54 protein-coding genes and 2 tRNA genes (1 of these 56 running past the window's edge) are annotated in these 55,361 nt (G+C 66.6%); 26 read left to right on the plus strand and 30 right to left on the minus strand.

All coding sequences use genetic code 11. The features are described 5' to 3' along the window. A partial coding sequence (locus B2X67_RS12160; RefSeq protein WP_286785639.1) for an NAD(P)/FAD-dependent oxidoreductase occupies positions 1 to 528 on the minus strand: 528 nt, incomplete at its 3' end. Positions 529 to 798: 270 nt separating this feature from the next. Between B2X67_RS12160 and hemH the strand changes: the two genes are divergently transcribed. Next, complete coding sequence (gene hemH, locus B2X67_RS12165; RefSeq protein WP_286785640.1) at positions 799 to 1,815, plus strand: ferrochelatase; 1,017 nt, start codon at positions 799 to 801, stop codon at positions 1,813 to 1,815. Positions 1,816 to 1,951: 136 nt separating this feature from the next. Here the strand turns inward: hemH and B2X67_RS12170 are convergent, their stop codons facing one another. Together B2X67_RS12170 and B2X67_RS12175 are read right to left on the minus strand one after the other, a co-directional pair. Continuing rightward, the gene (locus tag B2X67_RS12170; protein WP_286785641.1) at positions 1,952 to 5,014 is read right to left on the minus strand and encodes an efflux RND transporter permease subunit; all 3,063 of its coding nucleotides are present in this window, start codon (positions 5,012 to 5,014) and stop codon (positions 1,952 to 1,954) included. Positions 5,015 to 5,020: 6 nt separating this feature from the next. Then, positions 5,021 to 6,124, minus strand: a complete 1,104-nt coding sequence (locus B2X67_RS12175) for an efflux RND transporter periplasmic adaptor subunit (RefSeq protein ID WP_286785642.1) — start codon at positions 6,122 to 6,124, stop codon at positions 5,021 to 5,023. Between the two features lie 96 nt (positions 6,125 to 6,220). On the opposite strand from B2X67_RS12175, the gene B2X67_RS12180 reads away from it, so the two are divergent. After that, a complete protein-coding gene (locus B2X67_RS12180; RefSeq protein WP_286785643.1) occupies positions 6,221 to 6,868 on the plus strand; it encodes a TetR/AcrR family transcriptional regulator in 648 nt (215 codons plus the stop codon). On the opposite strand, the gene B2X67_RS12185 is transcribed toward B2X67_RS12180, so the two are convergent. The 9 genes from B2X67_RS12185 to ppc all read right to left on the minus strand — a co-directional run bounded on the left by B2X67_RS12185 (position 6,861) and on the right by ppc (position 15,628). Further along, on the minus strand, positions 6,861 to 7,340 hold the full coding sequence (locus B2X67_RS12185) for a carboxymuconolactone decarboxylase family protein (RefSeq protein ID WP_286785644.1): 480 nt from the start codon (positions 7,338 to 7,340) through the stop codon (positions 6,861 to 6,863). The genes B2X67_RS12180 and B2X67_RS12185 overlap by 8 nt on opposite strands. A 136-nt stretch (positions 7,341 to 7,476) precedes the next feature. Then, entirely contained in the window at positions 7,477 to 8,253 is a 777-nt protein-coding gene (locus B2X67_RS12190; RefSeq protein ID WP_286785645.1) for a class I SAM-dependent methyltransferase, read from the minus strand. Between the two features lie 109 nt (positions 8,254 to 8,362). Then, positions 8,363 to 9,043, minus strand: coding sequence for an extensin family protein (locus B2X67_RS12195; protein WP_286785646.1), 681 nt, complete (start codon positions 9,041 to 9,043; stop codon positions 8,363 to 8,365). A gap of 3 nt (positions 9,044 to 9,046) precedes the next feature. After that, a complete protein-coding gene (locus B2X67_RS12200) occupies positions 9,047 to 9,874 on the minus strand; it encodes an isocitrate lyase/PEP mutase family protein (protein ID WP_286785647.1) in 828 nt (275 codons plus the stop codon). A gap of 34 nt (positions 9,875 to 9,908) precedes the next feature. Continuing rightward, entirely contained in the window at positions 9,909 to 10,763 is an 855-nt protein-coding gene (locus B2X67_RS12205; protein WP_286785648.1) for a DUF72 domain-containing protein, read from the minus strand. Then, the gene (locus B2X67_RS12210) at positions 10,763 to 11,116 is read right to left on the minus strand and encodes a hypothetical protein (RefSeq protein WP_286785649.1); all 354 of its coding nucleotides are present in this window, start codon (positions 11,114 to 11,116) and stop codon (positions 10,763 to 10,765) included. The genes B2X67_RS12205 and B2X67_RS12210 overlap by 1 nt, the downstream gene beginning before the upstream one ends. A gap of 152 nt (positions 11,117 to 11,268) precedes the next feature. Next, complete coding sequence (gene tsaB, locus B2X67_RS12215) at positions 11,269 to 11,946, minus strand: tRNA (adenosine(37)-N6)-threonylcarbamoyltransferase complex dimerization subunit type 1 TsaB (protein ID WP_286785650.1); 678 nt, start codon at positions 11,944 to 11,946, stop codon at positions 11,269 to 11,271. Between the two features lie 120 nt (positions 11,947 to 12,066). After that, a complete protein-coding gene (gene adk, locus B2X67_RS12220; protein ID WP_282338993.1) occupies positions 12,067 to 12,714 on the minus strand; it encodes an adenylate kinase in 648 nt (215 codons plus the stop codon). Between the two features lie 277 nt (positions 12,715 to 12,991). Beyond that, entirely contained in the window at positions 12,992 to 15,628 is a 2,637-nt protein-coding gene (gene ppc / locus B2X67_RS12225; protein ID WP_286785651.1) for a phosphoenolpyruvate carboxylase, read from the minus strand. A 153-nt stretch (positions 15,629 to 15,781) separates the two neighbouring features. Here ppc and B2X67_RS12230 point away from each other — a divergent pair, with 153 nt between their 5' ends. The 3 genes from B2X67_RS12230 to B2X67_RS12240 all read left to right on the plus strand — a co-directional run bounded on the left by B2X67_RS12230 (position 15,782) and on the right by B2X67_RS12240 (position 17,611). Beyond that, positions 15,782 to 16,129 carry a pilin assembly protein gene (locus B2X67_RS12230; protein ID WP_090228818.1) on the plus strand — a complete coding sequence of 116 codons (348 nt, stop codon included), beginning with the start codon at positions 15,782 to 15,784 and terminating at the stop codon, positions 16,127 to 16,129. A 258-nt stretch (positions 16,130 to 16,387) separates the two neighbouring features. Continuing rightward, positions 16,388 to 16,792: a DUF4398 domain-containing protein gene (locus B2X67_RS12235; RefSeq protein WP_090228820.1), complete on the plus strand. Its 405-nt coding sequence runs from the start codon at positions 16,388 to 16,390 to the stop codon at positions 16,790 to 16,792. A gap of 36 nt (positions 16,793 to 16,828) precedes the next feature. Next, positions 16,829 to 17,611 carry an OmpA family protein gene (locus B2X67_RS12240; RefSeq protein WP_282338995.1) on the plus strand — a complete coding sequence of 261 codons (783 nt, stop codon included), beginning with the start codon at positions 16,829 to 16,831 and terminating at the stop codon, positions 17,609 to 17,611. 399 nt (positions 17,612 to 18,010) lie between these two features. Here the strand turns inward: B2X67_RS12240 and groL are convergent, their stop codons facing one another. The 4 genes from groL to B2X67_RS12260 form a co-directional block, all read right to left on the minus strand. Continuing rightward, positions 18,011 to 19,654, minus strand: a complete 1,644-nt coding sequence (gene groL, locus B2X67_RS12245) for a chaperonin GroEL (RefSeq protein ID WP_282338996.1) — start codon at positions 19,652 to 19,654, stop codon at positions 18,011 to 18,013. Positions 19,655 to 19,701: 47 nt separating this feature from the next. Then, entirely contained in the window at positions 19,702 to 19,995 is a 294-nt protein-coding gene (locus B2X67_RS12250) for a co-chaperone GroES (RefSeq protein ID WP_273233547.1), read from the minus strand. 229 nt (positions 19,996 to 20,224) lie between these two features. Continuing rightward, a complete protein-coding gene (locus B2X67_RS12255; RefSeq protein ID WP_282338998.1) occupies positions 20,225 to 20,701 on the minus strand; it encodes an FxsA family protein in 477 nt (158 codons plus the stop codon). Positions 20,702 to 20,796: 95 nt separating this feature from the next. After that, positions 20,797 to 21,531 carry a HugZ family protein gene (locus B2X67_RS12260; protein WP_286785652.1) on the minus strand — a complete coding sequence of 245 codons (735 nt, stop codon included), beginning with the start codon at positions 21,529 to 21,531 and terminating at the stop codon, positions 20,797 to 20,799. 98 nt (positions 21,532 to 21,629) lie between these two features. On the opposite strand from B2X67_RS12260, the gene B2X67_RS12265 reads away from it, so the two are divergent. Then, a complete protein-coding gene (locus B2X67_RS12265; protein WP_090228836.1) occupies positions 21,630 to 22,388 on the plus strand; it encodes an SDR family oxidoreductase in 759 nt (252 codons plus the stop codon). 200 nt (positions 22,389 to 22,588) lie between these two features. Here B2X67_RS12265 and B2X67_RS12270 read toward each other — a convergent pair whose 3' ends face one another. Further along, positions 22,589 to 23,599 (minus strand): DUF481 domain-containing protein, encoded by a 1,011-nt coding sequence (locus B2X67_RS12270; RefSeq protein ID WP_286785653.1) that lies wholly within the window; start codon positions 23,597 to 23,599, stop codon positions 22,589 to 22,591. A gap of 168 nt (positions 23,600 to 23,767) precedes the next feature. Here B2X67_RS12270 and B2X67_RS12275 point away from each other — a divergent pair, with 168 nt between their 5' ends. Both B2X67_RS12275 and B2X67_RS12280 read left to right on the plus strand, forming a co-directional pair. Further along, positions 23,768 to 24,142, plus strand: a complete 375-nt coding sequence (locus B2X67_RS12275; protein ID WP_286785654.1) for an MGMT family protein — start codon at positions 23,768 to 23,770, stop codon at positions 24,140 to 24,142. Between the two features lie 33 nt (positions 24,143 to 24,175). Next, on the plus strand, positions 24,176 to 25,897 hold the full coding sequence (locus tag B2X67_RS12280; protein ID WP_282339003.1) for an AmpG family muropeptide MFS transporter: 1,722 nt from the start codon (positions 24,176 to 24,178) through the stop codon (positions 25,895 to 25,897). Between the two features lie 4 nt (positions 25,898 to 25,901). On the opposite strand, the gene B2X67_RS12285 is transcribed toward B2X67_RS12280, so the two are convergent. Beyond that, positions 25,902 to 26,747: a mechanosensitive ion channel family protein gene (locus tag B2X67_RS12285; RefSeq protein ID WP_286785655.1), complete on the minus strand. Its 846-nt coding sequence runs from the start codon at positions 26,745 to 26,747 to the stop codon at positions 25,902 to 25,904. A 107-nt stretch (positions 26,748 to 26,854) separates the two neighbouring features. Beyond that, positions 26,855 to 27,334, minus strand: a complete 480-nt coding sequence (locus B2X67_RS12290) for a YajQ family cyclic di-GMP-binding protein (protein WP_282339005.1) — start codon at positions 27,332 to 27,334, stop codon at positions 26,855 to 26,857. A gap of 147 nt (positions 27,335 to 27,481) precedes the next feature. Here B2X67_RS12290 and B2X67_RS12295 point away from each other — a divergent pair, with 147 nt between their 5' ends. The 7 genes from B2X67_RS12295 to B2X67_RS12325 all read left to right on the plus strand — a co-directional run bounded on the left by B2X67_RS12295 (position 27,482) and on the right by B2X67_RS12325 (position 34,416). Next, positions 27,482 to 28,444: a response regulator gene (locus B2X67_RS12295; protein ID WP_282339006.1), complete on the plus strand. Its 963-nt coding sequence runs from the start codon at positions 27,482 to 27,484 to the stop codon at positions 28,442 to 28,444. 13 nt (positions 28,445 to 28,457) lie between these two features. After that, the gene (locus B2X67_RS12300; RefSeq protein WP_286785656.1) at positions 28,458 to 29,369 is read left to right on the plus strand and encodes a putative 2-dehydropantoate 2-reductase; all 912 of its coding nucleotides are present in this window, start codon (positions 28,458 to 28,460) and stop codon (positions 29,367 to 29,369) included. A gap of 44 nt (positions 29,370 to 29,413) precedes the next feature. Then, a complete protein-coding gene (locus B2X67_RS12305; protein WP_282339008.1) occupies positions 29,414 to 31,429 on the plus strand; it encodes an ATP-binding protein in 2,016 nt (671 codons plus the stop codon). Then, on the plus strand, positions 31,429 to 32,010 hold the full coding sequence (locus tag B2X67_RS12310; RefSeq protein ID WP_282339009.1) for a cob(I)yrinic acid a,c-diamide adenosyltransferase: 582 nt from the start codon (positions 31,429 to 31,431) through the stop codon (positions 32,008 to 32,010). The genes B2X67_RS12305 and B2X67_RS12310 overlap by 1 nt, the downstream gene beginning before the upstream one ends. A gap of 13 nt (positions 32,011 to 32,023) precedes the next feature. Continuing rightward, positions 32,024 to 33,049: an ion transporter gene (locus B2X67_RS12315; RefSeq protein ID WP_286785657.1), complete on the plus strand. Its 1,026-nt coding sequence runs from the start codon at positions 32,024 to 32,026 to the stop codon at positions 33,047 to 33,049. 138 nt (positions 33,050 to 33,187) lie between these two features. Next, positions 33,188 to 34,117: a curved DNA-binding protein gene (gene cbpA, locus B2X67_RS12320; RefSeq protein WP_286785658.1), complete on the plus strand. Its 930-nt coding sequence runs from the start codon at positions 33,188 to 33,190 to the stop codon at positions 34,115 to 34,117. Further along, positions 34,114 to 34,416, plus strand: a complete 303-nt coding sequence (locus B2X67_RS12325; RefSeq protein WP_282339012.1) for a chaperone modulator CbpM — start codon at positions 34,114 to 34,116, stop codon at positions 34,414 to 34,416. Before cbpA ends, B2X67_RS12325 begins: the two co-directional genes overlap by 4 nt. Positions 34,417 to 34,459: 43 nt before the next feature. Here the strand turns inward: B2X67_RS12325 and B2X67_RS12330 are convergent, their stop codons facing one another. The 4 genes from B2X67_RS12330 to secA all read right to left on the minus strand — a co-directional run bounded on the left by B2X67_RS12330 (position 34,460) and on the right by secA (position 40,273). Then, positions 34,460 to 35,410, minus strand: coding sequence for a Nudix family hydrolase (locus B2X67_RS12330; protein WP_286785659.1), 951 nt, complete (start codon positions 35,408 to 35,410; stop codon positions 34,460 to 34,462). Further along, on the minus strand, positions 35,407 to 36,045 hold the full coding sequence (locus tag B2X67_RS12335; RefSeq protein ID WP_282339014.1) for a glutathione S-transferase: 639 nt from the start codon (positions 36,043 to 36,045) through the stop codon (positions 35,407 to 35,409). The genes B2X67_RS12330 and B2X67_RS12335 overlap by 4 nt, the downstream gene beginning before the upstream one ends. A gap of 149 nt (positions 36,046 to 36,194) precedes the next feature. Continuing rightward, positions 36,195 to 37,415, minus strand: coding sequence for a bifunctional glutamate N-acetyltransferase/amino-acid acetyltransferase ArgJ (gene argJ, locus B2X67_RS12340; protein WP_286785660.1), 1,221 nt, complete (start codon positions 37,413 to 37,415; stop codon positions 36,195 to 36,197). Between the two features lie 113 nt (positions 37,416 to 37,528). Next, positions 37,529 to 40,273, minus strand: a complete 2,745-nt coding sequence (gene secA, locus B2X67_RS12345; RefSeq protein ID WP_282339016.1) for a preprotein translocase subunit SecA — start codon at positions 40,271 to 40,273, stop codon at positions 37,529 to 37,531. A gap of 223 nt (positions 40,274 to 40,496) precedes the next feature. On the opposite strand from secA, the gene B2X67_RS12350 reads away from it, so the two are divergent. Next, entirely contained in the window at positions 40,497 to 40,952 is a 456-nt protein-coding gene (locus B2X67_RS12350; RefSeq protein WP_286785661.1) for a DciA family protein, read from the plus strand. A gap of 117 nt (positions 40,953 to 41,069) precedes the next feature. Here the strand turns inward: B2X67_RS12350 and B2X67_RS12355 are convergent, their stop codons facing one another. The 6 genes from B2X67_RS12355 to hemA form a co-directional block, all read right to left on the minus strand. Next, positions 41,070 to 41,588, minus strand: coding sequence for an acyloxyacyl hydrolase (locus B2X67_RS12355; protein WP_282339017.1), 519 nt, complete (start codon positions 41,586 to 41,588; stop codon positions 41,070 to 41,072). A gap of 94 nt (positions 41,589 to 41,682) precedes the next feature. Then, positions 41,683 to 42,474, minus strand: coding sequence for a glutamate racemase (murI, locus tag B2X67_RS12360; protein WP_286785662.1), 792 nt, complete (start codon positions 42,472 to 42,474; stop codon positions 41,683 to 41,685). Beyond that, positions 42,467 to 43,222, minus strand: coding sequence for a molybdopterin-synthase adenylyltransferase MoeB (locus B2X67_RS12365; protein ID WP_286785663.1), 756 nt, complete (start codon positions 43,220 to 43,222; stop codon positions 42,467 to 42,469). The genes murI and B2X67_RS12365 overlap by 8 nt, the downstream gene beginning before the upstream one ends. Before the next feature lie 15 nt (positions 43,223 to 43,237). Beyond that, entirely contained in the window at positions 43,238 to 44,065 is an 828-nt protein-coding gene (gene prmC / locus B2X67_RS12370; RefSeq protein ID WP_282339020.1) for a peptide chain release factor N(5)-glutamine methyltransferase, read from the minus strand. 52 nt (positions 44,066 to 44,117) lie between these two features. Then, on the minus strand, positions 44,118 to 45,200 hold the full coding sequence (gene prfA / locus B2X67_RS12375) for a peptide chain release factor 1 (RefSeq protein ID WP_286785664.1): 1,083 nt from the start codon (positions 45,198 to 45,200) through the stop codon (positions 44,118 to 44,120). Continuing rightward, positions 45,197 to 46,474, minus strand: a complete 1,278-nt coding sequence (hemA, locus tag B2X67_RS12380; RefSeq protein ID WP_286785665.1) for a glutamyl-tRNA reductase — start codon at positions 46,472 to 46,474, stop codon at positions 45,197 to 45,199. Before hemA ends, prfA begins: the two co-directional genes overlap by 4 nt. Before the next feature lie 209 nt (positions 46,475 to 46,683). Here hemA and B2X67_RS12385 point away from each other — a divergent pair, with 209 nt between their 5' ends. The 8 genes from B2X67_RS12385 to ychF all read left to right on the plus strand — a co-directional run bounded on the left by B2X67_RS12385 (position 46,684) and on the right by ychF (position 53,536). Further along, positions 46,684 to 48,414 (plus strand): tetratricopeptide repeat protein, encoded by a 1,731-nt coding sequence (locus tag B2X67_RS12385; protein WP_286785666.1) that lies wholly within the window; start codon positions 46,684 to 46,686, stop codon positions 48,412 to 48,414. Positions 48,415 to 48,417: 3 nt separating this feature from the next. After that, positions 48,418 to 49,053, plus strand: a complete 636-nt coding sequence (gene lolB, locus B2X67_RS12390; protein WP_286785667.1) for a lipoprotein insertase outer membrane protein LolB — start codon at positions 48,418 to 48,420, stop codon at positions 49,051 to 49,053. After that, complete coding sequence (gene ispE, locus B2X67_RS12395; protein ID WP_286785668.1) at positions 49,053 to 49,901, plus strand: 4-(cytidine 5'-diphospho)-2-C-methyl-D-erythritol kinase; 849 nt, start codon at positions 49,053 to 49,055, stop codon at positions 49,899 to 49,901. Before lolB ends, ispE begins: the two co-directional genes overlap by 1 nt. An 11-nt stretch (positions 49,902 to 49,912) precedes the next feature. Then, positions 49,913 to 49,987 (plus strand) — tRNA-Gln (locus tag B2X67_RS12400). A gap of 96 nt (positions 49,988 to 50,083) precedes the next feature. Then, entirely contained in the window at positions 50,084 to 51,025 is a 942-nt protein-coding gene (locus B2X67_RS12405) for a ribose-phosphate pyrophosphokinase (protein ID WP_090228905.1), read from the plus strand. Positions 51,026 to 51,153: 128 nt separating this feature from the next. Continuing rightward, a complete protein-coding gene (locus tag B2X67_RS12410) occupies positions 51,154 to 51,777 on the plus strand; it encodes a 50S ribosomal protein L25/general stress protein Ctc (protein ID WP_273233597.1) in 624 nt (207 codons plus the stop codon). Between the two features lie 33 nt (positions 51,778 to 51,810). After that, positions 51,811 to 52,395: an aminoacyl-tRNA hydrolase gene (pth, locus tag B2X67_RS12415; RefSeq protein WP_286785669.1), complete on the plus strand. Its 585-nt coding sequence runs from the start codon at positions 51,811 to 51,813 to the stop codon at positions 52,393 to 52,395. A gap of 40 nt (positions 52,396 to 52,435) precedes the next feature. Further along, positions 52,436 to 53,536, plus strand: a complete 1,101-nt coding sequence (ychF, locus tag B2X67_RS12420) for a redox-regulated ATPase YchF (protein ID WP_282339026.1) — start codon at positions 52,436 to 52,438, stop codon at positions 53,534 to 53,536. Between the two features lie 90 nt (positions 53,537 to 53,626). On the opposite strand, the gene B2X67_RS12425 is transcribed toward ychF, so the two are convergent. Continuing rightward, a complete protein-coding gene (locus B2X67_RS12425) occupies positions 53,627 to 54,325 on the minus strand; it encodes a hypothetical protein (protein ID WP_286785670.1) in 699 nt (232 codons plus the stop codon). Positions 54,326 to 54,671: 346 nt separating this feature from the next. Here B2X67_RS12425 and B2X67_RS12430 point away from each other — a divergent pair. Then, positions 54,672 to 54,748 (plus strand) — tRNA-Met (locus tag B2X67_RS12430). 570 nt (positions 54,749 to 55,318) lie between these two features. Beyond that, positions 55,319 to 55,361: the start of a LysR family transcriptional regulator gene (locus B2X67_RS12435; RefSeq protein WP_282339033.1), read on the plus strand. It continues 893 nt past the right edge of the window; 43 of the gene's 936 nt are visible here — the first part of the coding sequence; it begins with the start codon at positions 55,319 to 55,321; its stop codon lies off the right edge, out of view.

A 55,361-nucleotide genomic window follows, 5' to 3' on the forward strand; every position in this document is an offset into this window, starting at 1 on the left:
GGCCCCGGCCAGCTTCGGCGCGGCCGCCAGCAGGGCCGTCGCCTGCGGCGCCGGGGTGGCGATGATCACCGAGCTGAACGGCCCGTGGCTGCGGCCTTCGGTGTCTTGCAGGGTCCAGTTCTCCTCGCCGCGGAAGACGTCGACGATGCGGCAGTTGAACTCCACCGGCAGCGCACTGAGCAGGGCGCGGGTGATCGAACTCATGCGCGGCGTTCCGACGAAGCGAACCTGCTCGTCCGGCGAGGCGCTCAGTTGACCGTTCTGGAACTGATAGAGGCTCGGCGACCATTCGGCGACCCAGCCGCGCTGGCACCATTGCTGCACCACCTCGGCGAAGCGCCGGTCACGCGCGGTGAAGTACTGCGCGCCCATATCCAGCGCGCCCGCCTCGCTGCGCTTGCTGGCCATGCGGCCGCCGCTGCCGCGGCTCTTGTCGAACAAACGAATCTCTTGGCCGGCGTCCAGCAGCGCATGGGCCGCGGAAAGACCGGCGAGGCCGGTGCCGATGATGGCGATGGGAGTAGTCATGAATTACCTCGTGAGCCTTCGACTGCAGGCTGGCTCCTGTACAATTTCTTGCGCTGTACAGTTTGGACACGTCTTCGCGACACAGTTCAGCCTAGAGCCAACCCGGGAACACGTCACGCGTCCATTCGCGCGACCGGGGGAAATACCGACCCGCGACCTGCCTGCGGCCCTGTCCCGCAGTCTCGATCGCCCCGATGAATTTTCTCTAGCGGTGCGGCGCGCCGGTCGCTTCGTATAATCGACGCACGACGCCACGCCTAAGGATCACGCATGACCGATCACGCCCTGCTGCTGGTCAACCTGGGTTCGCCCGCCTCCACCTCGGTGGACGACGTGCGCCGCTACCTCAACCAGTTCCTCATGGACCCTTACGTGGTCGACCTGCCGTGGCCGCTGCGCCGGCTGCTGGTCTCGCTGATCCTGATCCGCCGCCCGGAGCAGTCGGCGCACGCCTATGCCTCGATCTGGTGGGACGAGGGTTCGCCACTGATCGTGCTCAGTCGCCAGTTGCAGGAAGCCGTGCGCCCGCACTGGCCGCACGGCCCGGTGGCGCTGGCGATGCGCTACGGCGAGCCGTCGCTGGAAAACACCCTGCGCGAGCTGGCCACCCAGGGCGTGCGCAAGGTGACGCTGGCGCCGCTCTACCCGCAGTTCGCCCAGAGCACCACCACCACGGTGATTGAGGAGGCGAAGCGAGTCATAGCGCAGCACGGGCTCGATATCCGCATGGGCGTGCTGCAACCCTTCTTCGCCGAGCCGGAATACCTCGATGCGCTGGTGGAGAGCGCCAGGCCCTACCTGGACGAAGGCTTCGATCACCTGCTGCTGAGCTTCCACGGGCTGCCCGAGCGGCACATCCGCAAGCTGGTGAAACAGCCCAAGCACGACCTGCGCGCACCGGACAGCAAGGGTGTCAGCGACGAAGTGCTCGCGGTCTGCTACCGCAGCCAGTGCCAGCGCACCGCCGAAGCCTTCGCCGAACGCCTCGGCTTGCGCCCGGACCAGTGGTCGGTGTCCTTCCAGTCGCGCCTGGGCCGGGACAAATGGATCGAGCCCTACACCGAAACCCGCCTCGGCGAACTCGGCGCGCAGGGCGTCGGCAAGCTGCTGGTGATGTGCCCGGCATTCGTCGCCGACTGCATCGAAACCCTCGAGGAGATCGGCCAGCGCGGCCAGGAACAGTTCGCCGAGGCCGGCGGCGGCGAGCTGAAGCTGGTGCCCTGCGTGAACAGCCATCAGCGGTGGGTGGAGGCGTTGGTCAGGCTGTGTGAGCGGGTGGTGGTCTAGGACCTCGGCCGTCGGCCTGACCCGTGTAGCCGCGCCGGAGTGATGTAAACCCTCGGACATGTAGGGTGGATGACGCTCTTTTCATCCACCGTTACACCGCCAGTGGATCGGTGAAGCGTGACCCACCCTACGCGCCCTACCGCTCCTCCTTCACCCTGAACCAGGCCGCATAAAGCGCCGGCAGGAACAGCAGCGTCAGCGCCGTCGCCACGATCAACCCGCCCATAATCGCCACCGCCATCGGCCCGAAGAATACGCTGCGCGACAGCGGAATCATCGCCAGCACAGCCGCCAGGGCGGTCAACACGATCGGCCGGAAACGCCGTACCGTCGCGTCGATGATCGCGTCCCAGCGGCGCTGCCCGGCGGCGATGTCCTGTTCGATCTGGTCCACCAGGATCACCGAGTTGCGCATGATCATGCCCGACAGCGCGATGGTGCCGAGCATCGCCACGAAGCCGAACGGCTGATTGAACAGCAGCAGGAACAGCGTCACGCCGATCAGCCCCAGCGGCGCGGTGAGGAACACCATCAGCGTGCGCGAGAAGCTCTTCAGCTGCAGCATCAGCAGGCTCAGCACCACCACGATGAACAGCGGCACGCCGGCGTTCACCGAATTCTGCCCCTTGGCCGAATCCTCAACGGTGCCGCCGACCTGCAGCAGGTAGCCATCGGGCAACTGCTCGCGGATCGGTTGCAGGGTCGGCTCGATCTGCTTGACCAAGGTCGCCGGTTGCTCGGTGCCGTAGATGTCGGCGCGCACGGTGACCGTGGGCAGGCGGTCGCGGTGCCAGATGATGCCTTCCTCGAAGCCATACTCCAGGGTCGCCACCTGCGACAGCGCCACGCTGCGCCCGTTGCTGGTGGGCACCGCCAGGCTCGGCAGCAGGGCGAGGTCCTGGCGCTCGCGCGGGGTGCCGCGCAGAAGGATTTCGATCAGCTCGTTGTCCTCGCGGTACTGACTCACGCTGGAGCCCGACACCGCGCTTTGCAGGAAGCTCGACAGGTCGGCGGTGGTCACGCCCAGCGCCCGCGCGCGCTCCTGGTCGACATTCAGGTAGACGACCTTGCTCGGCTCCTGCCAGTCCAGGTGCACGTTGGAGACGTGCGGGTTCTCGCGCACCTTGTCGGCGACCTGGCGCGCCAGGCCGCGGACCTCGTCGATGTGCTCGCCGGACACGCGGAACTGGATCGGATAGCCCACCGGCGGGCCGTTCTCCAGGCGCGACACGCGGGTGCGCAGGCTCGGGAACTGCTCGTTGAGGGTCTGGATCAGCCAGACGCGCAGCGCCTCGCGCTCCTCGATGGACTTCGCCAGGACCACGAACTGGGCGAAGCTGGTGGCCGGCAACTGCTGGTCCAGCGGCAGGTAGAAGCGCGGCGAACCGGTGCCGACATAGGCGACGAAGTTGTCGATGCCCGGACGCTCGGCGAGCATCTTCTCCAGTCGCCGCACTTCGGCTTCGGTCGCCACCAGCGAGGCGCCCTCGGCAAGCTTGAAGTCGACCATCAGCTCGAGCCGGCCGGACGCCGGGAAGAACTGCTGCGGCACGAAACGGAACAGGGCCACCGCGCCGACGAAGGCCGCCAGGGTCAGCACGATCACCGTCTTGCGGTAGCGCACGCACCAGCCGACCAGCCGCCGCACGCGCAGGTAGAAGGCCGTCGAGTAGGGATCGTGGGCGCCCTCGCCGTGCTTTTGCGCGTGGCGCTTGGCCAGGTCCGGCAGCAGGCGGTCGCCCAGGTAGGGAACGAAGACCACCGCGGCGAACCACGACACCACCAGCGCGATGGCCACCACCTGGAAGATCGAGCGGGTGTATTCGCCGGTGCCGGACTGCGCGGTGGCGATCGGCAGGAAGCCGGCGGCGGTGATCAGCGTGCCGGTGAGCATCGGAAACGCGGTGCTGGTCCAGGCGTAGCTGGCCGCCTTCAGCCGGTCGTAGCCCTGCTCCATCTTGATCGCCATCATCTCCACCGCGATGATCGCGTCGTCCACCAGCAGCCCCAGCGCCAGCACCAGCGCGCCGAGGGAAATCTTGTGCAGGCCGATATCGAAGTAGCGCATGGTGGCGAAGGTCATCGCCAGCACCAGCGGGATCGACAGCGCCACCACCAGCCCGGTGCGCATGCCCAGCGAGAAGAAACTCACCAGCAGGACGATGCCCAGCGCCTCGGCGAGCACGCGGACGAACTCGCCGACGCCGGTCTTCACCGCCGCCGGCTGGTCGGACACCTTGCGCAGCTGCATGCCGGCCGGCAGGGTTTCCTGGATTCGCGCGAACTCGTGTTCCAGCGCCTCGCCGAGCACCAGGATGTTGCCGCCGGGTTTCATCGACACCGCCAGGCCGAGGGCGTCCTCGCCCATGAAGCGCATGCGCGGCGCCGGCGGGTCGTTGAAGCCGCGCTTGACCTCGGCGACGTCGCCGATGCGGAAGCTACGGTCGCTGACGCGGATCGGGAAGTCGCGGATCTCCTCCACCGACTCGAAGCGCCCGGTGACGCGGAGCTGCACGCGGTCGCTGGCGGTCTCGAAGAAACCCGCCGAGGCGACCGCGTTCTGCGCCTCGAGCGCCTGCTGCACCGCACTCATCGGCAGGCCGAGGGTGGCCAGCTTGACGTTGGAAAGCTCGATCCAGACCTTCTCGTCCTGCAGGCCGACCAGTTCGACCTTGCCGACGTCCTTGACCCGCTGCAGCTGCAGCTGGATGCGGTCGGCGTAGTCCTTGAGCACGGCGTAGCTGTAGCCGCCGCCGGTCAGCGCGTAGATGTTGCCGAAGGTGGTGCCGAATTCGTCGTTGAAGAACGGCCCCTGGATGCCGGCCGGCAGGGTATGCCGGATTTCGCTGACCTTCTTGCGGATCTGGTACCAGAGCTCGGGAATTTCCACCGAGTGCATGGAGTCGCGCGCCATGAAGGTGACTTGGGAAAGCCCCGGACGCGAGAACGAGACGATACGCTCGTACTCGCCGGTCTCCATCAGCTTCTTCTCGATGCGCTCGGTGACCTGGCGCGACACCTCTTCGGCGCTGGCGCCCGGCCAGTTGGTCTGGACGACCATGGCCTTGAAGGTGAACGGCGGGTCCTCGCTCTGCCCCAGCTTGCTGTAGGACAGCGCACCAACGACGGCGATCAGCAACATCACGTAGAGCACGATCTGGCGGTTTTTCAGCGCCCAGGCGGAAAGATTGAAGCCCATCGCCGCTTACTCCTTGGCTGCCAGCTTGATCGCACGGTTGTCGCGATCCACCGGACGGATCTGCTGGCCTTCGCGCAACACCTGCACGCCGGCCGCCACCACCCAGTCGCTGGCCTTGAGGCCCTCGAGTACCGGAACCAGGGTTTCGCCGTAGGCGCCGATGCGCACCGGCGTGCGTTTCAGCGTGGCGGTCTGCGGGTCGACTCGCCACACGAAGGGCGCGCCGTTCTCCGCCGACAATGCCGACAGCGGCACCGCCAGGGCCTGGGCGGCGCCGGTGCTGGCGAACACCCGCGCGCTCTGGCCGAGCTCCGCGGGCACCGTGCCAACGTCGAAGGCGACCCGTGCCGGGAAGGTGCGCGACTGCGCGTCGGCGGCCGGCGACAGCTCGCGGATGTGCGCCGGGTAGCGCTGGCCGGGCTGCGACCACAGCTCCACCTCGATCGGCTGGCCGATGCGGAAGCGCTCGAAGGCGTGCTCGGGCAGGTTGATCGCCACCTCGCGCTCGCCATCCACCGCCAGGCTGAACAGCGTCTGCCCGGCCGAAACGACCTGCCCGACATCGAAGCGCCGGCTGGCGATCACCCCGTCCTGCGGCGCACGCAGCACCGCGTAGCCGGCCTGGTTGTTGGCGACGTTGAACTCGGCGCGAATCTGCCGCAGGCGGGCCTCGGCGGAAAGGAAGCCGTTATGCGCGCTGTCGTACTGCGAGCGGCTGACCATCTGCCGGTCGAGCAGGCGCTGGTAACGCTCGCGCTCGGCCTTGGCCAGTTGCAGGTTGGCCTCGGCGGCGGCGACCTGCGCGCGGCTGGCGTCCAGCTGCAGGCGCACGTCCTGCGGGTCCAGCTCGGCCAGCGGCTGGTCCTTCTTGACCCGCTCGCCCACTTCCACCAGGCGCTGGGTCACCTTGCCGCCGATGCGGAACGCCAGTTCCGGCTCGTAGCGCGCACGTACCTCGCCCGGAAAGCTCTCCGAGGCGGCACCCGCCGGCTGCGGCTGCACCACCATCGCGGGGCGCGGCGGAGCCGGGGGCGCCTGGGGTTTTTCGCAAGCGCCAAGTGCCAGCGCGAGGGACAGGACGGAAAGCGGAGCGAGGAAACGGGGTGACATGTTCGGTGGCCCTTCGCAGACGGCGTTTTGGAATTCTTATACTGGCGGGTATAGTAAAAATAGAAAACTCACCAGTCCAGTATTTAAACGGCGAGAATGTCAGACAAATCTTTTCCCGGTAACGGCCCCGGCCGGCCCAAGGACCCCGCCAAACGCAAGGCCATTCTCGAGGCGGCGAAATGCCTGTTCCTGAGGCAGGGCTACGACGGCAGCAGCATGGACGCCATCGCCGCCCATGCCGGAGTTTCCAAGCTCACGGTGTACAGCCACTTCAACGACAAGGAGACGCTGTTCGCCGCCGCGGTGAAGGCCAAGTGCGAAGAGCAACTGCCCGAACTGCTCTTCGAACTGACCGAGGGCGCGCCCATCGAGGCGCAGCTGATGAGGATCGGGCTGGGTTTCCACGCGTTGATCAACAGCGCCGAATCGGTGGGCCTGCACCGCACCATGATCGCCCTGGCCAGTTCCAACCCACGGCTCTCGCAGCTGTTCTACGAGGCCGGTCCGAAGCAGGTGATCGAGGAGATGGCGCGGCTGCTGGCCGAGGTGGACCGTGCCGGGAAACTGCGCATCGCCGACCCGCACGGCGCCGCAGAGCATTTTTTCTGCCTGGTCAAGGGTGGCCACCACTTCCGCCACCTGATCGGCTGCGCCGAAGCGCAGAGCGCGGAAGACGAACAGGCCCACGTGCGCGACGTGGTGGAGCTGTTCCTGCGCGCGTTCCGCCTCGATCCCCTCAGCTGAGGTTGGCCTTGTGCAGGCCGTAGAGCTTGTCGGCCGAGCCGGGCACGGCGCGGAAGGCGACGCTCAGGCGGTTCCAGCCGTTGATCGCGATGATCAGGAAGGACAGCTCGGCCACTTCCTGCTCGGAAAACTGCTCGCGCACCGCGGCGAAGATCGCGTCCGGTACGCCGTGCGGCGGCAGGTGGGTCAACGCCTCGGTCCATTCCAGCGCCGCGCGTTCACGCGGCGAAAACAGCGGCGATTCGCGCCACACGGCGACGTGATGAAGGCGCAGCTCGCGCTCGCCGTGAATCTTGGCTTCCTTGACGTGCATGTCGACACAGAAGGCGCAGCCGTTCAGTTGCGACGCGCGCAGTGTCACCAGATGGGCGATCTCGGCGAGAAAGGGTTTCTTGATCAGCAGAACGCTGAATTCCGCGTAAAGGGCGGCGGCGTCGGGGGACAGCTTGTGGTAGTCGAGACGTTGGCTCATGGTCGTGCTCCGCAGGGTCGGAGGGCCGTTACGGCGAATGCCGTGGTAGCCCGGTGAAGACGACTGTACGGGGCGATGGCCTAGTCACGTAGAGCCAAGTTCGACCTGTTTGACTGGGACATGAACGAGCGCGCGATCAGTTGGCTGCGACCAGTTTCTTCAGCGGATAGATGTCGTAGCGGCTGGACTTGCCGTCCAGGCTGTAGCTCGGTTTCGCGCCCTCGATCGGCGGCGCCTTGCGCGGGCGCTTCACCACCACGCGGTGGCTGGCCAGCGCCAGCGCGGCCTGCAACAGCGCCGGCGCGTCCATGTCGTCGCCCACCAGCGGGCGGAACAGGCGCATCTCCTTCTTCACCAGCGCGCTCTTGTCGCGATGCGGGAACATCGGGTCGAGGTAGATCACCTGCGGTGCCTCGTCCTGCCAGACGCCGATCAGTTCGATGGCGTTGCCCACCAACAGGCGCATGCGCGCGACGATCGAACCGACCTCCGCGTCGCCGGCGGCGCGGGCCAGCCCATCCTCCAGCAACGCGGCGATCAGCGGCTGGCGCTCGATCAGGCTGACCGTGCAGCCCAGGGTCGCCAGCACGAAGGCATCGCGCCCCAGCCCGGCGGTGGCATCCAGCACCGACGGCCGAATGCCCGCGCCGACGCCGACCGCCTTGGCGATCATCTGCCCGCTGCCGCCACCGAACCGTCGCCGGTGCGCCACCGCGCCCTCGAGGAAATCCACCCGCACCGGGCCCGGCGCGGCATCGCCCAGTTCGACGAACTGCAAGCCCTCGGCACCCACCTGCACGGCGAACGCCGCGTCGCCCTGCAACGGCAGGCCGAGGCGCTGCGCCCAGCGCTCGGCGGCGGCGCAATGGTCGGCGGAAAGCGCTTCGACGCGCAGGGTCGGCAGGTCGGTCATGGTGCTCGGGGCAGGCGATGAGGGGCGGCCATTCTGCCAGAAGCCGCCGTGACGCGCGCCCGCATGACAGCGGGTCGCGCGCACCCGGCGTTCAGCCGAGTGCCGACGCTCAGCGGCACATCCGGTAAAGCCCCATGTCGACATGGAAATGATCGTGATGGGCGGCGTTGTACTGCGGCCCGAGGGTGGTGTTGAAACTGCCACAGGCGGCGTCGTGGACCAGGCGGAGGAAGCGCGCCGCGTCGTCATCGCCCTTCCAGTCGCGCGCCACGGTGATGCGCCGGCCATCGCGCAGACGGAAGCCGGCGATGTCGAAGGCATTCGCCGAGGCGTGCTGGCTGCGCCGCGTGCTGCCGGCGATGTTGCGGCAGGCGAAGCTGCCGAAGTGCTCGATGCGCGTCACCGGCTGGCCGAACACCGCCTGCGCGGCGGGCTGCAGGCCGTGCCGCTCGAACATCGCGTAGGCCACCGCCAGCGGACAGGTGGCGACGAAGGAGCCGCTGAAGGCCAGCTCCGACGCCTGCACGCGCACCGCGTTCTCGATCGGACAACCGGACACCGGGCCATCGGCGACGGCGCTGTAGCGCAGCGCGGAGCTCTGCAGCGCCTGTGCGCACAGCTCGCGGTCCTGCTGCAGGCGCATCAGCTTGAGCGGCGTCAGCAGGTTCGGCTCCAGGCGCACATCCAGCGGCGCCCAGAGGTTCCACTGCGGTGGCACGTCCCACCAGCCGCGCCAGATCGCCACGACCGGCGCGGCGAGGATCAGCAGCAGCAGGAGGAACTTGCGCATCGGCTAACGAAAGGCCTCGTTGAGTTCGGCGAAGCTCAACCCGCGCGCGGCGTAGGCGAAGGTCCCGCTGTTGGCGATCTCCTGCGCCGCCTGGAAGAAGCCGCTGTAGGCCGCGCGCGCCAGCGACGAGCCGACGCTGATCCGCCGAACGCCGAGCCCGGCCAGCTCGTCGACGGACAAGGCGCTGCCCGACAGGCCCATCAGTACGTTCAGCGGCTTGGGCGCCACCGCGCGCACGGCGGCGGCGATGTCTTCGCGGCGGATGAGGCCGGGCGCGTAAAGCACATCGGCGCCGGCTTCGGCGTAAGCCTCCAGGCGGCGCAGGGTGTCGCGCAGGTCGTCGCGCCCGTGCAGCAGGTTCTCCGCCCGCGCGGTGAGCATGAAGGGGAAATCCAGGCCGCGTACCGCCTGCGCCGCCGCGCGCACGCGCTGCACGGCATCCTCGAACGGATGGATCGGCAGCGCCGCGTCGCCGCTGGCGTCCTCTATCGAGGCGCCGACCAGGCCGACCGCCGCGGCCCGGCGGATCGCCTCGGCGCAGCCCTCGGTGGTGGCGCTGAAACCGTTCTCCAGGTCGGCGCTGACCGGCAACGGCGTGGCCTCGACGATTCCGCGCGCATTCGCCAGGGTCTGCTCCAGGTCCAGCGCGCCCTCGCCGTCCGGGCGGCCGAGGGAAAACGCCAGGCCCGCGCTGGTGGTAGCCAAAGCCGGAAACCCCAATGCCGCGAGCAGCTTCGCCGAGCCGGCATCCCAGGGATTGGGGATGACGAACGCGCCGTCGCGCGCGTGCAGCGCCTTGAACGCCTGGCCGCGAGATGCCTGGGACGTCATCGAATAGCCCTCCGCAAAAAAACCCACCTTACCCTCAAAGCAGATCGAGCTGCGACGTGCGCAACTCCGGGAGCGCTTCCAGGCCGGGCAGGCGCCGGCGCAGTCGCTCGTGGAAGCGCTTGGCCTGCTCGCCGGCCAACCGGTTGTCCGGCGTGTGCAGGTAGATGTGCGGCGTCAGGCCCTGCTCGATCCACTCGGCGAGCTTCTCGACCCAGCGCGTCAGGTGCGCGTCGTTGGCGTCGAGATCCGGCCCGCCGATAAACCGCACCTGCGGCGAGGCGCTGAAGGACGTCGGCCGCACCGACGCCAGGCGCGGCTTGCGCCGCTGCGCATCGAGCACCGCCGGGTCGTCGCTGCGGCAGGCGAAGAGCGCGCGGGCGTCCAGGCAGATGCGCTCCACACCCCGATCGCGCAGCAGCCGATTGAGCGCCCGCTCGGCATCGCTGGCATCGAAGAACTGCGCATGCCGCACCTCGACCGCCAGCGAGCGCTCGTCCAGTGCATCGATGAAATCGCCCAGTTCGGCCAGGCGCTGCGGCCCGAAGGCCGCCGGCAGTTGCAGCCAGAGCGGTTGCAGGCGCTCGCCCAGCGGCGCCATCAGCGCGAGGAAGCGCCGGGCGCTGGCCAGGTTGTCACGCAGGTCGCCCTCGTGGCTGATCTCCTTCGGCAGCTTGGCGCAGAAGCGGAAGTTCGCCGACAGGGTCTGCGCCCAGCGGGCGACCTTGGCGGCATCCGGCCAGGCGTAGAAGGTGGTGTTGCCCTCGACGGTGTTGAACAGGTGGCAGTAATGGGCGAGGAAGTCTTCGGCGGCCGCCTGGCGCGGGAAAACCGAACCGCGCCAGGCAGCATCGTTCCAGGAAGGGCAACCGAGAAAGTACGGGAGCGGCACTAGGCGTAGAGGTCGAGGCCGAGGACTTCGTTGGCGTCCAGCTCGCTGGCGTAGCTGGCAGTGGTGCTGTAGCTGGCCAGGGCCTGGGCGGCGCGGCTGGTCACCGGACGTTCGTAGGTGTCGGTGTAGCGGACGATGGGCAGGCTGTCGTTGTTCGACTCGCGGACGGTCTTGCTCGGCTCGACCTGACGCGGCTGCGCGACGCTCTCGAAGTCCTGGCTGGCGGCCGTCGAGGTGGGATCTTCCTGGCGCAGCTCATCCCCGCGCGAAACGTCGCGGTAGGGCGCGATCGCCGTTCCCTGCCGGGAGGAGCGATCCACTGTGTAGGGGGATGTATAACCGTCGATACGCATTGGATAACCTCAAGGTTGCGCCACTCTAATCGGTCGCCTGAAGGCTGGCAATCGTCGCCGGCACGGCGGCCGGGAGCGCGGATGAACGGCGCTCCACACCTGCTCCGACCGGGCCCGCGCAGGCCCCGTTCAGCCGCCCCGCCGAGCGGTTTCTAGAGCGGTGTTTTGGGCGTCGCCACGTTGTCGCGCAGATACACGGGCTGCGCCGCATCGGCTTCGACACCTTCGCCGCGCGCCCAGGCGAAACCGGCGAGCGCGAGCAGGTCTTCGGCGTGCGGCAACAGACTGGCGTCCAGTGCCTGCGGCGCCACCGGCAAGCGCGCCACGTACCCCCAACCCGTGCCCGCGCCGAACCAGTTGCCGGCGGCGTTGCGCGGCAGGCCGACGCGTTCAGGCGGCAGGACGGCCTCGGCGCCGAGCAGGCGCATCTCGCCAGCCTCCAGGCGATAGCAACCCCAGTACACCTCGTCCATGCGCGCGTCGATGGCCGCGGCGACCTGGGTGGCGGCGTGCTCGCGGTGAGCGCGCTGGGCAAGCACGGCGAGATCGGAGATCGGCAGCACCGGCCGCTCCAGGGCGAACGCCAGGCCCTGAACCACACCGATGGCGATACGCACGCCGGTGAAGGCACCAGGGCCCCGGCCGAACGCGATGGCGTCCAGCGCGCTCATGCCGATGCCGGCCTCGGCGAGGATCTCGCCGATCATCGGCAGCAGCCGCTGGGCATGCAGGCGCGGGATCACCTCGTGACGCACCAGCACCCGTTGCTCGTGGAGCAAGGCAACGGAACAGGCTTCGGTGGAGGTGTCCAGGGCCAGCAAGGTGGTCATCGGTGGGTCCGCAGTGAGGGAGGAAAAGGCCGCGCATTATAGCCGCAGCGTGCCGCTCGCAGCGGTGTGCGACACAAACGAAAACGGCCCGCGAGCGGGCCGTTCGGAACGCTCGATGGGTCAGCTCAGCGCGGCGAACACCTTGGCGGTGATGTCCTCGACCGAACCCACGCCCTGCACGGCGGTGTATTTCGGTGTGCCCTCGACGGCCGCGAGCTGCTGGTAGAAGTCCACCAGCGGTTTGGTCTGAGAGTGGTACACCGACAGGCGGTGGCGCACGGTCGCTTCCTTGTCGTCGTCACGCTGGATCAGCGCTTCGCCGGTGAGGTCGTCGACGTCCGCAACTTTCGGCGGGTTGTGCTCGATGTGATAGACGCGGCCGGAATCCGGGTGCACGCGGCGACCGGCGATGCGGCTGACGATTTCCTCGTCGTCGACGGCGATTTCCACCACGTAGTCGATCTTCACCCCGGCCTGCTTCAGCGCCTCGGCCTGCGGGATGGTGCGCGGGAAGCCGTCGAAGAGAAAGCCCTTGGCGCAGTCGGGCTGGGCGATGCGTTCCTTGACCAGGTTGATGATCAGGTCGTCGGACACCAGGCCGCCGCTGTCCATCACGCTCTTGGCCTTGAGACCCAGCTCGGTGCCGGCCTTGACGGCCGCACGCAGCATGTCGCCGGTGGAAATTTGCGGGATGTCGAACTTCTCGGTGATGAAGCGAGCTTGAGTACCTTTGCCGGCACCGGGTGCCCCCAGCAGAATCACGCGCATCGCTTTGCTCCTCAAAGTAGTAAGTCGTCGGACCGGCCTCTTGGGGCCGATCTCTATACCGGTTGCGGCGGCAGCGCGGGCTACAGGGCCCGCCCAAAGGTTGACCAAGATACACAGCGCACCGAAGCGGCACAAGCCGCCCAAAGTCGGAGCCTTGACCGCCTTTCGCACGCCTGTGCCGGGCCCGGCGAGCGGTCGCGACGCCCCCGGCGGATGGCCGTAAAAGCGACCTCCTGGCGCTGAATTCCCCCTGCGTTCCGGCCCTCGGGCAACGGCACTAACCGGTGTTGCGCAGACCCGCGGCGATCCCTGCCACACTCACCAGCAGCGCCTGCTCCAGCGGTGCGTCGGGCTCCGCCGGGGATTGCCGCGAGCGCGCCAGCAGTTCGACCTGGAGCAGGTGCAGCGGGTCGAGATAGGCATCGCGCACGCTGATCGACTCCAGCGTCTCGGGACTGTGGCCAAGCAACTGGGACTGTCCGGTCAGGCCGAGCACCGCCGCGCAAGCCTGTGACAATAGGTCGCGCAGCTGCGCTCCGAGCGGGCGCAGCGAGGGTTCCACCAGGCGTTCGTCGTAGAGTCGGGCGATGTCGGCGTCGGCCTTGGCGAGGACCATTTCCAGCATGTCGATGCGGGTGCGGAAGAACGGCCAGGACTCGCGCATCTCGCGCAGCGTCTCGTCTTCGCCGCGCTCCAGGGCATTGCCCAGCGCGCGCTCCCAGCCCAGCCAGGCGGGCAGCATCAGGCGGGTCTGGGTCCAGGCGAATATCCACGGGATGGCCCGCAGGCTTTCGACGCCGCCCTGGCGGCGCTTGGCCGGACGACTGCCCAGCGGCAGGCGACCGAGCTCCTGCTCCGGGGTCGCCTGGCCGAAATAATCGACGAACTGCGGGTTCTCGCGGACCACCGCGCGGTACGCGGCCACGCCATCGGCGGCGAGGCGATCCATCTGCTCGCGCCAGTGCGCCTGCGGCACGGGCGGCGGCAGCAATGTCGCCTCGAGAACGGCAGCCAGGTAGAGATTGAGGTTCTGTTCGGCGATCGCCGGAAGGCCGAACTTGAAGCGGATCATTTCGCCCTGCTCGGTGGTGCGGAAGCGCCCATTCACCGAGCCCGGAGGCTGCGAGAGGATCGCCGCGTGCGCCGGACCGCCGCCGCGCCCGACGGTGCCGCCACGGCCATGGAACAGCAGCAGTTCGACCTGCTGCTCGCGACAGATTTCCACCAGCCGCTCCTGGGCGCGGTACTGCGCCCAGGCCGCCGCCGTAGTGCCGGCGTCCTTGGCCGAATCCGAATAGCCGATCATCACTTCCTGCGGCCCGCACAGGCGGGCGCGGTAATCGGCGAGGCCGAGCAGTCGCTCGATCACCGGGCCGGCGTTGTCCAGGTCGGCGAGGGTCTCGAACAGCGGCACTACACGCAGCGCCCGGCGCAGGCCGGACTCCTTGAGCAGCAGTTGCACGGCGAGGATATCGGAGGCGGCGCCGGCCATGGAGATGACGTAGGAGCCCAGTGATTCCGCCGGAGCCTGCGCGGCGACGCGGCAGGTGGCGAGCACTTCGGCGGTGTCTTCGCTGGCCTGGTAATCCGCCGGAAGCAGCGGCCGGGGACTCTTCAACTCCTCCTGCAGAAAGGCCAGGCGCCGCGCCTCGTCCCATTCGCCGTAGCGGCCCAGGCCGAGGTATTCGGTGATTTCGCCGAGCGCCGCGGCGTGCCGGGCAGCGTCCTGACGCAGGTCCAGGCGGACCAGGAACAGGCCGAAGCTGGACACCCGGCGCAGGCAGTCGAGCAGCGCACCGTCGGCGATCATGCCCATGCCGCACTCATGCAGCGAGCGGTAGCACAGCTCCAGCGGCTCACGCAGTTCGTCGGTGTGCTGCAGCACCGCGGCACCGGGCGCCAGGGATTCGCGCAACGCCGACTGCGCCCAGCTGCGGGTCGCCCGCAGGCGTTCGCGCAGGGTCTTGAGCACCTGCCGATACGGCTCCGGGGTATCGCCGGCACGCGCGCGCAGTGCGTCGCTGGCCTGCTGCATGGACAGGTCGGCGGCAAGCCGGTCGACATCGCGCAGGTACAGGTCGGCGGCCATCCAGCGCGCCAGCAGCAACACTTCGCGGGACACGGCCGCGGTGACATTGGGGTTGCCGTCGCGGTCGCCGCCCATCCAGGAGGCGAAGCGGATCGGCGCGGCATCCAGCGGCAGCCGCTCTCCGCAGCAGTCCTGCAAGGTCCGATCGACGCCACGCAGCACGCGCGGCAGGGCGTGCCAGAGGGAATGCTCGATCACCGCGAAGCCCCACTTGGCCTCGTCCACCGGGGTCGGCCGGACGCGGCGGATTTCCTCGGTGTGCCAGGCCTCGGCGATCAGCCGCTGCAGGTTGTCGCGAACCTCGTCGCGCTCCGCCGCGCCGAGATCGTCGTGGTCCTGCACGGCGAGCTGGGCGGCCATGGCGTCGTACTTCTGGATCAGCGTGCGGCGCGCCACCTCGGTCGGGTGCGCGGTGAGCACCAGTTCGATCTCCAGGCCCGCCAACTGCTTCGCCAGGGCATCGCCGGCATGCCCGTCGCCACGCAGGCGCGCCAGCAGCTCGCCGAGCACGTGGGTTTCGAACGGGGGCGCTTCATCGGCGCGGCGACGGCGGATGCGGTGGTACTGCTCGGCGATGTTGGCCAGGTTGAGGAACTGGTTGAACGCCCGCGCCACCGGCAGCAACTGGTCCTCGCGCAGCCCGTCGAGGGTCTCGCCCAGCTGCCGGGCGCCCTCCTCCGAGCCGCGCCGGGCAGCCTTGGCACCCTTGCGGATGCGCTCGATGCGTTCGAGGAAGTCCTCGCCGTGTTGCGCACGGATGGTGTCGCCCAGCAGTTCGCCGAGCAGATGAACGTCCTCGCGCAGTCGTGCGTCGATTTCCGCCATGCCGGTTCTCCTCCGATCGTTCGCGCCGGCGGTGGGCCGGCAATCAATCTGAACGAGCACGGGCGAAGTTGTTCAAAACCCATGAGCCCGCCATAGGGCGATCAAACCCAACCACCTGCTCCGGAGCGGTACATGCCGGGGAATGAGGTAACCATGAAGATTCGTGAACTGGCGAAACATTGGGAAGAGAACGCTAAGGGCCGACTGACCCGCGGCCAGTACAACATCAACCTGGACCTGGAATCCGCCGCACGCCTGGCGGCACTGTCGGAGATGTATCCCAAGCGCAACGTCGAGGAACTGCTCGCCGAACTGGTCGCAGCCTCGCTGGAAGAGCTCGAAGCCAGCCTGCCCTACGTGAAGGGCAACCAGGTCGTCGCCGTCGACGAACAGGGCGACCCGCTGTACGAAGACATCGGCCCCACCCCGCGCTTCTTGGCCCTGTCGCGTCGCTACCTGCAGGACCTCAGCGAAGAGCGCGAAAGCAGCAGTAACCACTGAGCGCAACTCCCCTCTGCCGTCTAAGCCGCCATCCAGAGCGGCTAGTCGGCGTTCGCCCGGCGTTTTCCGGGCATGTATCTGCTGACCATTCGGTCAGGGAAAACAGTTGGAACATTTGTCCGTTGCCACCAGTCGGAAAAGTATGTCGCCGCTGTCCCGGACGCCGCACAAGCCCCTTCGAGCCCGTGCCGGACCGTCCGGAGACAACGGCGAGATCACGGAATAAACGATCGTACGGAAATCCAGGAGGCACTTCTTATGAACTCAGGTAACGCCAAATCCGCTTCGTCCAGAAGCGGCTTCACGCTCGCCGCGCTGGCCCTCGGCAGCACCCTATTGCTCGCGGGCTGCGCCGGCAATCCGCCCACCGAACAGTTCGCCGTCAGCAACACCGTGCTGAAGAGCGCAACCGTGGCAGGCGCCACGGAGTACGCACCGGTCGAGCTGCGCACCGCGCAGGAAAAGATGGCCCGCGCCGAATCCCTGGCGAAGGAAAAAGACTACGAGCAGGCCCGTCGGCTCGCCGAACAGGCCGAATGGGACGCCCGCGTAGCCGAACGCAAGGCGCTCGCCGCGAAGGCCGAGAAGGCCTACCAGGACTCGCAGCAGGGTGTGCAAGACCTGCGCGAAGAAGGCCAACGCAGCACCATCATCGTCAAGTGATGGCCCGGCAGACGAACTCGAAAAGGATGACTCGTTATGCGTAAGACACTGTTGATACCTGCCCTTTCGGCGCTGACCCTGGCCCTCGCCGGTTGCGCCTCGAAACCCAACCCGAACCTCGACCAGGCCCGCGCCAGCTACAACCAGCTGCAGACCAATCCCCAGGCCGCCATGCTGGCGCCCGTCGAGACCAAGGAAGCCGCGGACATGCTCAGCCGCGCCGAACTGGCCTATTCCGGTGACAACGACCAGAAGACCGTCGACCAGTTGGCCTACCTCACCAACCAGCGCGTGGTCGTGGCGGAGGAAACCATCCGCATGAAGACGGCCGAGAAGAACCTCGCCGGCGCCGCCGCGCAACGCACCCAGGCTCGCCTGGACGCGCGTACCGCGCAGGTGGATTCGCTGCTCGGCACCTTGAAGCCGCAGCCCACGCCGCGCGGCGACATGATCACCCTGGGCGATGTGCTGTTCGAGGTCGACCGGGCTGAGCTTAAGCCGGCGGGTATGCGCCAGCTCTACAAACTGGGCGACTACTTGAAGAAGAACCCCGAGCGCCAGGTGGTGGTCGAGGGCTTCACCGACAGCACCGGCACCGCCTCGCATAACCTGGAGCTGTCGCAGCGCCGCGCCGATTCGGTGAAAACCGCACTGGCCAGCATGGGCATCGCGCCGCAGCGCATCACCACCCAGGGTTATGGCGAGAGCAGCCCGGTGGCGAGCAACGACACGCCGGATTCGCGCGTGCTCAATCGCCGCGTCGAGATCACCATCTCGCCGGATGCCCAGCCGGTCGCACCCCGGGTAATCACCCAGTAAGCGACCCGGCCGCAAGACATGAACCCCGCCTCGGCGGGGTTTTTCTTTCGCAGGGTTCGCCATGCGCACCGCAATCCCCATTCGGGAGCCATTGGTGCGCGCGGCGCACCCTACGTAAACCGCGGCACGGAGAAACCTCGATGGCCTTTTGTGGGGGCTCCATGTGCACCGCAATCCCACTGGGAACCCCAACGGTGCGCGCGGCGCACTCTACGTAGACCACGGCACGCAGAAACGTCGATGGCCTTTCGTAGGGTGCGCCATGCGCACCACCCCCCCCCGGTGAGCCATTGGCGCGCGCGGCGCAGCCTACGAAGGCGGCTCGGCAGGGCAGCCAATTCGCACGCATAAAAAAGCCCCGCTTTCGCGGGGCTCTCGATACAGCGGTGACGGGTCGGCTTACATCATGCCGCCCATGCCACCCATGCCGCCCATGTCCGGCATACCACCGGCAGCAGGCTTGTCTTCAGCCACTTCGGCGATCATCGCTTCGGTGGTGATCATCAGGCTGCCGATGGAGGTGGCGGCTTGCAGCGCGGTACGGGTCACCTTGGCCGGATCGAGGATACCCATCTCGATCATGTCGCCGTAGGTGTCGGTCGCGGCGTTGAAGCCGAAGTTGCCCGAACCCTGCTTGACCTTGTCGACCACCACGCTCGGCTCACCACCGGCGTTGGCAACGATCTGGCGCAGCGGGGACTCGACGGCGCGACGCAGCAGCGCGATACCAACGTTCTGGTCTTCGTTATCGCCCTTCAGCTCGGAGATGGCCTGCAGAGCGCGCACCAGGGCAACGCCACCGCCAGGCACCACGCCTTCTTCGACCGCCGCACGGGTGGCGTGCAGGGCGTCTTCGACGCGGGCTTTCTTCTCTTTCATCTCGACTTCGGTGCCGGCACCGACCTTGATCACGGCAACACCGCCGGCCAGCTTGGCCAGACGCTCTTGCAGTTTTTCACGGTCGTAGTCGGAGGAGGTTTCCTCGACCTGCTTGCGGATCTGCGCAACGCGGGATTCGATGTCGCCTTGCTGGCCGGCGCCGTCGATGATGGTGGTGTTTTCCTTGTTCAGCACGACGCGCTTGGCGTTACCCAGGTGTTCCAGGGTGGCGCTTTCCAGGCTCAGGCCGACTTCTTCGGAAATCACGGTACCGCCAGTCAGGATGGCGATGTCCTGCAGCATGGCCTTGCGACGGTCGCCGAAGCCCGGAGCCTTGACGGCCGCGACCTTGACGATGCCGCGCATGTTGTTGACGACCAGGGTGGCCAGGGCTTCGCCTTCGACGTCTTCGGCAACGATCAGCAGCGGACGGCCGGCCTTGGCGACAGCTTCCAGCACCGGCAGCATTTCGCGGATGTTGGAGATCTTCTTGTCGACCAGCAGGATCAGCGGGCCGTCGAGTTCGGCGACCATGGTGTCCGGCTTGTTGATGAAGTAGGGGGACAGGTAGCCGCGGTCGAACTGCATGCCTTCGACGACGGACAGCTCGTTCTCCAGGCCCGAACCTTCTTCGACGGTGATCACGCCTTCTTTACCGACCTTTTCCATGGCTTCGGCAATGATGTCGCCGATCGAGGAGTCGGAGTTGGCGGAGATGGTGCCGACCTGGGCGATGGCCTTGGAATCGGCGCACGGCTTGGCCAGGTTCTTCAGCTCGGCGACGATGGCGATGGTCGCCTTGTCGATGCCGCGCTTGAGGTCCATCGGGTTCATGCCGGCAGCGACGGCTTTCAGGCCTTCGTTGACGATGGCCTGGGCCAGAACGGTGGCGGTGGTGGTGCCGTCACCGGCGGCATCGTTGGCCTTGGACGCGACGTCCTTGACCAGCTGCGCGCCCATGTTCTCGAACTTGTCCTTGAGTTCGATTTCCTTGGCGACGGAAACGCCGTCCTTGGTGATGGTCGGAGCGCCGAAGCTCTTTTCCAGAACCACGTTGCGGCCTTTCGGGCCGAGGGTGGCTTTGACGGCATCGGCCAGCACGTTCACGCCGACCAGCATTTTCTTGCGAGCGGAATCGCCGAATTTGACTTCTTTAGCAGCCATGGTGATTGATCCTCAATTCTTCAATTAGTGACGGGATTCGCGGGGAATCAGGCTTCGATGACGGCGAGGATTTCGTTCTCGCTCATCACCAGCAGGTCTTCGCCGTCGACTTTCACGGTGTTGCTGCCGGAGTAAGGGCCAAACACCACTTTGTCGCCGACTTTGACGGCCAGGGCGCGCACTTCACCGTTTTCCAGCACTTTGCCGGCGCCAACAGCGACGATTTCGCCGCGGTTCGGTTTTTCGGCAGCGGAACCCGGCAGCACGATGCCGCCTGCGGTTTTGGTTTCTTCTTCGCTGCGACGAATGACGACGCGGTCATGCAGGGGACGAAGCTTCATTGTCGATCTCTCCCAATTGAGTGTTTTCCGGCGCCGGCTCGATGCCGGCGGGTTAAATCCGGCGGTGCCGGTTGCGGCCCGCAGAGCGGACCGCAGAAGACAGCCTGTCGACGTGACAGGGACCTTGCGGTGTCCGCTAGATGCGGGCGTACAAGCGCATTTCAAGGGTCGCGCGCAAAAAAAATTTCGTTATCGCGGCGCAGAGGGGCTGGCATACGAACGCATCCGATCACTGATCGCGGCGTTCGTACTCGCCCTCGATGACATTGGGTCGGGCCGCGTCAGGTCGGGCCGCGTCAGGCCGCGCCGCGCCGCCCGCCGGGTCATCGGAGAACGCGCGCTGGCGCTGCACCTGCGCCTCGATCCGGCGCCCGACGGCCCGCAGGATCATGGCGCGGGTGAAGGGGACGATGAACAGCAGGCCTATGATGTCGCTGAGAAAACCCGGCAGTATCAGCAAGGCACCGCCCAGGGCGACCATCAGCCCCTCGAGCATTTCCTTTTCGGGCAACTCGCCGCGCGCCAGGCGCTCCCGCGCTCGCCAGGCGGTGGCTACACCGGCGACGCGCAGGAGCAGGCCGCCGAGCAGCGCACTGCCCACCAGCAACAGCAGCGTGGGCAGAACGCCGATGGCGCCGCCGACCTTGATCAGCAGCGCCAGCTCGACAACCGGGAACAACAGGAACAGAAAGAAGAAAACGCGCATCGTGGAATCCTTGGCGGAAGAACGGCTTCCGAGGGTATGAGATGACGGTGGGCAGCCGGCATTTCAAGGCCGGCAGGATAGCGACTGTTACCGGATTATTCGTCGCCGGGACCTTCCGGGAACGGCCAGGCGTCGGCACGGGCCAGCGCGACCAGCGCCTGGCGCACCTCGCCGGGGTTGCTGCAGGGCTCTGCGAACGGCAGCCAGTGCAGCGCCGCACCGATGCGCAGGTGAAAGCCTTCGCTGTCGATGCCGACCATCTGTGCCGGTTCGTTGCCCGGCAGGCCGGCCAGCCGGACGTAGTGGGCGATGGCATCGGGGTGATCGTCGTTCATGTGTTCGACCATCGAGGTTTCGCTGGCGCCGGCGAAGGGGTTGGCGAGCTCGACCCGGTCCAGCCAGTGGATCGCGCCGAAGCCGCCAATGTAGCGCCAGCGCACCGGCTGCAGCACCCAGAAGTCGAAGTCGTGGGCCAGGTGATAGTCCTGCGAGGCGGGAAAGTAGCGATAGAACCGCCGGGCCGCCGCTTCGATCTCTCCAGCGCCCTGCAACGGGCTGGCCTCGGCGAGCAGGGTCAGGCGCCCCGCCGCCTGCACGTCCTGCGCGCCACGCTCGCCCACCAGCAGCGAGCACTTCCCGTCGGCCTTGAGGTTGTGGGTATGCTGGGCGATGCGGCTGATGAGGATCAGCGGCCGGCCCGAGGCGTCGAGACAGAACGGCGCCACCGAGCCGAACGGAAAGCCGGGCATGGCCCTGGACTGGGTGGAAAGCACGCCGCGGTACTCCCGCAGCAGCAACCGGCGTGCATGCTGGCTCGATCGAACGCTCACCCAATGACTCCTTGGACGATTCCGTTGAGAATGGACGGGCTCAGCATAACGGGTTCGCCGTGGCGGCGACGACAACAACAATCAGCAGGGGATTCACGATGCAACTCAAGGACAAGGTCATCATCATCACCGGCGGCGGCCAGGGTCTCGGCCGCGCCATGGGCGAATACCTGGCGGCGAAGGGCGCACGCCTGGCGCTGGTCGATCTCAACCAGGAGAAACTCGACGAGGCCGTCGCCGCCTGCAAGGCCGCCGGGGGCGAGGCGAAAGCCTACCTGTGCAACGTTGCCAACGAAGAGCAGGTGACTCATCTGGTGAGCCAGGTGGCCGACGACTTTGGCGCGATCAACGGGCTGGTGAACAACGCGGGAATCCTGCGCGACGGGCTGACCATCAAGGTCAAGGACGGCGAGCTGACCAAGCTGAGCCTGGCGCAGTGGCAGTCGGTGATCGACGTCAACCTGACCGGCGTGTTCCTTTGCACCCGCGAGGTCGCGGCGAAGATGATCGAGCTGAAGAACGAAGGCGCGATCGTCAACATCTCCTCGATCTCCCGCGCCGGCAACATGGGCCAGGCCAACTACTCGGCGGCCAAGGCCGGGGTCGCGGCGGACACCGTGGTCTGGGCGAAGGAACTGGCGCGCTACGGCATCCGCGTGGCGGGCGTGGCGCCGGGCTTCATCGAGACCGACATGGTGGCGAGCATGAAACCCGAAGCGCTGGAGAAGATGACCTCGGGCATCCCGCTCAAGCGCCTGGGCAAGCCGGTGGAGATCGCCCACTCGGTGGCCTATATCTTCGAGAACGACTACTACACGGGGAGGGTGCTGGAACTCGACGGCGGCCTCCGCCTCTAGTTGGGTTTCGATCTGCTGCGCGTCGGCCAGGCGGCGTTGAATGCCGGTTCAGGATGCTCATTTACAGGCGTAAATTCCGCTCTCTCGCCGGCATTCGCCTTGCCTGGCCTGAGCTCGCAAGATCGATACCAGACATCGCCAAGAGCGCCGAAATGAAAAAGCCCCGCGATGCGGGGCTTTTTTCTTGCGAGCGGGGGCTTTTACCAACCCACGCCGAAACCGACGGTGTAGCGGGTTTCATTCAGCTCGCCATCGGAGTTGCCGCTGACGATGTCCTTCTCGGCCTTGAGGTTGAGCGAGGCCCAGTCGGTGACCTTGTAGCGCAGGCCGGCCTCGGAATCCAGGGCGTACTCGGCGACGCCGGACAAGGGTTTGCCGATCTCGCCGTTGGTGAAGATCTCCACCGTCTTGCCGATCAGGTAGCGGTTGTATTCCCACTTCAGCGCCAGCGAGTAGAAGTTGTCCTTGTTGCCGTTGCTGTATTCATAGTCGGTGCGGTTGACCAGCGAGGTGAGCGAGAAGGCGCCCAGTTCGTTGTCCCAGAACTGGTAACCCGGACCGGTACCCAGCGTGCGCTGGCGCGCGAGGTCCTCGATCTTGTCGTTCTTGTAGTCGACACGGCCCTGCCAGAACCACTGTTCGGTGAAGAAGCGGTCGAGCGCGTACTCCAGCTGATAGTTGTTGGTGGTGGTGACGCCGTCGCTGCTTTCGCGGTTGTACTCGCCGTCGCCGTTATGCCGCCACAGGCCGTGCCTGGCCTTGGTCTTGAAGGCCACGTTGTAGTCGTCGGTGTCGGTGTCCGCGCGCTTGTAGTCCAGTGCCAGGTCGATGTTGCCGCTCCAGGTGAAGTCCTGGATCAGTGGCTTGGGCTGAATCATCTGCTGGATGCTCGCCAGCTCGATGGTCTTCGGAGCCTCGGCGCTCCCCAGCACCACCTTGCCGTCGTCGCCCTTGTGCAGGGAGCTCGCCAGTTGCGGGTCCTCGAAGTCGTCCTGGCGAACCAGCATCGGGGTCTCGCTCTCCAGCGTGGCGACCTTCTTCCAATCCAGCGGGATGGAGCCGCCGTAGTCCGTGTCCAGCATCAGCTTGCCGCCATCCAGCACCTTGACCTTGCCGGTCAGGCGATCGCCGTTCTTCAACCATACGGTGTCGGCGAACGCCGAGGTGGTGACACAGCCCAGGGTCAGGCACAGCAGGTTTCTCAACAACATAGGCGTAGGTCTGCTTCCAGGGTTCGGGTAAGTCCGGGCATTATCCGGACGCACGGCAACTGAGCAACCAGACACACAGGCGGAGGGCAAGTTCAATGCAGGCTGCATGCCCGTTTCAGGCGCTTCGGCGCCGTCCATGGCGGCGACGGGCGTGCGGGACGCCGCGCGATGAGCGACTCGACCGACGCTGACGAGGCGCACGCCTGGGCCTCGCCGAACGATCCGCAGGCCCGCCGCGAGGCGCTGTATCTGGTGCTCAGCCAGGTGCCGAGGGGCTGCGTGGTCAGCTACGGACAGCTCGCCGAACTGGCCGGCCTCGGCCGCGCGGCGCGCTGGGTGGGGCGAACCCTGGCGCAGTTGCCGGAGGGTTCGGCATTGCCCTGGCACCGCGTCATAGCCGCTGGTGGACGACTGAGCCTGCAGGCCGGCAGCCCCTCCGGCGACGAGCAGCGCGCGCGCCTGCGCGACGAAGGTGTGAGCGTGCGCAATGACCGTGTGGACATGCGTCGGCACGGCTGGCGCCCGACGGAGCAACGCGGTTAGAGTGCGCCCTTTGCCAGCCACCCGCGTACCCTCATGTCCCGTAAAACCTGGCGCGACGCACTCCGCGCCTACGCCACCCCAGCTTCCCTCGCCCTTCTGCTGCTCGGGTTCGCGGCGGGGCTGCCAGCGGTGCTGGTGTTCTCGACGCTGTCGGTCTGGCTGCGCGAGGCCGGGGTGTCGCGCGAAACCATCGGCTACGCCAGCTGGATCAGCCTCGCCTACGCCTTCAAGTGGGTCTGGTCGCCGATGCTCGACCAATGGCGCCTGCCGCTGCTCGGTGCCCTGGGCAAACGCCGCTCCTGGCTGATCCTCTCGCAGTCGCTGATCGCCATCGGCCTGGTCGGCATGGCGCTGTGCGATCCGCGCGACCACCTGGCGCTGCTGATCGCCTTCGCCGTGGCCGTGGCCTTCGCCTCGGCGACCCAGGACATCGCCATCGATGCCTACCGCCTGGAAATCGCCGAGGACAGCTACCAGGCCGCCCTCGCCGCCTCGTACATGACCGGCTACCGCGTGGCGATGCTGCTGGCCACCGCCGGCGCGCTGTTCCTCGCCGACTGGCTGGGCTCGAGCAGCCAGCACTATGACCAGAGCGCCTGGGCCAGCACCTACATCGCCTTCGCCCTGCTGATCCTGCCCGGCCTGATGACCAGCCTGGCGATCCGCGAACCCGAGGCCACCACCCCGCTGCCGAACCGTACCTCGCTGTTCGGCTTCAACCACCAGCTCGCCTCGATCGGCCTGCTGCTGGTGATGCTGATCTCGGTGCCGGCGCTGATCAACGCGCTGATCGCCACCGCCTGGCCGCGTGCCGCGCTGTACGGGCTGTTCATCCTCGGCTGCCTGTCGCCCTGGGGCCGCGCGCTGCTGCTGCCGGTCGGCAGCACGCTGCGCCAGGCCTATCAGCGCAAGCGCACGCGGCACCTGGATTTCGTCAACCAGGGTGTTTCGGTGATCGTGCTGATCATCCTGATGGTCGCCTTCACCGGCGGTCTGCAGTCGTACTACGGAGGCTACTGGCCGCGCGGGACCATGTACCTGCTGATCTGCCTGGGCTGCCTGTCCGCCCCCGGCCGTCTGCTGATGGCGCCGGTGCTGACGCCGATCAGCGACTTCATCCTGCGCTACCGCTGGCAGGCGCTGATGCTGCTGGGGCTGATCGCCACCTATCGGATGTCGGACACGGTGATGGGCGTGATGGCCAACGTCTTCTACATCGACCAGGGCTTCAGCAAGGACCAGATCGCGGGTGTCAGCAAGATCTTCGGGCTGATAATGACGCTGCTCGGCGGGGTGTTCGGCGGCCTGCTGATCGTGCGTTTCGGCATCCTGCCGATCCTCTTCATAGGCGGCGCCGCCTCGGCCGGCACCAACCTCCTGTTCGTCGTGCTGGCGGGGATGGGGGCGGACCTGCAGATGCTGGTGCTGACCATCTCCTGCGACAACTTCAGCGCCGGGCTGGCCTCCACCGCGTTCGTCGCCTACCTGTCGAGCCTGACCAACCTGAAGTTCTCGGCCACCCAGTACGCCATGCTCAGCTCGCTGATGATGCTGCTGCCGCGCCTGCTCGGGGGCTATTCGGGGGTGATGGTGGAGAAGGTCGGCTACAGCGATTTCTTCCTCATCACCACGCTCCTCGGCGTGCCGACGCTGATCCTCATTCTGATGCAGTGGCGCCGCCTGCGCCGCGAACCGCAACCGGTCGAGGAGCAGGCGGAAGCGGCGACGCAAACGCAGAACGATCGCCCAGCGTGATCGCTCAGACGGCCGGCTCGTCGCTCTTCATTACATGGATGACCCGTTGCGGGAACGGGATGCCGATGCCCACTGCTCCGAGACGGTCACGCACCACTTCGTTGAGCATGAACGTCACCGGCCAGTAGTCGCCGTTCCTGGTCCAGATGCGCAGCGACAGGGTGATCGCATTGTCGCCCAGCGCCGCCACCACCACCTGCGGCGCCGGCTCCGCGAGCACCCGTTCATCCTCCGCCAGCGCCAGCAGCACGTCCTTGGCCTTCTGCAGGTCGGCGGTGTAGTCCACGCCTACGTCGAACACCACCTTGCGGGTCTCCTGCCGGGAGACGTTGGTGATGATGCCGTTGGACAGGTTGCCGTTGGGTATCACCACCGTGCGGTTGTCACCGGTGCGCAGAATGGTGTGGAAAATCTGGATGCTGTCGACGGTGCCGGCCACACCTTGCGCCTCGATCCAGTCGCCAATGCGGAACGGGCGGAATATCAGGATCAGCACGCCGCCAGCAAAGTTTGCCAGGCTGCCCTGCAGCGCCAGGCCGATGGCCAGGCCGGCAGCGCCGATGGCGGCAATGAACGAAGTGGTCTGCACGCCGATCATCGAGGCCACGCTGACCAGCAGCAGAATCTTCAGGGCAATCCCGCTGAGGCTGCCGATGAAGCCCTGCAACGCCGGGTCGATCCTGCGCACCGCGAGCAGCCCCACCACCCTCGCCACCAGCCGGTTGATCAGCCACCAGCCGATCAGCAGGGTGATCGCCGCCAGCAGCAGTTGGCCGCCGTATTCCAGCACCCGTGGCAACCAGGCCTCGGAGGCATCTAGCAGGTGGTTCATTTCAGCACTCAGGTCCATCAAGGAGCTCCAGTAAGGTGTGAAGGGACGCGGTCGCGACGCCCGGAAAAACATGGAAAATGCGACGCCCGGCGGAGGGCCGGGGTTCCGACCCGGGCGACGGAGGGTCAGTCGCGGAAGTTGTTGTACTGCAGCGGCATGCCCAGGTCCTGGGTGCGCAGCAGGGCGATGGCTTCCTGCAGGTCATCGCGCTTCTTGCCGGTGATGCGAACCTGCTCGCCCTGGATGGCGGCCTGCACTTTGAGCTTCGCGTCCTTGATCAGCGCGACGATCTTCTTCGCCAGTTCCTTGTCGATGCCTTCGCGCAGCGTGGCTTCCTGCTTCACCACCTTGCCGGAGGCATAGGCGTCCTTGAGTTCCAGGCACTGCACGTCGATCTTGCGCTTGACCAGCGACAGCTTGAGGATCTCGATCATCTGCTCGAGCTGGAAATCCGCCTCGGCGGTCAGGGTGACGACCTTCTCCTTGAACTCGAAACTGCCCTTGCCACGCAGGTCGTAGCGGCGTTCGAGTTCCTTCATGGCATTGTCCACGGCATTGGTGACTTCGTGCTTGTCCAGCTCCGACACCACGTCGAAAGAGGGCATGTGGCTTGCTCCAGATTGGTGGCGCGTTCGAACTCTCGAGCGGTTCGCGCCTGGCTTGACGGTTGAAAATGCCGGGTCATTATAACCGCACAACTATGCGGCGCCCCCCGGCTGGCAGGAAGTCGGCCCCTATTGCGAGTTCGCTAAATGCCCAACGCTTACCTCAGCATCCTGGTCGTGGATGACGCCAAATTCTCCAGCGCCATGATCGGCCGGGCACTCAGCCAGGCCGGTTATCAGGATGTGCGCTTCGCCAGCAGCGCGACGGAGGCGCTGCGGCAACTCGAAACGCGCGCGGCCAGCGTGCTGCTCGCCGACTGGCTGATGCCGGAGATCGACGGCCTTGAGCTGACCGCGCGGGTACGCCAGCTCGACGAGATGGCCGATCACTACACCTACATCGTCCTGCTCACCGGCAAGGAAGGCGAAAACGTGCTGCACGAAGCCTTCGACCGCGGCGTCGACGATTTCATCAGCAAGTCGGAAATGAGCGAACAGTTGCTGCCTCGCGTGTTCGCCGCCGACCGCCTGTGCAACACCCTGCAGCGGCTGCTCCAGGAAAACCGCCTGCTGACGCAGAACATCGCCAGCCTCGAACAGCGCAACCTGGTCGACTCGGTCACCGGCCTGGGCAATCCGCGCTACCTGCGGCTCAAGCTCGGCGACAGCCTGCGCCAGGTGGAATCGCGTGGCGGCGCGCTGTGCTACCTGCTGATCGGGCTGCCGGAAACCGGCGAACTGCGGCAGAAGTATGGCGAGGATTTCCATGCCGAACTGCTCCACGGCATCGCCCGTCGCCTGCAACAGCTGGTGCGCCCGCTGGACGTGCTGGTGCGCCTGGACGACACCCATTTCGGCCTGATCACCCTCATCGACGACCTTCATGAATGCTCGCCGACCAGCTTCCGGCGCCTGCACGAAGGCCTCAACCTCAAGGCCTTCAAGACCAGCGAAGGGTTCATCACTTTGAAGGCCGGGATCGGCCTGGTCGGCGCGGATGCCAAGGCGCTGCCGCTGGATGCGCAGACGCTGATCGAGCACGGCCAGAACCTGCTGCCGGAGGCCTACGCCAGCGGCCGCATCGCCGCCCTGCGCCTGGGCAGCCGCTGATGCCGACGCACGCGTGAGCTGGCATGTACTCGGCGCGGGCAGCCTCGGCACCCTGTGGGCGGCGCGCCTGGCCCAGGCGGGGCTGCCGGTCACGCTGATTCTGCGCGATGAGAAGCGCCTGGCCGACTACCGCCGCGCCGGTGGCCTGAGCCTGGTGGAAAACGGCCAGCGCACCCTTCATCCGCTCCCCGCCAAAACCCTCGCCGATACGGCGCCGATACATCGCCTGCTGCTCGCCTGCAAGGCCTATGACGCCGCCTCCGCGGTCGCGGCACTGGCTCCGCGCCTGGCCCCGAAGGCCGAGCTGCTGCTGTTGCAGAACGGCATCGGCAGCCAGGAAGAAGTCGCCGCCCTGGCGCCGCACGCGCGCTGCATCCTGGTCTCCAGTACCGAAGGCGCGTTCCGGCAAGCCGACTTCGAGGTGATCTTCGCCGGGCACGGCTTCAACTGGCTCGGCGACCCGCTCGCCCCCACTCCACCGGGCTGGCTCGCGCAGCTGGAGCAGGCCGGAATACCCCAGCAGTGGACGCCGGACATCCTTACCCGACTGTGGCGCAAGCTGGCTTTGAACTGCGCGATCAACCCGCTGACGGTGCTGTACGACTGCCGCAACGGCGGGCTGGCCGAGCACCCGGCGGAGGTCGCGATCCTCTGCGCCGAGCTCGGCGAATTGCTCGAAGGCTGCGGCCAGCCGGCGGCCGCCGAGCACCTGCACGACGACGTGCAGCGGGTGATCCAGGCCACCGCGGCGAACCATTCCTCTATGCACCAGGACGTCGCCGCCGGTCGCCGCACCGAGGTCGCCTACCTGCTCGGACGCGCCTGCGCGGTGGCCGAGCGCCACGCGCTGGATCTGCCGCACCTGCGCGCCCTGCACCAGCGGCTGCTCGCGCACCTAGCCGCGCGCGGATTGCCGGTGCACTGAAGCGCGGCTACCCTGCCGGTTCATTCCGCACGCTACGACCCGCCATGATCCTGCGTCAGCGTCTCGAAAATCTCCCGGTCGGCCGCAAGCTGCTCGCCGCCTTGCTGGTATTGCTCGCCACCGTGCTGCTGGTGGCCAACCTCGCCTTCATCAGCGCCGCGTACTGGATTTCCCAGGAAAGCATGGCGCCGCAAGCGCTGCAGACCCTCGGCCGGCTGATCGCCAACCCGGCGCTGAGCGCCCCGGCGCTGGCCTCGCCGGAAACCGCGCGGGAGCTGCTCGAGAACCTGCGCGACTACCCTCCCCTGCGCGCCGCGGCGATCTACGGCGGCGACGGCCGGCTCGTGGCGCAACTCGCCCGCGGCGAGAAGCTCGACCTGCCGCGGCGCCTGGACCGACTGGAGCGCTGGCGCACCGCCGAATTCCGCACCAACCAGCTGATCCCGCTGCCGCAGGCCGACGGGCCGCCCGGCAACCTGTTGCTGGTGGCGTCCAGCGAGCTGCCCGGCGCTTTCTACACCGGCACCCTCACCGCCAGCCTGGTGATTCTCGCCTTCAGCGTACTGTTCTGGCTGCTGGTGGCGCGGCAGATTCGCCGCCTGGTGACCAAGCCGATCCGCCGCCTGGAAGAGCTTTCGCGCCAGGTCACCCGCGAGGAGAACTACTCGCTGCGTGCGCGCCGCGGCAACCACGACGAGATCGGCAGCCTGGCCGAGGCCTTCAACACCATGCTGGCGCGCATCCAGGCACGCGAGCAGCAGCTCGAGCGTGCGCGCGACGATGCCCAGGCCGCTTTTTCCCAGGCGCGCAACCTGGCCGAGGAAACCCGCCACACGAACCTGCAGCTGGAACTCGAAGTGCAGGTGCGCAGCAAGATCGAGAAGAAGCTCACCGGCTTCCAGAGCTACCTCAACAGCATCATCGACTCGATGCCCTCGGCGCTGATCGCGCTGGACGAGCAGATGTACGTGACCCAGTGGAACAAGGAGGCCAGCCTGCTTTCCGGCACCGGCCTGGACGAGGCGATGAACAAACCGATCTTCCTCGCCTTCCCGCCGCTCAAGCCCTACCTGGAGGCCCTGCGACGCAGTGCCGAGCATTGCCGGGTCGAGGAAGTCGAGCGCGTCACCTGGCCCAAGGACGGCGAGTCCCGCCACTACGCGCTGACCTTCTTCCCGCTGATGGGCGGCAGCGGCAAGGGCGGCGTGGTGATCCGCATCGACGACATCACCCAGCGCCTATCGCTGGAGGAAGTGATGGTGCAGTCGGAGAAGATGCTCTCGGTCGGCGGGCTGGCCGCCGGCATGGCGCACGAGATCAACAACCCGCTGGGCGCCGTGCTGCACAACGTGCAGAACATCCGCCGGCGGCTGTCGCCGGAGCTGGCGAAGAACCTCGAACAGGCGCAACTCGCCGGCATCGGCCTGGAGCAGATCAACGCCTACCTGCAGGCCCGCGAGGTACCGCAACTGCTCGACGGCATCCAGTCCGCCGGCAGCCGCGCGGCGAAGATTGTCAGCCACATGCTGTCGTTCAGCCGCCTGAGCAACCGCGAGCTGATGCCCTGCCTGCTGCCGACGGTGATCGACCAGGCGCTGGAAATCGCCGGCAACGACTTCGACCTGGCCGACGGCTTCGACTTCAAGGCGCTGGACATCCACCGCGAATTCGACGACGAGCTGGGCAAGGTGCCGTGCATCGCCAACGAGCTGGAACAGGTGCTGCTCAACCTGCTGAAGAACGCTGCCCAGGCCATCCACCAGCGCGAGGACGACGAGCCCGGACGCATCGTCGTGCGCACCCGGCGCAACCCGCCGTGGGCGGAAATCCAGGTGCAGGACAACGGCGTGGGGATTCCCGAGGCGGTGCGCAAACGGATTTTCGAGCCGTTCTTCACCACCAAGGAGGTCGGCCAAGGAACCGGGCTGGGCCTGTCGGTCTCTTATTTCATCATCACCAACAACCACAAGGGCCAGATGGACGTGCAGTCGAAGCCGGGTCAGGGCACCCTCTTCACCCTGCGCCTGCCGCTGCCCGCCACGAGCGACCAGGACAACTGATGGGAAATCGCCTGACCAGGATCTACACGCGCACCGGCGACGCCGGCGAAACCGGGCTGGCCGACGGTCGCCGGGTGGCCAAGGACCATCCGCGGGTGGAGGCGATGGGCGAGCTGGACAGCCTCAACAGCGCCCTCGGCCTGCTGCTCGCCGAACTCGCCGAGGCACAGACGGACTGCCCCGCCCTCGGCGAGCTGATCGAGGTGCTCGAACCCTGCCAGCACCGCCTGTTCGACCTCGGCGGCGAGCTGGCGATGCCGGTCTACCAGGCGCTCGACGAGGCGGAGGTCACCCGCCTGGAACAGGCCATCGACCGCTGGAACGAGGAACTCGGCCCGCTGCAGAACTTCATCCTGCCCGGTGGCTCGCGCCTGATCGCCCAGGCTCACGTCTGCCGCAGCCAGGCGCGCGCCGCCGAACGTCGCTGCCAGGCGCTGAACGCCGAAGAGCCGCTGCGCCCGGTTGGCCTGGCCTACGTCAATCGCCTGTCCGACCTGCTGTTCGTCGCCGCGCGGATGATCGCGCGCCGCCAGGGCCGCGCGGAAATCCTCTGGCAGGCCGCGAAGAAGGCCGCCGAGTGAAGGCGCCGATCCGATGAGCGCGCCGGCAGCCGCCTCCAACCGCAACCTAGATGGCCTGCACGCCGCCTGGGAAGCGCTGGTGGTGCTGCTGGTGTGTGCCAACCTGGCGCTGATCCTGTTCGACGGCCTGTTCGCCCTGGCGCCGCTGAACCAGGCGCTGCAGAGCGTGCTGCCGGGCTTCCACGCCTTCTACGACCGCCGCATCCACGCGCACTTCGCCTTCATCGACCTGTGCTTCGTGGCGGTCTTCCTGTTCGACGTGCTGCTCGGCTGGGCGGTGGCGATCGCCGAACGCCGCTACACGCGCTGGTACTACTACCCCTTCGCCCACTGGTACGACGTGCTCGGCTGCATCCCGCTGGCCGGCCTGCGCTGGTTGCGCGTGCTGCGCATCGGCGTGCTGCTGATCCGCCTGCAACGCCTCGGATTGATCGACATGCGCCGCTGGGCGCTCTACGGCTTCCTCAACCGCTACTGGCAATTGCTGCTCGAAGAGCTCTCGGACCGGGTAATGGTCAAGCTGTTCTCGCGCCTGCAGCAGGAAATCGGCGCCAGCGACGACCTCTCGCGGCGGCTGATCAATGGCGTGATCCGTCCGCGCAAGCAGCGGCTGCTGGACGACCTGTCGCGACGCCTGCAGGGCATGTTGGAAAACGGCTACCGGAGCAACCGTGGCGCCATCGACGGCTATGTCAGCGCTCTGGTGCACCAGGCGCTGATGAACAACGAGGAACTGCGCAAGCTGCGCCGCCTGCCGCTGGGTTCGCAGTTCGCCGACAGCCTGGACGCCGCCCTCGGCGATATCGTCCGCCGCCTGCTCGCCGGCGCGGTGGAGGGGCTGCAGCGCGAGCAGTTCAAGGCGCTGGCGGCGAACCTCACCGATCAGTTCTTCGAGGCCTGGCTGTACGAGGACGAAAGCACCGACCTGGCCCTGGAGGAGCTGCTGGTGGACCTCATCGAAGTGCTCAAGCAGCAGGTGCTCGACCGTCGCTGGAGCCGTTTCGTCGGCCCGCCCGCGCCTGCCGACCTGCCGCGCTGAAGCATCGATCAGGCCCGTCGAGGAACTCGCCCGCCTCCGGGCTGCCCCAGTAACACCCGTGCGCCTGACCGGCGTCATCCGTGTGGCGCGGGAGAGGCCCAGACTGGCTATCAACGCATAACCGAAGGGTGACGTTGCATGGAGTTCAAGGACTACTACCAGGCCCTCGGCGTGGCGCCGGAGGCCGACGAGAAGGCGATCAAGACCGCCTACCGCAAGCTCGCGCGCAAATACCATCCGGACGTCAGCGACGATCCCGACGCCGAGAACAGGTTCAAGGACGTGGTCGAAGCCTATGAAGTGCTGAAGAACCCGGAGAAGCGCGCCGAGTACGACGAACTGCGCCGCTACGGCAACCGCAGCCAGTTCGAGCCGCCGCCGGGCTGGCAACCCGGCGCCGCGCAGCATGAACCGCACCAGCGCTACGACGGCGACTTCTCCGACTTCTTCGAGTCGATCTTCGGCAGCGCCTCCGGGCGGGCGCGGGGCGGCCGGCGCGGCCAGGACGTCGAGCTGGAACTGCCGGTGTTCCTCGAGGAAACCCTCGCCGAGGAATCCAAGCAGATCAGCTTCAAGGTCCCGGCGTTCGACGCCCAGGGCCGCCGCGACGACCTCACGCGCACGCTCAGCGTGAAGATTCCCGCCGGCGTGCTCGACGGCGAGCGCATCCGCCTCAAGGGCCAGGGCGCGCCGGGCGTGGGCGAGGCGCCAGCCGGCGACCTCTACCTGACGCTGCGCCTGGTGCCGCATCCGCGGTTCGACGTGGAGGCGCACAACCTGATCATCACCGTGCCTCTGGCGCCGTGGGAAGCGGCGCTGGGCGCGAAGATCACGGTTCCGACACTGGACGGACGCATCAACCTGAGCATCCCGCCGGACAGCCAGACCGGCCAGCGCCTGCGGGTGAAAGGCAAAGGCCTGCCCGGCAAGCAGGGCCGCGGCGACCTGTTCGCTCTGCTGAAGGTGGTGATGCCGGGCAAAACCAGCGATTCGACGCGCGGTCTATGGCAGGAGCTCGCCGAGAAGGCGGCCTTCGATCCCCGAGCGCAATGGAGTAAAGAGCAATGACCACGCTGATCGTGACCTTCGGGGTCGAGGAATTCTGCCGCAGCGCGAACCTGTCGCGCGAGGTGCTGATCGAGATCGTCGAACTGGGGATTCTCGAGCCCAGCGAAGCGACCGTCGAACGCTGGTCGTTCGACCTCGATGCGCTGCTGATGGCCAAACGCGCGCTGCGCCTGAAACAGGATTTCGAACTGGACTGGCCGGGTATCGCCCTGGCCCTGCGGCTGCTCGACGAGGTCGACCAGCTCAAGCGCGAGAACCAGCAGCTGCGTCAGCGCCTGGAGCGTTTCATCCAGCACTGAGGCGAGCGCCCGGAGCAACTCGCCGGCCCGGGCGCTTACGCGGTCAGTCCAACGCCCCCTTCCACAACGCGCGAATCCCGGCGATGCCCTGGGCGCCGATCTGCCAGGCGCGCGGCAGGTCGTCCGGGCCGACGCCGCCGAGCAGGAACGCCGGCCTGTCGAAACCGCGCAGCAGCTCGCTCGCCGCGTCCCAGCCCAACGGCTGCGCCTCGGGATGGGTGCGCGTGGCCTGTAGCGGCGACAGGGTGACGAAGTCCACGCCCATCGTGCTGGCCAGGGCCAGTTCCTCGGCATCGTGACAGGACGCCGCCAGCCAGCGCTCGGCGGGGAACGGGCGGCCCCGCACCGCGTAGTCGCGCAGCTGTTTCGCGGTCAGGTGCCAGCCGGCCGCCGGGAAATCCCCCAGCCACTCCAGCGGCCCCTTGAGCATCAGCTGCGCCTTGCCGGCGCAGACGCCCTGGATGTCCACGGCGAGGTCGCGGTACTGCGCATCGAACATCCTCGGAGCCCGCAGCTGGATCAGCCGGATACCCTCGGCGATGGCCTGGCGCACGCCGGCGAGCAGGTCCTGCGGCTCCAGCTCATCGGGGGTGATCAGGTAGCGGTCCGGCAATCTGGCCGCCGCCACGATGGGCGCGTTGGCCGCGGGAAACGCGTAGTCCGCCAGGTGCCGCGGCGCGACCCAGGCCAGCGGCTGGCCCTCGGCACCATGCGCCTCGCCGGTGAAGGCGCCGACTTCCCAGACATCCAGCAGCACCTGCTTGTCCGGGTAATCGTGGCGCACCTGGATCAGCGGGCGCGCCTGCGTCACCGCGATGCCCAGCTCCTCGGTCAACTCGCGCGCCAGCGCCGTCTCGATTGATTCGCCGTCCTCGACCTTGCCGCCGGGAAACTCCCAGAGTCCGCCTTGATGCTTGTCGTCCGGACGCCGGGCGATCAGGACCCGGCCGTCCGCGGCGCGGATCACCGCCGCCGCGACATGGATGCGTTTCATGCAATGATCTCCGTTTCTTCGAGGGCCGCGCGATACCAGCGCTGGAAGGCCGGCCAACGGTAGATGGTTTCGACGTAGTCCGCCGCCACACGCGGCAGCGCGACCCGATAGCTGCGCAAGCGCGCGGCGATCGGTGCGTAGAAGGCATCGGCGATGCTCGGCTGGCCGAAGAGGAATTCGCCCCCGGCGCCGAAGCGCGCCCGGCAATCGTTCCAGATCGCGCACACGCGCTCGATGTCGGCAACGGCCGGATCGGGTATGACCGGCAGCGCCTGATCGCGCTTGAGGTCCATCGACAGGTGGCTGCGCAGGCCAACGAAGCCGCTGTGCATCTCGGCGCAGATCGAGCGCGCCAGCGCGCGGGCATATTCGTCGCGCGGCCACAGGCCGGCGCCGGGGAAACGCTCGGCGAGGTACTCGGCGATGGCCAGCGAATCCCACACCGGGCCGAGTTCGGTCTGCAGCACCGGCACCTTGCCGGTCGGCGATTGCGCGCGCAGCAACGTGCGGCTGTCGGCCTGGTACAGCGCGATGCGCAGTTCCTCGTAGGGCGCGCCGGCCAGTTCCAGGGCGAGGGCCGCGCGCAGCGACCAGGACGAGTAGTTCTTGTTGCCGATCACCAGCGTAAGGGACATGCGGGCTTCCTTGGTTTGCGTCTTGTCTGAAGGGACCATAAGAGGCGCGGAAGGAACAGGCAAATTCCCATTCGGCATGGGCGGATGAACGGCGGGAATGCCGCCGGGGCTGCCCCGCGCGCCAGCCGGCGCACGGAGCCCGACGCGGATCAGGTGCGGTATTCGGCGTTGATCTTCACGTATTCGTGGGACAGGTCGGTGGTCCAGATCGTTTCGCTGCAGTTGCCGCGGCCCAGTTCGATGCGGATGCCGATTTCCGCCCCGGCCATCACCGCCGAGCCCTGTTCCTCGGTGTAGCTCGGCGAGCGGCAGCCCTTGCTGGCGATGCAAACGTCGCCGAGGAAGACGTCGATCTTGCTGACGTCCAGCTGCGCCACGCCCGCGCGGCCGACGGCGGCGAGGATGCGCCCCCAGTTCGGGTCGGAGGCGAACAGCGCGGTCTTGATCAGCGGCGAATGGGCGACGGCGTAGCCGACGTCCAGGCATTCCTGCTGGGTGGCACCGCCGTTGACCTGCACGGTGACGAACTTGGTCGCCCCTTCGCCGTCGCGCACGATGGCCTGGGCCAGCTCCATGGCGACGTCCAGCACCGCCTGCTTGAGCGCAGCGAACAGCGCGCCGCTGGGCTGGACGATCTCGTCGAGCGCGGCTTGGCCGGTGGCGATCAGCATGCAGCAGTCGTTGGTCGAGGTGTCGCCGTCGATGGTGATGCGGTTGAACGACTTGTTCGCGGCATCGCGCAGCAGGTCCTGCAGCACGCCCTGGGCGACCTTGGCGTCGGTGGCGATGTAACCGAGCATGGTCGCCATGTTCGGCTTGATCATGCCGGCGCCCTTGCTGATGCCGGTGACCGTGACCGTGACGCCGTCGTGCACGAACTGCCGGCTGGCGCCCTTCGGCAGGGTGTCGGTGGTCATGATGCCGCTGGCGGCGGCGCCCCAGTTGTCGGCCTTGAGGTCGGCCAGGGCTGCCGGCAGCGCGGCCTCGATCTTCTCCACCGGCAGCGGCTCGCCGATCACCCCGGTGGAGAACGGCAGCACGCTGCCCTCCTCCACGCCCGCCAGCCGGGCCAGCTCGGCGCAGGTGCGGGTCGCGGCGTGCAGGCCGGGCTCGCCGGTCCCGGCGTTGGCGTTGCCGGTGTTGGTCAGCAGGTAGCGCACCGCGCCGCCGAGCACGCGCTTCTTCGACAGGATCACCGGCGCGGCGCAGAAGGCGTTGAGGGTGAACACCCCGGCGACGGTGGAACCTTCGGCGCAGCGCATCAGCACCACGTCCTTGCGCCCGGGGCGCTTGATACCGGCAGAGGCGATGCCGAGTTCGAAACCGGGAACCGGATGCAGGGTAGGCAGAGGACCAAGACCGACAGCCATGGATGCGCTCCTTCGTGGCAGTGATGAAATGCCGTAGCGACTACGGCGTAAAAACGCCGCGAGCGGCTGAGCCGGTCGCGGCGTGGGTAGCGTGTGTCATCGGAGCAGCGGTTTTACTGCACCTGACCGTGGCAATGCTTGTACTTCTTGCCCGACCCGCAGGGGCAGGGTTCGTTGCGGCCGATCTTCGCCTCGGTGCGCGCCGGCGCCTGGGCCACGGCCACGTCGTCATCGACGGAGGCGACTTCCGGCGTCTCCTCGGCCTCGATACCTGGCGCCTCGGCATGCTGGAACTGCATGCGTTCGGCCAGCGCCTCGGCTTCGCGACGCATGCGCGCCTCCTCCTCGGCCGGGTCCTCGCGGCGAACCTGAACGTGCGAGAGCACGCGGATCGAGTCGCGGCGGATGGAGTCGAGCAGTTCCTGGAACAGGGTGAACGACTCGCGCTTGTACTCCTGCTTCGGGTTCTTCTGCGCGTAGCCACGCAGGTGAATGCCGTGGCGCAGGTGGTCCATGGTCGACAGGTGGTCCTTCCACAGGTCGTCCAGCACGCGCAGGACGATCTGCTTCTCGAAGCTGCGCAGCGCGTCGGCGCCGGCCATTTCTTCCTTCTCGCGGTAGGCGACCAGCAGGTGCTCGTGAATCTTCTCGCGCAGGTTCTCTTCGTGCAGGTGGTCGTCTTCGTCGAGCCATTGCTGAACCGGCAATTGGATGCCGAAATCGCTGTTCAGCGCGGCCTCCAGGCCGGCGACGTCCCACTGCTCGGGAAGCGATTGCGGCGGAATGTGCTGGGCGACGGTGGCGGCCAGCGCTTCCTCGCGGAACTCGGCGATGGTGTCGCCGATGTTGTCCGCGGCCAGCAGGCTGTTGCGCATGTGGTAGATCACCTTGCGCTGTTCGTTGGCCACGTCGTCGAACTCGAGGAGCTGCTTGCGGATGTCGAAGTTGCGACCCTCGACCTTGCGCTGCGCCTTCTCGATGGCGTTGGTCACCATGCGGTGCTCGATCGCCTCGCCGGGCTGCATGCCCAGGGCCTTCATGAAGTTTTTCACGCGGTCGGAGGCGAAGATGCGCATCAGGCTGTCTTCCAGCGACAGGTAGAAGCGGCTGGAGCCGGCGTCACCCTGGCGACCGGCACGGCCACGCAGCTGGTTGTCGATACGGCGGGACTCGTGGCGCTCGGAGGCGATCACGTGCAGGCCGCCGGACTCCAGCACTTGCGTATGACGCTTCTGCCAGTCGGCCTTGATCTGCGCGATCTGCTCCTCGGTGGGGTTCTCCAGCGCCGCGACCTCGACCTCCCAGTTGCCGCCCAGCAGGATGTCGGTACCCCGACCGGCCATGTTGGTGGCGATGGTCAGCGCGCCAGGGCGCCCTGCCTGGGCGATGATCTCGGCTTCCTTCTCGTGGAACTTGGCGTTGAGGACCTTGTGCTCGATGCCTTCCTGGGTGAGCAGGCGGGACATGTGCTCGGAGGTTTCGATGGTGGCCGTACCGACCAGCACAGGACGCCCCTGGGCCAGGCTTTCCTTGATGTCGGTGACGATCGCCGCGTACTTCTCTTCCTGGGTCAGGTAGACCAGGTCGTTGAAGTCCTGACGCGCCAGCGGGCGGTTGGTCGGGATCACCACCACGGCCAGGCCGTAGATCTGGTGGAATTCGAAGGCCTCGGTGTCGGCGGTGCCGGTCATGCCGGCCAGCTTGGTGTAGAGGCGGAAGTAGTTCTGGAAGGTGGTCGAAGCCAGCGTCTGGCTTTCGGCCTGGATGTTCACCCCTTCCTTGGCCTCGATGGCCTGGTGCAGGCCCTCCGACAGGCGACGGCCCTGCATGGTGCGGCCGGTGTGCTCGTCGATCAGGACGACCTGGCCGTTCTGCACGATGTACTCGACGTTGCGCTGGAACAGCGTGTGCGCACGCAGGGCCGCATAGACGTGGGTCAGCAGGCCGAGGTTGTGCGCCGAATACAGGCTCTCGCCCTCGGCCAGCAGGCCTACCTGGGTGAGCATGTCCTCGACGTACTGATGGCCCTGTTCGTTGAGCTCGACCTGGCGGCTCTTCTCGTCGACCTTGTAGTGGCCTTCCTGGGTGACGACGCCCTCTTCTTCCTCGATGTGCTGCTTGAGGCGCGGAATCAGCTTGTTGATCTCGATGTACAGCTTGGAGCTGTCTTCGGCCTGGCCGGAGATGATCAGCGGGGTACGCGCTTCGTCGATGAGGATGGAGTCGACTTCGTCGATCACGGCGAAGTTGAGTTCGCGCTGGAACTTGTCCTCGACGCTGAACGCCATGTTGTCGCGCAGGTAGTCGAAGCCGAATTCGTTGTTGGTGCCGTAGGTGATGTCGCACGCGTAGGCGGCGCGCTTTTCTTCCGGCGGCTGAAACGGGCTGACGATGCCCACGCTAAGACCGAGGAATTCGTACAGCGGGCGCATCCAGTTGGCATCGCGGCGGGCCAGGTAGTCGTTCACCGTGACCACGTGGACACCCTTGCCTTCCAGGGCGTTGAGGTACACCGCCAGGGTGCCGACCAGGGTCTTGCCCTCGCCGGTACGCATCTCGGCGATCTTGCCTTCGTGGAGGGTCATGCCGCCGATCAGCTGGACGTCGAAGTGGCGCATGCCCATGACGCGCTTGCCGGCCTCGCGGGCCACGGCAAAGGCTTCCGGAAGCAGCTGGTCGAGGGTTTCGCCTTTGCTCAGACGAGCCTTGAACTCCTCGGTCTTGGCCCGCAGTTGCTCGTCGGTGAGAGCCAGCATCTGCTCTTCGAACCCGTTGGCAACCTGTACCGTCTTGAGCATGCGTTTGACTTCACGCTCATTCTTGCTTCCGAAAAGTTTTTTCAACAAAGGCGCAAACATATCGACAGGATCTTCCACGCGTATGGATTGAGGACGCCCTGAACAGGACGCCCGGGCAGCCTCATGGCTGCATGCGAAAGGACGCATTCTACTCGGAAACGAACATGAGGAAAGCGGCGTCGTTTCGCGGTGCCATCATGGCCCGACGCCAGCGACAGGCCGTCGGCGCTGCGCGTATCGGTGTTCTGCTACTATCTCCCGCCCACCCTGTCGACGACCCGCCATGTCCTTTCGCCCACTGCCAGGCCGCACGCCCGCCGCGCTGTTGCGCGAGGCGAAGCCACTCAGAGCGCTGCTCGGCGCGGCGCTTCGTCTCGACCAGTTGCAGCGCCTGCTGGAAAGCCAGCTGCAGCCGGCGGCACGCGAGCACTGCAAGGTGGCGAGCTGGCGCGAGGGCTGCCTGCTGCTGATCGTCACCGATGGCCACTGGGCGACGCGCCTGCGTTACCAGCAGCGCCGCCTGCAGCGCCAGTTGCAGACCTACGAGGCGTTCGCCGGGCTGACGCGCATCCTGTTTAAGGTGCAGCCACCGGCCAGCGTCACGCCACAGCGGCGCAACAGCATGGTGCTGTCCACTGCCGCCGCCGAGAGCATCCAGGCGACTGCCGACAACGTCAGCGACCCGAACCTGCGCGCCGCCCTCGAACGCCTGGCCAGCCACGTTCAAACCAAGCGCTGAGCCCCGCGCAGGCATGAAAAAACCGGGCACATGGCCCGGTTTTTTTTCGCTCGCCCGATGCGGCAACCTGCTCAGGATATCGCGTGCCGGAGCCCGCGAGAGAGCCTGAGCGGACGCTTAGAAGGACATGCGGTAGTACAGCGAGTACGCCTCCACACCATCGTTGGGCTGGCTGATGCCGGCGTTGGAATAGTGGATGGCGCGCACGCCGACGTCGTGTCCGCCCGCGAAGCGCAGGCCGGCGCCGATGCGGTCCTCGAACTGGAACGAGGAACCCAGGTCGTTGCTTTCCAGCTCGGTGCTGGCGAACGCGGCGACGCCGATACCGGCCTCCACGTAGGGTTTCACCGTATCGCCGGCGAACTCGTAGACGAATACCGGGGCGAAGGAAAGGCTGTGGTTGCTGGCAGTATCGTCGCCTTCCCAGTAGGAGTAGGCGGCGTCCCAGTATCCGGTGAGGCGACCGACGTCGCTCTGGAACCAGCTTTTGCCGAAATCGAACTGGGTGCCCAGGCGGTAAACCATGGTCGAGTCCCCGGTCACACCGACCGACAAGGTGACGTCGGCCGCCTGCGCAGTCATGGCGTGCCCCATGGAGAGAGCCATAGCAGCCGCCAGGGAGAACATTTTCTTCATCAGGAACGTCCTTAAAAGGTCTTGGAAATTATTAGTTAGCACGGCGTATAAATACTCGCGACGCCGACAAGAATCCAGCGCCAAACGAGACTTCCTAGGCAAATGTTTCAACTTCGCTACGTTCGCCCCACAGCACGGGTAGCAACGCCTCCAGCCTCACCGGGTCGCCGCTGGTGAAGAACCTGGCGCTCGCCGCCCCCTCGGCGCGGCGCAAGCCATGCTCGTCCAGCAGGTGCTCCAGTCGCCGCGCCACCGCCTCGCCGGTATCCACCAGCGCCACCGAAGGCGGCAGCAACTGCGCCAGCAGCGGGCGAAGGAAGGGATAGTGGGTGCAACCGAGGATCAGCGTGTCGCAACCCTCGGCCAGCAGCGGCTCGACGTAGCGCGACAACAGCGCGCGGGTCGCCTCGCCCTGCAATTCGCCGGCTTCGATCAGCTCGACGAGCCCCGGACAAGGCTGCGTGACCACCCGCACGTCGGTGGCGAAGCGGTCGAGCAGCGCGGCGAACTTGGCGCTCTTCAGCGTGCCACTGGTCGCCAGCACACCGACCACGCCGCTGCGCGTCGCCCGTGCCGCCGGCTTGACGGCCGGCTCCATGCCGACGATGGGCAGATCGGGATAGCGCTCGCGCAGATCGGCGACCGCTGCCACGGTGGCGGTGTTGCAGGCCAGCACCAGGGCCTTGGCGCCGCGGGCGAGGAGGAATTCGCTGATCAGCCGGCTGCGCTCGCGGATGAACTCCGGACTCTTTTCGCCGTAGGGAACGTGGCCGCTGTCGGCGACGTAGAGCAACGACTCGGCGGGCAGGCGCGCGCGAATCTCGCGCAGCACGGAAATTCCGCCGACGCCGGAATCGAAGACCCCGACGGGCGCCACGTCAGTCATTTCGTCCTCCGCAGACCGGACATTCGGGGTCGCGACGCACCCTGAGTTCGCGAAAGCGACTGCCGAAGGCGTCGATCAGCAGCAGGCGACCCACCAGCGGCTCGCCGAAACCGGCCAGCAGCTTCAACGCCTCCAGCGCCTGCAGGCTGCCGACCACGCCGACCAGCGGGCCGACCACGCCGGCCTCGCTGCAGGTCAGCTCGGCTTCGCTACCGTGGCCATAGAGGCAGTGGTAGCAAGGGCTGTCGGCCTGGCGGGGATCGAACACCGAGAGCTGCCCCTCGAGACGGATCGCGGCGCCGCTGACCAGCGGCCTGGCGGTCGCCACGCAGGCGGCGTTGACCGCTTCGCGGGTGGCGAAATTGTCCGAGCAGTCCAGCACCAGATCGACCGCCGCCACGGCGTCGGCCAGGCAATCCGCGTCCAGCGCCGTACGGTGCGCGAACAGCCGCACCTCGGGATTGAGCGCATGCAAACGCGCCATCGCCGAATCGACCTTGGTCCGGCCGATGCTGACGCTGTCGTGGGCGATCTGCCGTTGCAGGTTGGTCAGGTCCACGGTGTCGAAATCCGCCAGGTGCAGCTCGCCCACGCCGGCCGCGGCCAGGTACAGCGCTACCGGCGAGCCGAGCCCGCCGAGGCCGACGATCAGCGCGCGACTCTGCTTGAGGCGCAGTTGGCCGTCGACATCGATCTGCTTGAGCAGGATCTGCCGGCTGTAGCGCAGCAGTTCGTCGTCAGTGAGCATCGCGCAGACTCCCGTTCATGCCCATCGCCCCAGGCTGATGCGTTCGTGGCCGGCAAGGTCGCGGCGGCTGTGCACCTCGGCGAAGCCTGCAGCGCAGAGTAGCTGGCGCACCGCATCCGCCTGCGCGAAGCCGTGCTCGAGCAGCAGCCAGCCGCCCGGCTGCAGGTGCGCCGGCGCCTGCGCAACGATCAGGCGGATGTCGTCCAGCCCGTCGGGACCGGAGACCAGCGCGCTGGCCGGCTCGAAACGCACGTCGCCCTCGCCCAGGTGGCGATCGTCGGCGGCTATATAAGGTGGGTTGCTGACGATCAGCGCGAAACGCCGACCGGCCAGCGCGGAAAACCAGTGGCTCTCGGAGAAGGAGGCGTTGCCCAGTTTCAGACGCTGTCGATTGCGCTCGGCCAGCGCCACCGCCTCGGCGATGCGATCGACGCCGACCACAGACCAGACCGGCCGCTCGCTGGCCAGTGCCAGGGCGATGGCGCCGCTGCCGGTGCCGAGGTCGAGCACCTGCTGCGGCGTCGCCGGCAGCAGGGCGAGGCTGGTTTCCACCAGCAGTTCGGTGTCCGGGCGCGGGATCAGGGTGTCCGGCGCCACGTCCAGTTCCAGGCTCCAGAAGCCCTGGCGGCCGAGGATGTAGGCCACCGGCTCGCCGCCCCGGCGACGCGTCAGGTCGCGGGCAAAGCGCTCGAAGGCCGCGGCCTCGACCTCCTTCTCCGGCCAGGTACGCAAATGGCTGCGCGGCTTGCCCAGCGCGGCGGCGAGCAGCAGCTCGGCGTCCAGGCGCGCGCTCGGCGAGTCGGGCAGGTCGGCGTTGGCGAGCAGGGTCTGGATGGTCGGCATGTGTCCCTCGTGGTGTGGATCGCGCGGCGCCGATCCACCATACGGCGTCCCGTCAGTCGCCCAGCGCGGCCAGCTGGTCGGCCTGGAATTCCAGCAGCAGCGGCTCGATGACCTGCTCGAGGGTGCCGGCGATCACTTCGTTGAGCGAATAAAGGGTCAGATTGATGCGGTGATCGGTGACCCGGCCCTGGGGGAAATTGTAGGTGCGGATGCGCTCGGAACGATCGCCGGAGCCGACCAGCAGGCGCCGGGTGTCGGAGATTTCCTTGTGCGCGGCGGCGTCCTGCTGGTCCTGCAGCTTGGCCGCCAGCCAGGCCATCGCCTTGGCGCGGTTCTTGTGCTGCGAGCGCTCCTCCTGGCATTCGACGACGATGCCCGACGGCAGGTGGGTGATGCGGATCGCCGAGTCGGTCTTGTTCACGTGCTGGCCACCGGCGCCCGAGGAACGGTAGGTGTCGATGCGCAGGTCGGCCGAGTTGATCTCGATGGCGGCCTGCTCATCGGGCTCGGGCAACACCGCCACGGTGCACGCCGAGGTATGGATGCGACCCTGCGATTCGGTCTCCGGAACCCGCTGCACGCGGTGCGCGCCGGACTCGAACTTGAGCTTGGCAAAAACGTTGTCGCCCTCGACGCGGGAAATCACTTCTTTGTAACCGCCATGCTCGCCGACGCTTTCGGAGAGAATCTCGACGCGCCAGCCCTGGCGCTCGGCGTAGCGTGAATACATGCGGAACAGGTCGCCGGCGAAGATCGCCGCCTCGTCACCACCGGTGCCGGCGCGCACTTCGAGGAACACGTTGCGGCCGTCGTTCGGGTCGCGCGGCAGCAGCATGCGCTGCAGACGCTCTTCGAGGACGACCAGTTGCTCCCTGGCCGAGGCGACTTCCTCCTCGGCCATCTCGCGCAGGTCCGCGTCGCTGTCCTTGAGCAGCGCCTGCGCGCCCTCCAGGTCGTCCTGCACCTTGCGGAACTCGCGATAGGCCTGGACCACCGGCTCGACCTCGGCATATTCGCGGGAATAGGCGCGGAAGCGGGTCTGATCGGAAATCACTTCGGCGTCGCCGAGCAGCGCGGTGAGCTCATCAAAGCGGTCGTGGAGGATGTCCAGCTTGTTCAGCAGCGAAGCTTTCATTGCGGGCCCTTGTTCGGCGCGCCCTCGTCGAGGGCGAAGAGTTCCTGGGCCACGGTCAGCGCGTCGATGCGCCCTTCGGCGGAGAGTTTCTTCAGTTGCACGCTGGGCGCGTGCAGCAGTTTGTTGGTCAGCCCGCGCGCCAGCTGTGCCAGCACCTCCTCGGCGCTGCCGCCGTTGGCCAGCAGGCGCTGGGCCTTGAGCAGTTCCTCGTCGCGCAGCCGTTCGGCCTGCTGGCGATAGGCGCGCAGCACGTCCACCGCGGCCAGCTCGCGCAGACGCAGCATGAAGTCGCCGGCGCCCGAGCTGACCAGATCCTCGGCGGCCATCGCCGCGCCCTGGCGGCTCTTGAGGTTCTCCGCGACCACTTCGTGAAGGTCGTCGACGGTGTACAGGTAAACGTCGTCCAGTTCGCCGACCTGGGCTTCGATATCCCGCGGGACGGCGATGTCGACCATGAACATCGGCTTGTGCTTGCGCAGGCGCAGGGCGTTTTCCACCGCGCCCTTGCCGAGGATCGGCAACTGGCTGGCGGTGGAGCTGATCACGATATCGCTGTTGATCAGCTCCTGCGGAATCTCCGAAAGCAGCACCGCATGGGCGCCGAACTGCTCGGCGAGGACGCTGGCGCGCTCCAGCGTGCGGTTGGCGACGACGATGCGCTTGATGCCCTGCTCGTGCAGGTGGCGGGCGACCAGGGTAATGGTCTCGCCCGCGCCGATCAGCAGCGCCTGGCTGCGGTTGAGGTCACTGAAGATCTGCTTGGCCAGGCTCACTGCGGCGAAGGCCACGGACACCGGGTTCTCGCCAATAGCGGTATCGGTGCGCACGGTCTTGGCGGTACTGAAGGTGGCCTGGAACAGCCTGCCGAGCAGCGGCCCGACGGTGCCGGCCTCGCGCGCGACGGCGTAGGCGGACTTCATCTGGCCGAGGATCTGCGGCTCGCCGAGCACCATCGAGTCGAGCCCGGAGGCGACGCGCATCATGTGCCGCACCGCCTCGTCGTCGGTATGCACGTAGGCGCAGGCACGCAGTTCGTCGAGACTCAGGCGGTGATAGTTGGCCAGCCAGGCGAGCACCGCGTCGGCTTCGAGCTGATCCTGCTCCAGGTACAGCTCGCTGCGGTTGCAGGTGGAGAGGATCGCGGCCTCGCGGCTCGGGGTGATCCGACACAGCTGCTGCAGGGCCTCGACCAGTTGCTCGGGCGTGAACGCCACGCGCTCGCGCACGTCCACCGAGGCGGTCTTGTGGTTGATACCAAGAGCGAGGAAGGCCATGCAGGGTCGCTAAGCAGATCGGAAGGCGCGCAATTGTCCTACTTCGCCCTGCGCGGGACAACCTCCTCCGATGGATTGGCTCGATAGACGCCCGCCAACCCGTGCACCGACGCCGTGGCAGCGCGTGCCGGCCGTTCACCGGCGGCCATGGGCTTGCCTGGCAGCATGTGTCATGATGCCCCGACCGCAGGTTAGTCGCATTTTCCTCTATGAATAGATCCTTCGCGTTGCTGGCCGCCCTGGCTTTCATCGGTGGCTGCCAGTCCATGGCTCCAACCTCGACCGACAAACCGTCGACCGAGGGTACCCGCAGTCCTGCCGCCGCGCCGGCCAAGCCGCAGGTCTACGGCTCGTTCGACGAAGAGACCCTCTACTCGCTGCTGGTCGCCGAGTTGGCCGGGCAGCGCAATCGCTTCGACCTGGCACTGGGCAACTACGTGCAGCAGGCGAACGCGACCCAGGACCCGGCCGTTGCCGAGCGCGCCTTCCGCATCGCCGAATACCTCGGCGCCGAGCAGGCGGCCCTGGACAGCGCGATGATCTGGGCCACCAATGCCCCGGACAACCTCGACGCCCAGCGCGCCGCCGCCATCCAGCTCGCCCGCGCCGGCAACTACGACGAGTCCATGACGTACATGGAGAAAGTCCTGCAGGGCCAGGGCGACACCCATTTCGACTTCCTCGCGCTGTCCGCCGCGGAAACCGACCCCGACACCCGCGCCGGCCTGCTGCAGAGCTTCGAGCGCCTGCTGACCAAGTACCCGGCCAACGGCCAGCTGCTGTTCGGCAAGGCACTGCTGCTGCAACAGGACGGCCGCCCGCAGGAAGCCCTGCAACTGCTCGAGGACCAGCCGGCGACCACCGACGAAGTCGCCCCGCTGCTGCTCCGCGTGCGCTTGCTGCAAAGCCTGAAACGTGGCGACGAAGCCGTGCCGCTGCTGGAAAAAGCCCTGCGCCAGCATCCGGACGACAAGCGCGTGCGCCTCACCTACGCCCGTGTGCTGGTCGAAGAAGGGCGCATGGACGACGCCAAGCGCGAGTTCTCCGCCCTCGTCCAGCAATTCCCCGATGACGACGACCTGCGCTTCTCCCTGGCGCTGGTGAGCATGGAGGCCGGCGCCTGGCCGGAGGCCCGCAGCTACCTGCAGGAGCTGATCGAGCGCGGTAGCCATGTCGACGCCGCGCACTTCAACCTGGGCCGCGTCCTCGAGCAGCTCGGCGACAGCGACAGTGCGCTGGTCGAGTATTCGCTGGTCGGCCCGGGCAACGACTACCTGCCGGCACAGGTGCGCCAAGCGGAAATCCTCTTCGACCAGAAGCGCTACGACGAAGCCCCCGCACGCCTGGCCAAGGCACGCGACGAGCAACCGGACTACGCCATCCAGCTCTACCTGATCGAGTCCGAGTCACTGAGCAAACGGCAGTTGCAGGATCGCGCCTGGACGCTGATGCAGCAGGCACTGAAGCAGTATCCGGACGACTCCGACCTGCTCTACACCCGCGCCATGCTCGCGGAAAAGCGCAACGACCTGGCGCAACTGGAGAAGGACCTGCGGCTGATCATCCAGCGCGAGCCGGACAACGCCATGGCGCTCAACGCCCTGGGCTACACCCTCGCCGACCGCACCACGCGCTTCGAGGAAGCCCGCCAGTTGGTCGAGCAGGCGCACCAGCTCAACCCGCAGGACCCGGCGATCCTCGACAGCCTCGGCTGGGTGAATTACCGCATGGGCAACCTCGACGAGGCCGAGCGGCTGCTGCGCCAGGCGCTGCAGCAGTTCCCCGATCACGAAGTCGCCGCTCATCTGGGCGAGGTGCTGTGGGCGCAGGGCAAACAGAAAGAAGCGAAGAAAATCTGGTCCGATGCGCTGAAAGCCCAACCCGACAGCCCGTTGCTGCGCGAAACGCTGCAACGCCATTCCGGATCCGAGACGCCCTGACTTATGCCTGCCGTTCGTTTATTCCTGATCGCCAGCCTGATCGCCCTGCTCGCCGGCTGCGCCGGCCTGACCTCCCGCGAAGCCGTAGAAGGCAGCGGTGACGCCGCCACCTGGAAAGCCCACAAGGAACGCGTGACCCGCCTCGACGGCTGGCAGATCGACGGCAAGGTCGGCATTCGCGCACTGCGCCCGTCCGCTGGCAGCCAGAGCGGCAGCGGCACGCTGTTCTGGCTGCAGCGCCAGGACTACTTCGACATCCGCCTGTCTGGCCCGCTCGGCCGCGGCGCCGCCCGCCTCACCGGACGCGAAGGCGCGGTGACGCTGGAGGTCGCCAACCAGGGTCGCTATCACGCCGAGTCACCGGAAGCGCTGCTCGAACAACAACTCGGCTGGCGCCTGCCGGTGTCCCATCTGCTCTGGTGGGTTCGCGGCCTGCCCGCCCCGGACAGCAAGAGCCGCGTGACCCTGGACGGCAACAGCCACCTGGCGCGCTTGGAACAGGACGGCTGGCAGGTGGAATACCTGAGCTACGCCGAACAGGACAGCTACGCATTACCGGAGCGGATCAAGCTGCACGGCAGCGACCTCGACGTCACCCTGGTGATCAAGGACTGGCAACCGCGCCAGCTCGGCCAGTGATGCACGACCGCCTGACCCTGCCCGCACCGGCGAAACTCAACCTGATGCTGCATATCCTCGGCCGCCGCGCCGACGGCTATCACGAGCTGCAGACGCTGTTCCAGTTCCTCGATTACGCCGACGAGCTGAGCTTGCGGGTTCGCGAGGACGGCGAGATCCATCTACATAGCGACATTCCCGGCGTCCCCCATGACAGCAACCTGATCGTGCGCGCCGCCCGCCAACTGCAGCGCGACAGCGGCACCTCGCTGGGCGCCGACATATGGCTGGAGAAACGCCTGCCGATGGGCGGCGGAATCGGCGGCGGCAGCTCCGATGCGGCCACCACCCTGCTCGGCCTTCACCACCTCTGGCGGCTCGACTGGAGCGTCGATCGCCTCGCGGCGCTGGGCCTGAGCCTGGGCGCGGACGTGCCGGTGTTCGTCCGCGGCCATGCGGCATTCGCCGAGGGCGTGGGCGAAGCGCTGACCCCGGTCGAGCTGGAAGAGCCCTGGTTTCTCGTCGCGATTCCGCAAGTCGCTGTCAGCACAGCAGAAATTTTCAACGACCCGGAGTTGACACGAAATACTCCCGCCATTACAGTGCGCACCGTTCTCGAACAGGGCGGTCGTAATGACTGTCAGCCGGTTGTTGAGAAGCGTTACCCGGATGTTCGTAACGCTTTGATCTTGCTAAACAAATTTGTTTCGGCTAGATTAACCGGCACTGGTTGTTGCGTGTTTGGGTCCTTCCCAAGCAAAGCCGAAGCTGATAAAGTCGCGGCCCAACTTCCAGCCTCCCTGCCAGGATTTGTAGCGAAAGGCAGTAACGTTTCGATGTTGCAGCGCAAGCTTCAGAGCCTGTCCTGAGAAGCAGATACAGGGGCGTCGCCAAGCGGTAAGGCAGCAGGTTTTGATCCTGCCATGCGTTGGTTCGAATCCAGCCGCCCCTGCCATATTTTATGAAGCTGTTCAAGATCGCCGCTTCGGCAGCCAGATTTTGAACAGCTTTTTAATTCATCAGGTCCACCCTCAGCCGGCAGGTACTGCGCGTGTCCAAGATGATGGTCTTCACGGGGAATGCCAACCCCGATCTGGCGCGTCGCGTCGTACGTCAACTGCATATCCCCCTTGGTGACGCCTCCGTAGGCAAGTTCTCCGATGGCGAAATCAGTGCGGAAATCAACGAGAACGTTCGCGGTAAGGACGTCTTCCTGATCCAACCGACTTGCGCTCCGACCAACGACAACCTGATGGAGCTGGTGGTGATGGCCGATGCCTTCCGCCGCTCCTCGGCTTCTCGTATCACCGCCGTGATCCCCTACTTCGGCTATGCCCGCCAGGATCGCCGCCCGCGTTCCGCCCGCGTGGCGATCAGCGCGAAAGTCGTGGCCGACATGCTGACCGTGGTGGGCGTCAACCGCGTCCTCACCGTCGACCTGCACGCCGACCAGATCCAGGGCTTCTTCGACATCCCCGTGGACAACATCTACGGCTCGCCGGTACTGGTCGACGACATCGAAGACCAGCGTTTCGAGAACCTGATGATCGTTTCCCCGGACATCGGCGGTGTCGTCCGCGCCCGTGCGGTCGCCAAGACCCTCGGCGTCGACCTGGCAATCATCGACAAGCGTCGGCCGAAAGCCAACCAGTCCGAAGTCATGCACATCATCGGCGATGTCGAAGGCCGCACCTGCGTGCTGGTCGACGACATGGTCGATACCGCCGGCACCCTCGGGCATGCCGCCAAGGCCCTCAAGGACCACGGCGCCGCCAAGGTCTACGCCTACTGCACCCACCCGGTGCTGTCCGGCCGCGCCATCGAGAACATCGAAAATTCCGTGCTCGACGAGCTGGTGGTGACCAACACCATCCCGCTGTCCGCCGCTGCACAGGCCTGCTCGCGTATCCGCCAACTGGATATCGCGCCGGTCGTGGCTGAAGCGGTTCGCCGCATCAGCAATGAAGAATCGATCAGTGCGATGTTCCGCTGAGGGCTCTCTGCCCACCGCGAACATTCACCGAACGAAATGTGCCCCGCCTCCGTGCGGGGCTTTTTGCCCAACCGCCCGAGCGCTGGTCGCAAGCGTCGCGGGCGGTTTGGTTTTATTGGAGAACTGCAATGACTGATTTCACTCTGAATGCCGAAGCGCGTTCCGACCTGGGGAAAGGTGCGAGCCGCCGCCTGCGTCGTAACGCCAGCCAGATTCCCGCGGTGATCTACGGTGGCGAGAAAGCGCCGCAATCGATCAGCCTGGTAGCCAAGGACCTGGCCAAACTGCTGGAAACCGAAGCCGCCTTCAGCCACGTCATCACCCTGACCATCGCTGGCGCCAAGGAAAGCGTTCTGATCAAGGCCCTGCAACGTCACCCGGCCAAGGGTTTCGTTCTGCACGCCGACTTCCTGCGCGTCGTCGCCGGCCAGAAACTGACCGCTCTGGTTCCGCTGCACTTCATGAACCAGGAAACCGCAGTTGGCGTGAAAACCGGCGGTGGCGAAATCTCCCACACCCTGAGCGAAGTGGAAGTTTCCTGCCTGCCGAAAGACCTGCCGGAGTTCATCGAAGTCGACATGGCCAAGGTCGAAGTCGGCCAGATCGTTCACCTGTCCGACCTGAAACTGCCGAAAGGCGTCGAGCTGGTTGCTCTGGCCCACGGCAGCGATCTGCCGGTCGCCAACATCCACATGCCGCGCGTCCAGGCGGCTGAAGAAGGTGAAGGCGCAGGTGAAGGCGCAGCCGAATAAGGCTGAGTCCGCACCAAGCGAAGGGCTCCCGTCGTGACCGCCGTGCAACTGATCGTTGGCCTGGGTAATCCAGGCCCCGAATACGACCAGACCCGGCATAACGCGGGGGCCCTTTTCGTTGAGCGCCTGGCCGCCCAGAAAGGCGCCAGCCTCAGCGTCGATCGCAAGTATTTCGGCCTGGTGGGCAAATTCAGCCATCAGGGTCGCGACGTCCGTCTGCTGATCCCAACCACCTACATGAACCGCAGCGGCCAGGCCGCGGCGGCCTTGGCGAACTTCTTCCGGATAGCTCCGGAGGCGATTCTGGTGGCGCACGACGAACTCGACATGCCTCCTGGCGTTGCCAAGCTCAAACAGGGCGGCGGCCACGGCGGCCACAACGGCCTGCGCGACATCATCGCCCAGCTCGGCAACCGCAACGATTTCCACCGGTTGCGCCTCGGTATCGGCCATCCTGGCCATGCCAGCCTGGTCTCCGGCTATGTCCTGGGTCGCGCCCCGCGCAGCGAACAGGAAATGCTCGATACCAGCATCGATTTCGCGCTCGGCGTCCTGCCCGATATCCTCGACGGCAACTGGACCCGTGCCATGCAGCAGCTGCACAGCCAGAAGGCTTAACCTCCACTTCGCTCCGCGACCATTTCGCGAGGGACACACCATGGGATTCAACTGCGGCATCGTCGGCCTGCCCAACGTCGGCAAGTCCACCCTGTTCAACGCCCTCACCAAGTCCGGTATCGCCGCGGAGAACTTCCCGTTCTGCACCATCGAGCCGAACAGCGGCATCGTGCCGATGCCCGACGAACGCCTCGCCGCGCTGGCGGAGATCGTCAAGCCCGAACGCATCCTGCCCACCACGATGGAGTTCGTCGACATTGCCGGCCTGGTGGAAGGCGCCTCCAAGGGCGAAGGCCTGGGCAACAAGTTCCTCGCCAACATCCGCGAGACCGATGCCATCGCCCACGTGGTGCGCTGCTTCGACGACGACAACGTGATCCACGTGTCGAACTCGGTCGACCCCAAGCGCGACATCGAGATCATCGACCTGGAACTGATCTTCGCCGACCTCGACAGCTGCGAGAAACAGCTGCAGAAAGTGACCCGAAACGCCAAGGGCGGCGACAAGGACGCCGTGGCGCAGAAGGCGCTGCTGGAAAAGCTGATCCCGCACTTCACCGAAGGCAAGCCGGCTCGCACCCTGCTGCGCGGTCTGGGTGACGATGAGAAGGCACTGGTTCGCGGCTTCCACCTGCTCACCAGCAAGCCGGTGATGTACATCGCCAACGTCGCCGAGGACGGTTTCGAGAACAACCCGTATCTCGACGTGGTGAAGGCGATCGCCGACGCCGAGGGCGCCCTGGTGGTTCCGGTGTGCAACAAGATCGAGGCGGAAATCGCCGAACTCGACGACGGCGAGGAGAAGGACATGTTCCTCGAATCCCTCGGCCTCGAGGAGCCCGGCCTGAACCGCGTGATCCGCGCTGGCTACCAGATGCTCAATCTGCAGACCTATTTCACCGCCGGGGTGAAGGAAGTCCGCGCCTGGACCATCAAGGTTGGCGCCACTGCACCGCAGGCCGCCGCCGTGATCCACACCGACTTCGAGAAAGGCTTCATCCGCGCCGAAGTCATCGCCTACACCGACTTCATCCAGTACCGCGGTGAAGCCGGCGCCAAGGAAGCCGGGAAATGGCGCCTGGAAGGCAAGGAGTACATCGTCAAGGACGGCGACGTGATGCACTTCCGCTTCAACGTCTGAGCCTTGCTCGACGACGAAAACGCCCGGCCTCATGCCGGGCTTTTTCATGGAAGGCAATCGCCGCGTCTGGGCACCGATAGGTGCGGCCGATCACCAGGCCAGCGGCTGGTCGACCTTGCGCTGGTTCGGCGTCAGCAGGCCGAAATCGCTGCCCAAGCGCGACAGCGAGCTGCCCGGGACCAGTTCGCCCTTCACCAGGCCACGCGCGGTTTCCAGGTCGAGCTGGAACGACAGTTCGTGCTCGCCGCGGCGGACCAGGTCCAGACGCACCGGATATTCGTCTGCACAATCCAGGCGGAAGCGCGCCGAGCCCAGCGTCATCGGCGGAAAGGCTACCGCCGCATTGCTGGTCTGCAGTTCACCACTGGATGCGGTGCAGCCATCGGTATTGCCGCGCAGGCTCAGTTGCCCGCTGAAACGCCCCTGCAGCAGCCCCAGCTGGCCGTTCTGCGCCCACAGCAGATCGCCGCCGGAAACCTCCAGCCACCAGGCCGGCGGCCAGCCGCCCAGGCGCAGGTTCCACTCGCCCTGCCCCAGCGCGCCCAGCCGCAGGTCGACCTGGTCCGCGCCGGTCATCCGCCACGTCCACGGCCCGAGCGGCTGCCCGCGCCAATACAGACGATCGCCGGCGCCCTTGATCAGCGAACCGCTGACACCCTCGACGCGCATGTCGTCAGGCAGCACCCTAGGCAGCCACTGCGCCGCCGGCCAGAACAGCGCGGCCAGCACCAGCAGCAGGACGACCACCAGCACGCCGATCAACCCACGCAACAGACCCGAAACGCTCATGGCCGCACGCACCCTGCCTCGGCGCCCCTCGACACGCAATGCGCCCCCAGCCATAGCCGGCAGACGACCGGCGCGCAGTGATAGGGACGGTGGGTGTAAAACGCGGGCATCGAAGTCTCCTCATTCATGGCGAAACGCGCACTAAGTGCTGCGCCGGATAGCTAACAAGACAGCGCCACAGGGCAAAAACGCCAGCGAGACACCGAAAAAACCCTCCTCGCCCATGCCTCCGCAGATCATTTGCCCGCAACGGACGCAGCTGAACGCTAAGCGCTTGATAGCACTTCGAAAAAAACGCTCATGGGGTTGACAGCAAGGAGCTAGCTGAGAATAATGCGCGCCACTTGGCTACGTAGCTCAGCTGGTTAGAGCATAGCATTCATAATGCTGGGGTCCGGGGTTCAAGTCCCTGCGTAGCCACCAAACAAATCAAGGGCTTACCGAAAGGTAGGCCCTTTTTGTTTTGGGGTGGCGACTACGGGCTGTCCAGGCTCATGCGAAACTTCTCCCGGGTGGACGCCATTGGGTTGCCATGGCGCGCCCCCTCGGGGGTAGTCAACGATTCGGACGTTCCGCGACCCTGAATCAGGCCACACGCAGCGAATCCGCCATCGATCGTCGATCCGGCTGCGCGCAGGTCTGACCCGCTTCCCGACGGGAATCGCACGTCTCTCGATGCGCTGGATTGAAGCTGGCTTCTTGAGCCATTTATTTGCCCTCCTCCCAGCGCGGCCGGCAGCCGGCCAGTTAGCACGCAGATACATATGGCTGTTAAGCGATCTTCGGCATCAGATAAGCGCTGCAAAATCGCTTTACCGACGTCCGCCCGAAACGTAGGGTCCCTCTCGGATGGTTTCCCTATCGGGTGAGCGGTGAACACGGGGATGCATTTCGCCCAGGATCGGCAGGCAGAAGCCGGCCCGGAACAGGCACTCGACAGGCCCGCGCCTCCGTTCAGGCAGCCGGACAACAGACTCGCAGGAAGCAGCCACCTTGGAATTGAGACAACTGCGCTATTTCGTGAAGATCGTCGAGC

The sequence above is a fragment of the Pseudomonas sp. UBA3153 genome, from assembly GCF_002364635.1.
GTDB lineage: Bacteria > Pseudomonadota > Gammaproteobacteria > Pseudomonadales > Pseudomonadaceae > Pseudomonas_O > Pseudomonas_O kuykendallii.

Excerpts from the sequence above, each read along its gene's own strand:
- B2X67_RS12335 (WP_282339014.1), bottom strand. The coding sequence starts at position 36,045 with ATGTCCCTTACGCTGGTGATCGGCAACAAGAACTACTCGTCCTGGTCG.
- B2X67_RS12310 (WP_282339009.1), top strand. The coding sequence starts at position 31,429 with ATGGGAAATCGCCTGACCAGGATCTACACGCGCACCGGCGACGCCGGC.
- B2X67_RS12270 (WP_286785653.1), bottom strand. The coding sequence starts at position 23,599 with ATGTTGTTGAGAAACCTGCTGTGCCTGACCCTGGGCTGTGTCACCACC.
- hemH (WP_286785640.1), top strand. The coding sequence starts at position 799 with ATGACCGATCACGCCCTGCTGCTGGTCAACCTGGGTTCGCCCGCCTCC.
- argJ (WP_286785660.1), bottom strand. The coding sequence starts at position 37,415 with ATGGCTGTCGGTCTTGGTCCTCTGCCTACCCTGCATCCGGTTCCCGGT.
- lolB (WP_286785667.1), top strand. The coding sequence starts at position 48,418 with ATGCCTGCCGTTCGTTTATTCCTGATCGCCAGCCTGATCGCCCTGCTC.
- B2X67_RS12385 (WP_286785666.1), top strand. The coding sequence starts at position 46,684 with ATGAATAGATCCTTCGCGTTGCTGGCCGCCCTGGCTTTCATCGGTGGC.
- B2X67_RS12180 (WP_286785643.1), top strand. The coding sequence starts at position 6,221 with ATGTCAGACAAATCTTTTCCCGGTAACGGCCCCGGCCGGCCCAAGGAC.
- B2X67_RS12265 (WP_090228836.1), top strand. The coding sequence starts at position 21,630 with ATGCAACTCAAGGACAAGGTCATCATCATCACCGGCGGCGGCCAGGGT.
- groL (WP_282338996.1), bottom strand. The coding sequence starts at position 19,654 with ATGGCTGCTAAAGAAGTCAAATTCGGCGATTCCGCTCGCAAGAAAATG.
- B2X67_RS12250 (WP_273233547.1), bottom strand. The coding sequence starts at position 19,995 with ATGAAGCTTCGTCCCCTGCATGACCGCGTCGTCATTCGTCGCAGCGAA.
- B2X67_RS12235 (WP_090228820.1), top strand. The coding sequence starts at position 16,388 with ATGAACTCAGGTAACGCCAAATCCGCTTCGTCCAGAAGCGGCTTCACG.
- B2X67_RS12195 (WP_286785646.1), bottom strand. The coding sequence starts at position 9,043 with ATGCGCAAGTTCCTCCTGCTGCTGCTGATCCTCGCCGCGCCGGTCGTG.
- hemA (WP_286785665.1), bottom strand. The coding sequence starts at position 46,474 with ATGGCCTTCCTCGCTCTTGGTATCAACCACAAGACCGCCTCGGTGGAC.
- B2X67_RS12350 (WP_286785661.1), top strand. The coding sequence starts at position 40,497 with ATGTCCTTTCGCCCACTGCCAGGCCGCACGCCCGCCGCGCTGTTGCGC.
- secA (WP_282339016.1), bottom strand. The coding sequence starts at position 40,273 with ATGTTTGCGCCTTTGTTGAAAAAACTTTTCGGAAGCAAGAATGAGCGT.
- B2X67_RS12275 (WP_286785654.1), top strand. The coding sequence starts at position 23,768 with ATGAGCGACTCGACCGACGCTGACGAGGCGCACGCCTGGGCCTCGCCG.
- B2X67_RS12365 (WP_286785663.1), bottom strand. The coding sequence starts at position 43,222 with ATGCTCACTGACGACGAACTGCTGCGCTACAGCCGGCAGATCCTGCTC.
- B2X67_RS12230 (WP_090228818.1), top strand. The coding sequence starts at position 15,782 with ATGAAGATTCGTGAACTGGCGAAACATTGGGAAGAGAACGCTAAGGGC.
- B2X67_RS12325 (WP_282339012.1), top strand. The coding sequence starts at position 34,114 with ATGACCACGCTGATCGTGACCTTCGGGGTCGAGGAATTCTGCCGCAGC.
- adk (WP_282338993.1), bottom strand. The coding sequence starts at position 12,714 with ATGCGCGTGATTCTGCTGGGGGCACCCGGTGCCGGCAAAGGTACTCAA.
- tsaB (WP_286785650.1), bottom strand. The coding sequence starts at position 11,946 with ATGACCACCTTGCTGGCCCTGGACACCTCCACCGAAGCCTGTTCCGTT.
- B2X67_RS12185 (WP_286785644.1), bottom strand. The coding sequence starts at position 7,340 with ATGAGCCAACGTCTCGACTACCACAAGCTGTCCCCCGACGCCGCCGCC.
- B2X67_RS12330 (WP_286785659.1), bottom strand. The coding sequence starts at position 35,410 with ATGAAACGCATCCATGTCGCGGCGGCGGTGATCCGCGCCGCGGACGGC.
- B2X67_RS12175 (WP_286785642.1), bottom strand. The coding sequence starts at position 6,124 with ATGTCACCCCGTTTCCTCGCTCCGCTTTCCGTCCTGTCCCTCGCGCTG.
- ppc (WP_286785651.1), bottom strand. The coding sequence starts at position 15,628 with ATGGCGGAAATCGACGCACGACTGCGCGAGGACGTTCATCTGCTCGGC.
- prmC (WP_282339020.1), bottom strand. The coding sequence starts at position 44,065 with ATGCCGACCATCCAGACCCTGCTCGCCAACGCCGACCTGCCCGACTCG.
- B2X67_RS12295 (WP_282339006.1), top strand. The coding sequence starts at position 27,482 with ATGCCCAACGCTTACCTCAGCATCCTGGTCGTGGATGACGCCAAATTC.
- B2X67_RS12190 (WP_286785645.1), bottom strand. The coding sequence starts at position 8,253 with ATGACCGACCTGCCGACCCTGCGCGTCGAAGCGCTTTCCGCCGACCAT.
- ychF (WP_282339026.1), top strand. The coding sequence starts at position 52,436 with ATGGGATTCAACTGCGGCATCGTCGGCCTGCCCAACGTCGGCAAGTCC.
- B2X67_RS12305 (WP_282339008.1), top strand. The coding sequence starts at position 29,414 with ATGATCCTGCGTCAGCGTCTCGAAAATCTCCCGGTCGGCCGCAAGCTG.
- murI (WP_286785662.1), bottom strand. The coding sequence starts at position 42,474 with ATGACTGACGTGGCGCCCGTCGGGGTCTTCGATTCCGGCGTCGGCGGA.
- prfA (WP_286785664.1), bottom strand. The coding sequence starts at position 45,200 with ATGAAAGCTTCGCTGCTGAACAAGCTGGACATCCTCCACGACCGCTTT.
- B2X67_RS12255 (WP_282338998.1), bottom strand. The coding sequence starts at position 20,701 with ATGCGCGTTTTCTTCTTTCTGTTCCTGTTGTTCCCGGTTGTCGAGCTG.
- B2X67_RS12315 (WP_286785657.1), top strand. The coding sequence starts at position 32,024 with ATGAGCGCGCCGGCAGCCGCCTCCAACCGCAACCTAGATGGCCTGCAC.
- B2X67_RS12240 (WP_282338995.1), top strand. The coding sequence starts at position 16,829 with ATGCGTAAGACACTGTTGATACCTGCCCTTTCGGCGCTGACCCTGGCC.
- B2X67_RS12425 (WP_286785670.1), bottom strand. The coding sequence starts at position 54,325 with ATGAGCGTTTCGGGTCTGTTGCGTGGGTTGATCGGCGTGCTGGTGGTC.
- ispE (WP_286785668.1), top strand. The coding sequence starts at position 49,053 with ATGCACGACCGCCTGACCCTGCCCGCACCGGCGAAACTCAACCTGATG.
- B2X67_RS12290 (WP_282339005.1), bottom strand. The coding sequence starts at position 27,334 with ATGCCCTCTTTCGACGTGGTGTCGGAGCTGGACAAGCACGAAGTCACC.
- B2X67_RS12280 (WP_282339003.1), top strand. The coding sequence starts at position 24,176 with ATGTCCCGTAAAACCTGGCGCGACGCACTCCGCGCCTACGCCACCCCA.
- B2X67_RS12200 (WP_286785647.1), bottom strand. The coding sequence starts at position 9,874 with ATGACGTCCCAGGCATCTCGCGGCCAGGCGTTCAAGGCGCTGCACGCG.
- B2X67_RS12285 (WP_286785655.1), bottom strand. The coding sequence starts at position 26,747 with ATGGACCTGAGTGCTGAAATGAACCACCTGCTAGATGCCTCCGAGGCC.
- B2X67_RS12210 (WP_286785649.1), bottom strand. The coding sequence starts at position 11,116 with ATGCGTATCGACGGTTATACATCCCCCTACACAGTGGATCGCTCCTCC.
- B2X67_RS12170 (WP_286785641.1), bottom strand. The coding sequence starts at position 5,014 with ATGGGCTTCAATCTTTCCGCCTGGGCGCTGAAAAACCGCCAGATCGTG.
- B2X67_RS12355 (WP_282339017.1), bottom strand. The coding sequence starts at position 41,588 with ATGAAGAAAATGTTCTCCCTGGCGGCTGCTATGGCTCTCTCCATGGGG.
- B2X67_RS12410 (WP_273233597.1), top strand. The coding sequence starts at position 51,154 with ATGACTGATTTCACTCTGAATGCCGAAGCGCGTTCCGACCTGGGGAAA.
- cbpA (WP_286785658.1), top strand. The coding sequence starts at position 33,188 with ATGGAGTTCAAGGACTACTACCAGGCCCTCGGCGTGGCGCCGGAGGCC.